The sequence below is a fragment of the Moraxella caviae genome, from assembly GCF_002014985.1.
GTDB classification, from domain to species: Bacteria; Pseudomonadota; Gammaproteobacteria; order Pseudomonadales; family Moraxellaceae; genus Moraxella; species Moraxella caviae.
The window spans coordinates 1-57671 of record NZ_MUXU01000018.1 but is presented as its reverse complement, the minus strand read 5'-3'; the positions used below and the strand labels follow the sequence as shown (position 1 = coordinate 57671).

Here is a 57671-nt window from a genome sequence, read left to right as displayed (position 1 = left end):
CCCAGATTGGGCTACGAATTGAACCTGCGCGAGCACGACCAGTGCCCTTTTGACGCCATGGCTTTTTACCGCCACCAGATACTTCGCCACGAGTTTTTTGTGCACGAGTACCTTGACGAGCGCCAGCTAGGTAAGCGGTTACTACTTGGTGAACCAAAGCTTCGTTGAACTCACGACCAAAAGTGATCTCTGATAGCTCAACCGCCGCACCTGTAACAGTTTTTAAATTCACGTTAATCCCCTTTCACTAGGCTTTCACTGACGGACGCACGATGACATCGCCACCATTAGCACCTGGAAGTGCGCCTTTGATGACCAATACGCCTTTTTCAGCATCTACAGATACAATCTCAAGTCCTTGAACAGTAACACGTTTGTTACCCATTTGACCTGGCATCTTTTTGCCTTTGAAAACTTTACCTGGAGTCTGGTTTTGACCCGTAGAACCTAGCACACGGTGAGAAACAGAGTTACCGTGTGAAGCGTCTTGGGTGCGGAAGTTGTGGCGTTTCACACCACCTTGGAAACCTTTACCTTTTGATTGACCAGTTACGTCAACCAATTGACCCACTTCGAACAAATCTGCCAAGATGCTTGCGCCAACTTCACGACCTTCAAGCTCAGCAGCTTCAGCGCGAAATTCCCAAACACCACGACCAGCAGCAACGCCAGCTTTAGCAAAGTGTCCTTTTTGAGCAGCGGTTACACGAGACTCACGACGCTCACCTGTGGTGATTTGAATCGCGTTATAGCCATCGGTGTCCACTGTTTTGATTTGCGAGATGCGGTTTGCGTCAACCTCAACTACTGTTACAGGGATAGAAACACCTGCTTCAGTAAAGACTCGGGTCATGCCGCATTTTTTACCGACTAAACCAATCGCCATGTTAGACCTCATTAAATAATCTATCGTTGAATATTAAACCAGTGCGCTCAATTAGCCCAAGGCGATTTGAACGTCTACACCAGCAGCCAAGTCAAGCTTCATCAATGCGTCAACGGTCTTATCGGTTGGTTGCACGATGTCAATCATGCGCTTGTGCGTGCGAATTTCATACTGGTCACGAGCGTCTTTGTTGACGTGTGGTGATGTCAATACGTTGAACCGCTCAATACGAGTCGGCAACGGCACTGGGCCACAAACTTGCGCGCCTGTGCGTTTTGCAGTATCGACAATCTCTTGCGCCGACTGGTCAATCAGACGATAATCGAAAGATTTTAGTCGGATACGGATTCTCTGGTTAGCCATGCCAACAAGCTCCTAAATAAGTGCTTTTGAAACCTCTAACTTCACTTGGTGAAGGATTAGGTTCGCCATTTTTGTAAATTTTGTCTATCAGCATACGCTTTTAGACAAAACAATCCAATCCCTGCCCGCCAATCACTAAAAGTACGGCAGCAGGGGTGTTGTTTATAGTGCCAAAAACGATGCTTCGGCTGTGGCGTTGTCCTTTTTGTTCTCTACATCTGCCGTAGAGAACCGACTGTTCTTGCCGTATTTGCTGCTTTCACAGCTTGGCTTAAAATTCTGTTCTTTTTAACCGATATAGCGATCAAAAAGCGCAACGCTAAAACAATTTGTGCGCTTATTATACACTTTTTTTGGCGCAATGCAAGTATTTTCTTGGTTTTTTCGCCATAAATTTGCAAAAGTTTTGTTAAGTTTTGTCAAAGCGTTTTTGTGCATTCTTAACGTACGCCAATCACAACTTGTAATGACAAAATACATATAAAAACTTTACAAAATAGCTGAAATTTTATGCAATCTCATCAAAAATTTAGCTTAAAATCGGCAAAGTTTTGCTTGGATTTTGGCTAAAATTTAGTGAAATTGACAAGACTGCACACAAAATTTTACGCAAAAACACAGCTCGCTTGCCAATCCAGAATGTCAGCCCAGCACATCAATCCAACACAATATTGTACTGCTCTTGATGATAAGTCGGCTCAATTTCAAAACGCAGCACCTTGCCAATCAAATATTCTAAATCCGCCACCGTACCCGCTTCACTACCCAAAAGCAGCTCAATCACTGCAGCGCTTGCCACCACCGTCATCTGCTTGGGCGCAGCATAAGTGCGTGCAAGGCGCATGATTTCACGGAAAATCTCAAAACACACCGTCTCGCCTGTTTTCACCACGCCTTTGCCATCGCAGACAGGACAAGGCTCGCACAGCTGCTGCGGCAGGCTTTCGCGCGTGCGTTTTCTGGTCATCTCCACAAGCCCAAGCGCACTCACCTGCGTGATGCTGGTCTTGGCGTGATCAAGCGCCAGCTGCTCTTGCAACATGGCAAGCACGTCCGCCTTATGCTCAGGCTCGTTCATGTCAATAAAATCAAGAATGATGATGCCGCCCAAATTACGCAGGCGAATCTGATGAGCGATGGCGTGCGCAGCTTCTAGGTTGGTCTTATACACCGTGTCTTCTAGCGAACGCAAGCCCACAAATGAGCCTGTATTGACATCAATGGTGGTCATCGCTTCGGTTTGGTCAATAATCAAATAACCGCCAGATTTTAAATCCACGCGCCGTTTTAGGGCATTTTGTAAATCTTCTTCAACACGATACAAATCAAACAGCGGCACATCGCCTGAATACTGCGTGATGACAGGTGCAACGCTTGGCACAAATTCACGCGCAAAATCCAGCACTTCATGGTACACGTTTTCATCGTCAATCAAAATTTTGGCGGTTTTTTCGTTCACCAAATCTCGCAAGCAGCGCAGCGGCAAAGACAACTCTTGATAAATCAGCATGGATTTTAGCTTGGGACGCAGACGTGCGGCGGCGGTGCGTGCGGTAATCATGCGCCACAGCTGCAATAGATAATAAATGTCTTCTTCTAGCTTGGCGTTACTCACTTTTTCGGCGGCAGTGCGTGCAATCAGACCGCCTTGTAAGTTTGCCAGCTGCATAAATGCGCTAAGTTCACGCTTTAATCGCAGCCGCTCTTCGCTCTCTTCAATGCGCATCGACACGCCCACATATTCATCAGACGTGGGCATATACACCAAATAACGGCTGGGCAATGAAATATTTGTCGTCAGGCGTGCGCCTTTTGTGCCAAGCTCATCTTTGATGACCTGCACCAGCACCTTTTCACCTTCTCTTAGGCGATTTTGAATCAGCTCGGCAGGTATGATTTCGCTTTTTTTGGCAGGCAGCGGCACCATCGCCCCACTGCTTGCCATGCCAAGCTCGGCAATGGGCGTAGGCGCAGGCTTAATGTCATCGCTGTCGCTGGGTTTTTTGGGTTTTTGCATATCATTGACGTGCAAAAATGCCGTGCGTGATTGCCCAATATCCACAAAAGCCGCCTGCATTCCCGGCAAAACACGCACCACCGTACCCAAATAAATATTGCCCACCAAGCCAAGTTTTTGCTGGCGTTCAATGAAAATCTCGCTTGTAATGCCGCCTGTCAAGACCGCAACACGAGACTCCATGGGCGAGTGATTGATTAAAATTTCTTCTGACATGGCTGTTCTTATTTTTATGATTTTACGATGTTAAATGTTCATTTATCATGGTAAGCCAAAAAATACAAATACGCAACCGCCAAACATTCATGATGACGATTAAACAAACCAATCAAACTTTCGCTCAAATAAGTCTTTTTAAATTTTAAAAAATCGGCACGTCAAGCGATTTGCAAGCGGGGAAAATCATGCGCCTTGGCAAATTCATCAATCAATGCCAGCACTTCCACCAGCGGCAAGCCCACTACATTGGTATAACTGCCTTCAATAGACCGCACCCACGCCATCGCACCACCCTGAATGGCGTACGCGCCTGCTTTATCCAGCGGCTCGCCTGTCGCCCAGTAGCGCTCTTTTTGCGCTTCGCTGAGCGTGGTGAAATGCACGGTCGTGGCAACTTTAATGTGCTTTTGCGCCATGATTTGCCTTGATTGCACAAAACTTATCGCCACTGCCGTCCAGATTTTATGCGCACGCCCAGACAGCTTATCCCACATGGCAAATGCGTCCGCTTTATCCACAGGCTTTACCAGCACTTCGCCAGAATCCAGCACGCCAATGGTGTCTGCAGTGATGATGAGCGCTCGCCCATCGCACGCTTTGGCTGCTTTTTGCGCCTTGCCAAGCACCATACGCACGATGTACTCGTCCGCCGTCTCATGCGTGTGCCACGTCTCGTCAATGTCGGCACGCATGGTGTCAAATGCCACGCCTGCCGCCGCCAAAAGTTCACGCCGTCTGGGCGATGTGGAAGCCAAAATCAGTGTCATATTTTACCTTTTTAATGTCATTTGCCGTGCGTGGTTTGGGCAGTATAACTTGGATAAAGGCATCAAAATGATGGCAAATCTGCGCCAAATTCATGCAAAACCCATAAAACCCACCACAAACCACGCTTATTAAGACAATACTAAGCATTGCCCATTTTGTCAAATCGTAAGTTGTGCTACAATGCGCGTATCTTTGTCAAATTTTTCAAAACGCTATTTTAAGCAGTTTATTTTGATAGACTTTTTCGTATAATTTAAGAATGAAACTTTAAGGAAATCGTATGAGCGACCTTATTTCAAGTGGCGACGTGCTAAATGCCGCAAACTTATCACGCCTTGCTGTGGATACGGCGCAGGCAGAAAGCTACGCCAAAGACATCAGCAAAATTTTGGCGATGATGGACACGCTATCACAAGTAGACACCGATGGCGTGTTGCCGCTTGCCAATATCCACGAAGCCTGCCAAACGCTGCGCCCTGATGTGCCAAATGCCGACATTGACCGTGATGGCTTTCAAAAAGTTGCGCCAAATGTGGCAGGTGGCCTGTACCTTGTACCGCAAGTGATTGAATAATAAACGATTGATAACACAAAAATTAGGAAATTTTATGACTCAGTTTCACCATTTATCCGTTCACGACATCGTACAAGGCTTGGCAAACAAATCATTCAGCAGCCACGAATTGACCGAACATTTTATCGGCCGCATTGACAAGCTGGACGGACAAATCAACAGCTTTATCACCCGTGATTTTGACAACGCCATCGCCCACGCCAAAACCGCCGACAAACTGCGTGCCGATGGCGATGCTCGCCCTTTGCTTGGCGTGCCGATGGCGCATAAAGACAACCTTTGCACCAAAGGCGTACTGACCACTTGCGGCTCAAAAATGCTGCACAATTTCGTCTCGCCTTATAACGCCACCGTGGTGGAAAACATCGCAAGCGCCGGCTTTGTAAGCCTAGGCAAGCTGAACATGGACGAATTTGCCATGGGTTCGGACAACGAAAAATCCTACTATGGCGCTGTGCATAACCCTTGGGATACTACGCGCGTGCCGGGCGGCTCATCAGGCGGCTCAGCGGCGGCAGTGGCAAGCGGCTTTATCCCTGTGGCGACAGGCTCAGACACAGGCGGCTCAATCCGTCAGCCTGCGTCATTTTGTGGCGTAACAGGCATCAAGCCCACCTACGGACGTGTGTCTCGCTACGGCATGATTGCCTATGCGTCAAGCCTTGACCAAGCAGGCACTTTCGGTAAAACCGCCCTAGACTGCGCCTATTTACTTGAGCCGATGACAGGCTACGACAACAAAGACGCCACGTCCATCAATCGCCCAACCGACAGCCTAGTGGCAGACATCTTGGCAGCCGACACCACCAGCGACAAACCATTGGCGGGCAAAAAAATCGGCGTGGCGAAGGCGTATTTTGGCGCAGGACTTGACGGTGAAGTTGAAAAATCAATCCGCGCCGCCCTTGCCAAATACGAAGAGCTGGGCGCACAGATTGTGGAAGTAGACATCACTGACCCTGCCATCACCCTTGCGACTTATTATCTGCTCGCCCCAGCCGAAGCCAGCTCAAACCTATCACGCTTTGATGGCGTGCGTTTTGGCTATCGCTGCGAAAATCCTAAAGATTTGGCTGACCTGTACACTCGCAGCCGCTCAGAAGGCTTTGGCGAAGAAGTCAAGCGCCGTATCATCATGGGAACGTACGCCCTGTCGGCAGGCTACTTTGATGCGTACTACATCAAGGCACAAAAAGTGCGCCGCCTCATCGTGGAAGATTTCCTAAAAGCCTTTGAAAAATGCGATATCATCGCAAGTCCAACCGCACCTACGCCTGCTTACAAGCTGGGCGAAAGCCTTGACCCTGCGAGCATTTATCTGGGCGACGTGTACACCATTGGCGTAAACTTGGCGGGCTTGCCTGCTTTGTCGCACCCTGTTGGCATGGCAAACGGCTTGCCAGTGGGCTTGCAGCTCATCGGTAAACACTGGGCAGAAAGCGAGCTTTTGACCACTGCGCACGTTTATCAAGCGAATACGGATTTTCATCAAGCAAAGCCAGAGTTGGCGAAAGACTGATTGGATAAAGCCAAATGACGGATAGTACTTGCACATTGAGCGTAGAGATTGATGATGACGTTTATCAAGACGCCATCAGCATGATTGGCGAAAATAACATCAGCGATTTTTGCGCAGAAGCACTCACGGCTTTGGTGGATTTTTGCCAAAGCCACGACAGCCTAACCGCTCGTGATTTTGCTGACGGCTTGCCTGCAGATTTTAAGCCAATCATCGCAAACATCATCAATAAATACACCGCAAAATTCAACCAAACATCAAATTTAGGATAAAACATGACCCAACAAGCCCCTTTAATTGACGGCTACGAAGTCATCATCGGCATTGAGATTCATTGCCAATTAAACACAAACAGCAAAATCTTTTCAAACGCGCCCACAAGTTTTGGGCAAGACCCAAACACATCAGCCACCATCGTGGATTTGGGTTTTCCGGGCGCATTACCAGTGTTAAACGAGGGCGTGATTGAACGTGCGCTGAAATTTGGCTTGGGCGTGAATGCCGAGCTTGGCATGTACAACACCTTTGACCGCAAAAACTACTTTTACCCCGATTTGCCAAAAGGCTACCAAATCACCCAAATGGCAAACCCCATCGTAGGTAAAGGCTACATTGACATTTTGGTGAACGCAGGGCAAAAAGACGAATACACCAAGCGCATTGGCATCACGCGCGCTCACCTAGAAGAAGACGCTGGCAAAAGCGTGCATGATGCATTGCCGCAGATGACGGGCGTGGACTTGAACCGTGCTGGCACACCGCTGATTGAAATCGTCTCTGAGCCTGATATGCGCTCGGTAAATGAAGCGGTGGCGTACGTTAAGACCATTCACGAACTGGTAACGTGGCTTGGTATTTCAGACGCCATCATGGCAGAAGGCAGCTTCCGTGCCGACATCAACATCTCAGTGCATAAGCCGAACACGCCATTTGGCACACGCTGCGAGCTAAAAAACCTGAACTCGTTCCGCTTTATTGAGCGTGCGATTAAATCGGAAATTGAGCGTCAGATTGACGTCATTGAAGATGGCGGTAAAATCGTGCAAGCCACACGCCTGTATGACCCTGAGCGTGATGAAACTCGCGCCATGCGCACCAAAGAAGAAGCCAACGATTATCGCTATTTCCCTGACCCAGATTTGCTGCCTGTGGTTATCTCTGAAGAGACGCTTGCTAAGGTGAAAGCCGAGATGCCAGAGTTGCCACAAGCCAAAAAAGAGCGATTTATCAATGAGTTGGGGCTTTCTACCTATGACGCCAACGTACTAAATGGCAGCCGTGAATTGTCTGAATACTTTGAAAAAGTGGTAGAAATTGTCGGCAAGCCAAACGCCAAAATCGCCGCCAACTGGGTGATGGGCGAGCTGTCTGGTGCGCTGAACAAAAACGAGCTTGTCATCACTCAATCGCCTATCACAGCTGAGCTTTTGGGCGGCATGATTTTGCGCATCACGGACAACACCATCAGCGGTAAAATCGCCAAAGAAGTGTTTGGCTTTATGTGGGAAAGCGGCAAAACTGCCGATGATATCATTGCCGAAAAAGGCCTGAAACAAGAGACCGACACAGGCGCAATCAAAGCCATCATTCAAGAAGTGCTGGACAACAACCAAGCGATGGTGGACGAGTACAAAGGCGGCAAGGAAAAAGCCTTCAATGGACTGGTCGGACAAGTGATGAAGGCCAGCCGCGGCAAGGCAAATCCTGCACAAGTCAATCAGATGTTAAAAGAGATGATTGGATAAGATGGGAAAGAAAAAAGCCAAATCCTGCGGGGTTTGGTTTTTTTGCAATATTTGCAATACCAGTTAATCAATATCGTTTAAGACAAAATCAGCAAAGCAAGCACAAAGACGCAGGCAATGTCTCAATGGTAAACGCCAAACGATATTAACACCCATCACCACTGAGCCTTTGACAGCTGCTCACACAGCACACCATAAAAGCGTCTGGCAGCGTCAGTTTGCACGCGCCCACTTTGACGATACAAATAAGACGAGCGAGAAATTTGCGGATTGATGAGCGGACGCATTTGCAGACCATTTTGCTTAATGCGTGCCTGAGAATATGGCAAACAAAACGTCAGTCCCAAATTTTTGCTCGCCATCGCAAAAGCCGTGGTCATAAAATTCACACGGTGCGCCGCATTTTTAATCATTGCCGCCATTTCATCTGGCAACTCAGCCGCCAGCATATCCGAAAACGAACCCGTCAGCACAATCAATTTTTCATGGCGCAAATCGCTCCATGCCACTTGCGTCTTGGCAGCCAGCGGATGAGTCTGTGGCATGGCAACATAAAACGGCAAATTCAGCAACAACTCACGCATAATACCCTGACCCACATCACGCGCAGGACCAATGCCAAAATCCACCACACCTGCACCAACCAGCCCAATCACATCTTCTACCGCACAATCTTCAATCAACACATCAATATTTGGATACAAAGCTTCAAAATCCGCCATCACTTGCGGTAAAATCGCCGCCGCCAACTGCTGACTTGCCGCAATGCGCACCACGCCTTTTTCCAGTGCTTTTAGATGATTTAGCTCATTGGTCATCGCTTCTAAATCATGCAACACTCGGCTTGCCAAAGGATATAACTGCACACCAATGGCTGAAAGCGACAGCTGTCTGGTCGTCCGATCAAATAACTTCACCGCCAGCACCTTTTCTAGCTCTTTAATCAAACCGCTCAGCGTGGATTGCGATATGTGCAAATCATCTGCCGCCTGCGTAAAACTGCCAGAATCCGCCACCGCCAAAAACGCTCGAAGCTGGCGCAAGGTGATGTTTTTACTGTTAATTTTCATCTCACTTCCCTATATGTCTGATGTTTTTCTTGCGCTCATCAATCGCTTGATGGCTCTTTGACAAAACTTGATTTTGACTATCTTAGCAAACCACACATAAAAAACCCAACACCTTTACACCCACCGCGCGCCCATCTTTGTGCTACAATGTGCAAACCTGCCAAATACTGCCAGCGCAACTTTTTTACCAACACAACTTTTAAATCGCCATCACCATGATTTACCTACACCATCGCCCCACCGCCGTGCTGCTGCCAAACCGCACACAATCTCGCCTAACGCAAGATGACAGAACCGCACTTGGCGCACATCGTCTGGCGGTGCTGTCTTTGGCGTGCCGTGCGCACAATTTACCAGCACCCGTCATCATGCGCAGCAATCACGGCAAGCCTGTTTGTGCCAATGCGCCGCTGCATTTTAATCATTCGCACAGTCAAAAAAACTATGCGCTCGCCTTTGGTTTTGATGCTCAAACCCCCTTAAAAAACACACAATTTTACAACGCCAAACCAGATTTAGGCGCAAATCTGGGCGCAGGCGTGGGCGTGGACGTGGAAGATTTAGACCGTGCGGTGAATTTTTCGGCACTGGCAAACAGCCGATTTAGCGATGACGAGCGCAAACGCTGGCAAGCGAACGGTACGGCAGCGGCGTGGTTTGCGATTTGGTGCGCCAAAGAAGCGGTGCTAAAAGCGCATGGCTTGGGCATTCGGCTGAATTTGCGCGAGCTTAACACGCACGCAGCGGCTGATGACATGGCGGGATTTGCCCAGCACGCACGCATTGGGCGGTTTTATTATCGCTGTTTTTCGGTCAATCACGCCATGCTGGCAGTGGCTCATCGTGATGAAAAAACCCTTTGGGATTTGGTGTGGGTGTAAGGTTTGGGCTTAAACGGTGTAATTTGTTGGCAGCAAATCATTTGCCAAAACCTTTCAGCTAACACCGCCCAAACCACCAACATCACACCGCCCATCGCTCAGCATCATCTTTGCTATCCACATTGACTTAGCCACTCAATAATCAAAATCAGCAATCTAAACCCACCACTCTCACCGCTTGCAATACTTTCACTTCTGGCAACTCACCCATCATCAAAACAATTCTCACAGCAATCATAACGATTTTCACCCAGCGAATATACGTTTACAAAATTCTCGTTGATTTTTTAAAAAAGTGCTTGCGCTTAATTTGGTTTTTTGCTAGAGTATATTTGTCTATACAACTTCACCGACTTGCGCAACGCAAGATCATCTTTCACACAAGGAGCGTTTTATGACACTGACCACCCCAAACCGCACCGATACCACCCGTATCATCAAAGCCCCCACAGGCACGGAGCTGACTTGCAAAAGCTGGCTGACCGAAGCGCCTTATCGCATGATTCAAAACAACCTTCACCCAGATGTTGCCGAAAATCCCCAAAGCCTTGTGGTGTATGGCGGCATTGGGCGTGCTGCTCGTAATTGGGAGTGCTATGACAAGATTTTAGAGAGTCTAAAAACCCTTGAAAATAACCAAACTCTACTTGTCCAATCAGGCAAACCTGTGGGTATTTTTAACACCCACGAAAACGCCCCACGCGTGCTGATTGCCAACTCAAACCTAGTGCCGAAATGGGCAACATGGGAGCATTTTAACGAGCTTGACCGCAAAGATTTGTTCATGTACGGACAGATGACCGCAGGCAGCTGGATTTATATCGGCACACAAGGCATTGTACAAGGAACGTACGAGACCTTTGCCGAAGCAGGTCGTCAGCACTATGGCGATGGCAAGACCAAATCCACCGACAACTGGCGTGGGCGCTGGATTTTGACCGCAGGACTTGGCGGCATGGGTGGCGCACAGCCTTTGGCGGCAACTTTTGCAGGCGCAGTGTCGCTAAATATCGAATGCCAGCAGTCCAGCATTGATTTTCGTCTGCGCACAGGCTATGTAGATAAGCAAGCACAAGACCTTGATCATGCTTACGAGCTTATCAAAGAACACACCGCCAAAGGCGAAGCGGTATCCATTGCCCTGCTTGGCAACGCCGCTGAAATTTTGCCAGAAATGGTAAAACGTGCCAAAAATGGCGAAATTAAGCCTGATTTAGTAACCGACCAAACGTCTGCGCATGATTTGATTAACGGCTATCTGCCGATGGGCTGGACGGTAGAACAATGGAAAGCTGCCGCTGCCGATCCCGCTCAGCACGACACACTTAAAAAAGCCGCCGCTCAGTCGTGCGCGGTGCATGTGCAGGCCATGCTTGACTTTACCGACATGGGCATTCCTGCGACTGACTATGGCAACAATATCCGTCAAGTGGCTTTTGATGAAGGGGTGAAAAACGCCTTTGATTTCCCGGGATTTGTGCCTGCTTATATTCGTCCGCTGTTTTGTCAAGGCAAAGGACCGTTTCGCTGGGTGGCATTATCTGGCGATCCAGAAGACATTTACAAAACCGACCAAAAAATCAAAGAGCTGTTTCCTGACAACACGCACGTTCATAACTGGCTTGACATGGCAAAAGATCGCATTCATTTTCAAGGCTTGCCTGCACGCATTTGCTGGCTTGGACTTGGCGAGCGCGATAAAGCAGGTCTTGCCTTTAATGAAATGGTTAAAAATGGCGAACTAAAAGGACCTATCGTTATTGGGCGCGACCACCTAGACACAGGCTCAGTGGCAAGCCCTAACCGTGAAACCGAAAGCATGAAAGACGGCACGGATGCCGTGTCAGATTGGGCGCTGCTAAACGGCATGCTAAATGTCGCAGGCGGTGCAACATGGGTGTCGCTACACCATGGCGGTGGCGTGGGCATGGGCTACAGCCAGCATTCTGGCATGGTGATTGTGGCGGACGGCACAGACGAAGCCGCCAAACGCCTAGCCAACGTGCTGGTGAACGACTGCGGCAGCGGCGTCATGCGTCATGCTGACGCAGGCTATGAGCTTGCCATTGAGACTGCCAAAAACTATGGGCTAAATTTGCCGATGGTTAAATAGGTTATCCTAATAACTTTACCAGATTTGCCAAGCAAGCAAGGTTTTGTGAGCTTGGCAATACAGTCGTCAAGTACTACTTGCACTGACTGATGGCAAACGCCTGATGGCGGCAAGCACCCCATCAATCTCATCATCTTTGCACATCTTTTAATGCGTTGTTATGTATAAGGAAATAACATGACAGAAAAACCCACCCCCATCTCAAAAACCCGTGCCATCATTCAGCTTGTGCTGTTTAGCGCCATTGGCATTGTGGCGTTTTTTGTGCCGTTTACCATCGGTGGCAAAAGCACGATTTTGTTTGACCATATGGCAAGCTATTTGGTTAATGAACAACGCACACTGAGCATCACCTTGCTGTTTGCCATGATGATTTATGGCGTGGCAAAACCCATCATGTCAGGCGAATTTAAAAAGAGCCTGACCGACTTAATCCTGACGGTTTTTAAGGCGATTGGGCTGATTTTGGCGGTGCTGTATGTAACCAACACCGCCCCTGATGTCATTATGCAAAAAGATATGCTGCCGTTTTTGTTTGATAAATTGGCATTGACGGTGGGTATGATTGTGCCGATTGGTTCTTTGATTTTGGCAAGTTTGGTGGGTTTTGGACTGCTTGAAATGATTGGCGTGCTGATGCAGCCTGTCATGCGCCCGCTTTTTAAAACGCCGGGTTCGTCCGCCATTGACGCAGTGGCAAGTTTTGTGGGCAGTTATTCCATTGGGCTGCTCATCACCAACCGCGTGTACCTACAAGGACAATATTCCGCCAAAGAAGCGATGATCATCGCCACAGGATTTTCTACCGTATCGGCGGCGTTTATGGTGATTGTCGCCAAGACGCTTGACATCATGGATCATTGGAATTTATTCTTTTGGTCAAGTCTTGTCATCACATTTTTGGTTACTGCTATCACTGCACGCCTGCCGCCCATTCGCACAGCGGATGACACGCACCAACGCCAAGAAATTGACAGCATTAAAGGCAAGCGCCTTACCACTGCTTTAAATGTCGGTATCAGCACATCACAAAACGCAGGATCGGTTTGGCAAATTTTTTGGTCAAACTTTCGTGATGGCATACAGATGACCGCAGCGATTATCCCAAGCATTTTGGCGATTGGCTTGGCAGGATTGTTGCTTGCCAAATACACGCCCATTTTTGATGTGCTTGGACTTTTATTGTATCCGTTTGCTTATATCGTGGGCTTGCCTGAGCCGATGATGGCAACCAAAGGCATGGCAGCAGGACTTGCCGAGATGTTTTTGCCCGCACTACTGCTTGGCGATATGCCGATTTTGGTACGCTTTGTGGCGGCAGTGGTGTCTATCAGCAGCGTACTGTTTTTCTCTGGCATGATACCTTGCGTGCTTGCCACCAGATTGCCGATTTCTATCACTCAAATGCTGATTATTTGGTTTGAGCGCACCGTGCTAAGCCTAATGCTGGCAACATTGGTCGGTCATGCAGCGATTAGCGCAGGGCTGCTTTAACCAAACCCAACTTAAACTCATCAACACATCAAAAAAGGAAATTTTATGCACCAACTCACTCTAACTCCACGCCATCTCACTCTTGCTGATTTACGCCAAGTGTACGACAAGCCCACGCGCATTAGCCTTGATGATGGTGCTTGCGCCAAGATTGACGCATCTCGCCAAGCAGTGAACGCCATCATCGCCAAAGACAAATCCGCCTACGGCATCAACACAGGCTTTGGACTGCTTGCCAAGACACGCATCAGCGATGACGAGCTTGAATTGCTGCAGAAAAATCTCATCATCTCGCACGCTGTTGGTACGGGCGAAGCCTTGCCAGATGGCGTGGTGCGCCTGATTATGGTAATGAAAATTGCAAGTCTTGCCCAAGGCGTATCAGGTGTTCGCCGTGAAGTGGTGGACAGCCTGATTAATCTTGTCAATGCCGACATCATGCCGATTATCCCTGCCAAAGGCTCGGTGGGCGCATCAGGCGATCTTGCCCCTTTATCGCACATGACGCTTGCGATGATGGGGCTGGGCGATGTGCGTGTAAATGGCAAAATCCTGCCTGCCAAAGACGCACTGGCGCAAGCCAATCTTAGCCCCATCACCCTTGCCGCCAAAGAAGGCTTGGCACTGATTAACGGCACACAGACATCAACGGCACTGGCATTGCGTGGTTATTTTCACGCCTGCGATTTGCTCGCTGCAGCGACCGTAGTCGGCTCACTTTCCATTGACGCAGCGCGCGGCTCGGACGCACCTTTTGATCCGCGCATTCATGAAGTACGCGGCCATCACGGGCAAATCCAAATCGCCAAAACCCACCGTGAACTCATCAAGGGCAGCCAAATCCGCCTATCTCACCAAGACGATGACGACCGCGTCCAAGACCCTTACTGCCTGCGCTGTCAGCCACAAGTGATGGGTGCGTGTCTTGATTTGATTAACCAAGCAGGCAAAACTCTGCTCACCGAAGCCAATGCCGTTACCGACAACCCTTTGATTTTTAATGACAATAATGATCCTGTTGCCATCAGCGGTGGCAATTTTCACGCAGAGCCTGTTGCCTTTGCTGCCGACACACTTGCCCTTGCCATCAGCGAGATTGGCTCAATGAGCGAACGCCGCATCGCCCTACTCATTGACAAGACGCTTTCAGGATTGCCTGCGTTTTTGGTGGATAATGCTGGCGTAAATTCAGGCTTTATGATTGCCCATGTTACCGCTGCTGCCCTTGCCAGCGAAAACAAATCGCACGCCCACCCCGCAAGCGTAGACAGCATTCCTACGTCTGCCAACCAAGAAGACCATGTGTCTATGGCAACCTACGCCGCTCGCCGATTGTTTGACATGGCGCAAAACACTGCCACCATCGTAGGCATCGAGCTTTTGGCGGCAGCGCAAGGCGTGGATTTTCATCAACGTGATGGGCTTACCACGTCTGATTACCTTGCCAAAATTCACCAAACGCTGCGTGCGATTGTGCCGTTTTATGACAAAGACCGCTACTTCGCCCCTGATATTGAAAACGCCAAACAGCTGGTACTACAAGGCAAGCTGCTTGACAACTGGGCGAATTTGCGTGATGAATGGTTTACCAATGCCTAAAAACAGCCGGGCGTGAATACTGACGTTAATGACCGCCAAGCGCATTAACAAAAAGCATTCGTCAAAAATGCTTGGCAAACGCCCAGTTTTTTAACCCAAACCGCCAAATCTAAGTCGCACAGCCACAGCTTGCTTGATTGCATTTTCCACCCACAAATGCTAATCTTGCGCCCTTGTAAAATTTGCAGGAATTTTTATCAGGAACTTATATGTGGCTTGAAACTTTTTTGACAGGGGTGATGGTGTCGGCAGGGCTGATTATCGCCATTGGCAGCCAAAACGCCTTTGTGCTAAAGACGGCGCTGAAAGGTCAGCACATTTTTTGGGTGTGCTTGATTTGCTTTGCGTGCGATGTATTGCTGATGACGCTTGGCGTGATGGGCGTTGGCTCGGTGTTTGCCAACAATGCCACGCTCACCAAACTGCTTGGCGTGGGCGGCGCGGCGTTTTTGGGTTGGTACGGTTTTAATTCCTTCAAAAACGCCCTGACTTCAAACAGCACGCTGGTGAGCGATGACAATGCCAAGCCTGCAAGCCTAAAAACCACCGTGCTTGCGACTTTCGCCATTACACTACTAAATCCGCACGTGTATCTAGATACGGTGGTGCTTGTTGGCGGCATTGGTGCAACTTTGGCAAGCGATAGCAAACTGTCGTTTTTGGCAGGGGTGCTTTTGGTGTCGTTTGCATGGTTTTTTGGGCTTGGCTATGGGGCAAAGTATTTGTTGCCGATTTTCAAAAACCCTAAAGCGTGGCGCGTACTTGAATTCGCCATCGGCGTGATGATGTGGTGGATTGCCTTTAAATTGTTGAGTTTTGTGTTTGGCGGGGTGTAGTTTTTTGGGGATTTTTAGGTTGGCTGTGGGCTGATTTTAAGATAAATTGATCCAAATCAGAACCGTCTTGTTGGCTTGGTTTGCTTGTGCTATACTAAATGTAGTAACATCACTACAAATTATCCATAGCCATCATCAATCAACAAACATTTCATCAATAAACAAGGAATGCTTATGTACATGACCAGTCGTGAATTCAACCAACGCACCAGCTACGCCCAGCGCCAAGCCGACATCGCCCCTGTCATCATCACCAAACGTGGTGAGCCAAGCTATGTGCTGCTGCGTTATGATGATTATCAAAAAAACAAATTAAATCCAGCAGGTAGCAGAGAGTTTGTTTCCGCCAAAGATGCTTATCTTGCCTTAGATATTCCTGATGAAGTGGCGGATATTGAATTTGAGCTGCCGACTAGAAGTACAAACAATCGCCCACCTGTGGATTTTGGGGAGTTGTGATGTATTTATTAGACACCAATGCCGTCAGCGAAATTCGCAAAGTGCAAAAAGGCGTGGCAAATGCTGGCTTTGATGAATGGCTTGCAAGCATAGATTATCGTGATTTATATTTGAGCGTGGTCGTGCTGATGGAGCTTGAACGTGGCGTACTGGGCATGGAGCGTAAAGATGTCAAGCAAGGCAAATACCTGCGAACATGGCTTGAACAAAGCAAAAAAATGTATCAAGGACGCATCCTACCCATCACTGAACGCACCGCCGATATTTGCGCAAGCTTTCATGTGCCAAATAAAGCCCCTGAAAATGACGCATGGATTGCCGCCTGCGCCAAAGAACATGGCTTGATTTTAGTAACGCGCAACGTGGCAGATTTTGCCGATTTGCCTGTGGCGGTGATTAACCCTTTTACTGCCGAATAATCGTCAATTCAAATACGTCCATCATCACATTGACAAACGTCCATGACGACAGCCAGCACACAATAAGGAAATTTTATGCAATACACCAAAATCACACCGCACAACCCTACGCTTTGGACGGCGCGCCAAGAACCCTTTGAAAGCGCGCGCGCTTGCTATTGGCAAGAAATCGTCTCATCTGGCGAAGCACTTGCCAACCAAAACTTATCCGCCAAAATCGCCCTGCTGGGATTTTGCTGCGATCAAGGCGTACTGCGCAACCAAGGACGCATTGGCGCAAAACACGCCCCTGATAAAATCAAATCCGCCTTCGCCAAGTTGCCTGTGCCATCTGCCGTACTTGATGCGTTTGGCGATAATCGTCAGGCGTTGTCAAAATTGGTGGCGGACATGGGCAACGTCCATTGTGTTGATAATGACGAAATGCTGGCAAATGCTTTGGAAAACACCCAAACCGTCTTTGCTCAAAAAATCAAAAATTACTTAAATAACAATAGCTTACCTATTGGCTTGGGCGGCGGTCATGAGATCGCCTACGCGTCTTTTTTGGGCTTGTATCAGCATTTGCAAGACAAAGCAAGTCAAGCCCCATCAAAACAAACCCATTTACCAAAAATCGGCATCATCAATTTTGATGCACATTTAGACCTTCGCCAAAATGACGTGGCAAGCTCTGGCACACCTTTTCGCCAAATCAGTGAGCTTGTGGGCGCAGAGCATTTTCATTATTTGTGCGTGGGTGTCAGCCGTTTTAGCAATGCGGCAGCGTTGTTTGACCGCGCTGCATCGCTCAATGTCAGCATGATCAGCGATGATGACTGCAATCGCTTAGCATTTGATGAGATTGCCAAACGACTGCATACTTTTTGCGATGCGCTGGATGTGCTTTATATCACGCTTGATATGGACGGTTTTTCGTCAAGTCTTGTGCCTGCGGTGAGCGCACCTGCCGCCAAAGGTTTTAGTCTTGATTTTGCCGAGCAATGCTTAGATTTGCTGTTCGCCACAGGCAAAGTAAAAGTGGTGGATTTTGCCGAGATTAACCCAAAATACGACACAGACGACAAAAGCGTTAAAGTTGCGGCACGACTCTTGGCAGGCGTGATTGAGCGGCATTTATTGCATGGTTTTGGTGCATAATTTTGGCGCATAACGATACGGCAAATCAAGACAAAAACTTACCAAGAAAATTTTGCCAACAGATTAAGCGAACGGTAAATTAACTGAAAAATCCTTTTAATACAATCACTTACAAGGACTGCGCATGACAACTCAGCTTTATTATAATGTCAATCTTGCCACGATGAATGACGAGTTTGGCTATGGGTCAGACACGCCTTATGGAGCGTTACGCCAAGCCGCTATCGCCATTCAAGACGGCAAAATCATTTACATCGGTGATTATGACACGGCGTTGGCACAATTTACCGATACCAAGCGCACGGACTGTCAGGGCAAATGGATCACGCCTGCACTGATGGATTGCCACACGCACCTTGTTTATGCTGGCAATCGCAGTCATGAATTTGAAATGCGCTTAAATGGCGTGGACTATGCCACCATCGCCAAAAATGGTGGTGGCATACTCTCAACGGTGAATGCCACACGCCAAGCAAGTTTTGATGAGCTGTACCAAGCCAGCAAGCAGCGACTGCAAGCCTTCATTGCACAAGGCGTTGGCACGATTGAAATCAAATCAGGCTATGGGCTTGACTTGGACAGCGAGCGCAAAATGCTGCAAGTCGCCAAACAACTGGGGCAAGACTTTGGCATTACCGTCAAAAAAACCTACCTTGCCCTACATGCCTTGCCACCAGAATATCAAGGGCGGGCTGATGACTATGTAGAGCAAGCGTGTCAATGGCTAAAAACCCTTGCCAATGAAGGCTTGGTGGACGCAGTAGACGCATTTTGTGAGCATATCGCATTTAGCACCGAGCAAGTTGCCAAGCTGTTTGCCGTTGCCACCGAACTGGGCTTGCCTGTTAAGTTGCACGCTGAGCAGCTGTCTGACATGGGCGGAGCAGAACTTGTGGCGCAATTTGACGGGCTGTCAGCCGATCATATTGAATACCTAAATGATGACAACGTCGCTAAAATGGCGCAAAAAAACGTGGTGGGCGTACTGCTGCCGACCGCCTTTTATGTGCTAAAAGAGACCAAGCTGCCACCGATTGCTAAAATGCGTGAATGCGGCGTCAATATGGCAGTTTCCACCGACTGCAACCCCGGCACATCACCGTCTGCGTCCATATTGCTGGCGATAAATATGGCGTGTACGCTGTTTGGATTGACGCCAGAAGAAGCTCTGTCAGGCACGACACGTCATGCCGCGCAGGCATTGGGATTGCAAGACCGTAAAGGTCAGCTTAAAGTCGGCTATGATGCAGATTTGGCACTGTGGGACATTGAGCGTCCTGCGGATTTGGCTTATTTGATTGGGCAGAACCGCTTGGATAAATTGATATTGAGCGGTAAACCAACAAACCACTAAACATCACCCATCAACAACAACCCAAACTCGCATTTGGGTTGTTTTTTATTGTAAAAATCTGCGTGAAACATCATAACTTTCCCAAAACACCACTCTAACAACAACTTTTCTCTCGCTCATCACCTGCCAAATTCCCCAGCCAACTTTTCGCCCAACTCACCGCCAAGCCTTGCCATCATTAGCCTTGCCAAGCCTTTAAATTCTTATCCCCAAAATCTATGGATAACTTTGTGGAAATGGCATAAATTTATCCACCAAAGCCTTTATCGTTCGGTGCTTACAGCGTGATTTTTGCTTGCCATCATCATGACACATTGATAAATTTTATCTTTTAAAATCAATTAGTTATAAATAATTGATATTTTTTATAAAGACACAGAAAATCGTAATTTTTTCAAATCATCGCACGCATGATGTTCCACGAAATCAGCTTAAATTTATACGAAAAATCTGTGGATAACTTTTAAAAACTACTATCCAATTAATTTGACTACAAAACGACAAAGCGCAGATGGCATCAATAACACAACAAGCCAAAATCATAAAGCCATAAAAAACCACAAACCCTACGCCAGTAGAGCTTGTGGCTGATTATTTTCTTAAAAACAATCTTTCGTAAAAACAACCTTGTGCAAAAACAGTCCTATGCGCGCTTTAGCACTGCCATAGCAATGGTGGCAAGCAGCGCTGGAATGCCGATGGCTAGAAAATTGTAAGCGTGCGGCAAATTCATCGCCAAAATCGCCCCTGTCATCACAGGCCCAACAATCGCACCAACACGGCTGACCGCTGACGCACAGCCAATACCTGTAGTACGAATGTGCAGCGGATAAAACTGCGCCAAATAGCTGTACAGCAAAATGGACGTACCGATGGTGGTTGCGCCTGCCACCGCCACCAGCGTGTACAAAATCACAGGTGGCGAATTGATTGCCAATGCTGAAATGGACACCGCTGCCAGCGCACACATGGTAACAATCACAGGCTTAAGATGGAATTTATCCGCCAAAAAGCCGCCTGCAATCGCCCCAATCATCGCCCCAATATTCAGCGCAAACAAGAACAAAATGCTTGCACCCAACGAATATCCCGCTGAAAGCATCAGCTTAGGCAGCCAGCTGCTGAGCGTATAAGTCATGAGCAAGCACATGAAAAACGCCACCCAAAACATCAGTGTACCAAAAGCTCGCCCTTCGGTGAACAGCTGCACGAATGCCGATTGCTTTTTATCGCTCTGTGCAGACGCAGCTTGAGCTGGGATTTCATTAAGCACCAGTGTCGCATTTGCTGGTAAATTGGCGCTTGGTAAGAGCTTGCCAATGATGTGGCGCGCTTTGTCTTGCTGATTGTCCTTCACCAAAAAAGTTACCGATTCTGGCAAAAATTTCCAAATCAGCGGAAAGCCTAACAGCGGAATCCCTGCCAAATAAAACATGATTTCCCAGCCATAATCCTTGACCAAAAACGAACCAAGCAATGCCGAGATGATGCCACCCACCGCATAGCCGCTAAACATAATGGAAACCATCGTGGCACGCAGCTTTTTGGGTGCGTATTCAGAAGTCAGCGCAACCAAATTTGGCATCACGCCGCCAATCCCCAACCCCGCCAAAAAGCGCAAAACCGCAAATTCGGTGGGCGATGGCGCAAACGCTCCTAAAAAAGTAAAACCGCTAAAAAATGCCGTACACAGCATGATGGCTTTTTTGCGCCCAATGCGATCTGCCAAAGCCCCAAAAATCATCGCGCCAAACATCATGCCAGCCAGCGCAGAACTCGCCAGCATACCTGCTTCTACGGCGGTGAGCGACCATTGCTCCATCAAAAGCGGCAATGCCACGCCATAAATCACCAAATCATAACCATCAAAAATGATGATAAGCAAACACCAAAACAGCACCTGCCGATGAAAGCTGCCGAATTTGGCTTCATCAATCACGGTATTGATATTCACGGTTGGCGCATCGCCAGCTTGAGCGGACACATCGCCAAAAGATACACGATCTGTTGTCATACACACTCCTTGTTGTTCATTTGATCCGTCATTTGTTAACTGCGTTAAAATTTTACTCTTGCTGCACTCCTTTGTTGTCAATGCCTAATACCAAACCATCAGTCCAGCTGACGCACGGTCAAAATCTGCTCGCTATGTCCAAATACGCCTTGCTCATCATGCAGCACGCTGCTCGTTAAGCCAATGCCGTCATCGCCAATCTGCTGAATGGTTTCAAGTCCAAGCCAGCGCCCTTTTGGTATTCTTAGCAGATGAATCTGCAAATCCACATTTGGAAAAGCCCATTTGCCCTTATCAGGCGTGGCGCGCGGCACAATGCCATTGGCAGTATCCACCATGCCCATCAGACGTACAAAATCACTCACAGGCAGCGCTTGCCCTGATGAGTCATGCGCCATATCAAGCTCATTTGTTAGCCATACCACACCCTTGCCAGCCCTACGATTTATATCCGTCTTGGCACGAATGCTGCGAATATAACCGCCCGGCCATGCCGCCATACCGTCCCAATCTGGCATATCATCAGGCGGCGTGATGGCGGTATTTTCAAGTCCTGCCACCACCTTGGTGTCGCTGGTTTGCAGTCGCCACGCGCGCGCCACCACGCACGTTTTGCCTTGCGTTTGCATGACAGATTCAATCAGCTCAATGGTGCGCCCTGCTCTGATGGTTTTGGTGGTGATGCTAAATTCACCAAAGTGAATCAGCCCAAAAATATCAAAACTGATACGCGCAATACGCACATCATCACGGGGCGAAAAAGCGTCCAACTCAGCACAAATCACGCCTGCCACTGGCGCCATATGCTGCTCATTGGGATTCCAAGCGCCTTGTGCATGAATCGTGCAATCATAAATCGCCACCACGCCATCGTCCGTCTGCTCGCGTGATTTTAAAACATAATAACTGCCCGCCATCACTCTCTCCTTATCGCTTGCCAATCAAGACAAAATCTGCCTTGATTGACACTGCTAAATCACGCCAAATACACACCAATATCAATCATCATCAAGCGATATGCCCAAAACTTCGCACATCTGCTCACGCAGCTTGAACTTTTGGATTTTGCCAGAAGCTGTCATCGGAAACTCGGTAACAAAGCGGACGTAACGCGGGATTTTGTTGTGCGAAATTTTGTTTTTACAAAATTCACGAATGCTTTCGCTGTCGCATTCATGCTGATCATGAACGATGATACACGCACACAGCTCTTCGCCGTATTTTGGGTCAGGCACGCCAACCACTTGCACTTCGCCCACTGCAGGGTGTTTGTACAAGAAATCTTCAATCTCTTTGGGGAATAAGTTTTCACCGCCACGAATGACAATGTCCTTGATACGTCCTTTGATTTGCACATAGCCTTCATCGTCCATCTTGCCGATGTCGCCTGTGTGCATCCAGCCATGCTCGTCTATCACTTCGCGTGTTTTTTGTTCATCGTCCCAGTAGCCTGCCATCACCGAATAGCCACGCACGCAGATTTCGCCCAATGCGCCCACTGGCACGATGTGATTATTTTCATCTACGATTTTTAGCTCAACGTGCGGATGAATGCGCCCCACTGTACTCACACGCTTGTCAATTGGGTCGTCCACATAACTTTGGACGCTGACAGGCGAAGTCTCTGTCATGCCATAGCAAATGGTGATTTCGCTCATGTGCATACGCTCCATGACGCGCGTCATGATTTCTTTTGGACAAGGCGAACCTGCCATGATGCCTGTGCGCAAACTTGACAAATCAAAGTCGTCAAAGTTTTCTTGCTCTAGCATATTGATAAAGATGGTCGGTACGCCATAAGCTGCCGTGCAGCCTTCGTTGGCGATGGCTTTTAAGGTGTCTTGGGGGTTAAAGACCGCACTTGGATAGACCATCGTTGCGCCATGCGACACCGCTGCCAGATTGCCCATCACCATGCCAAAGCAGTGAAATAGCGGCACGGCGATGCAGATTTTGTCGCTTTCGGTAAGTTTAATGCCTTCACCGACAAAATAGCCGTTATTTAGGATATTATGATGGGTGAGCATTGTGCCTTTTGGGCTGCCTGTCGTGCCAGATGTAAACTGAATGTTAATCACATCATCAAATTGCAAAGAATCCGACAATGCGTGCAGCTCTTGCACCTGCTCGTGCGTAGGCGTGGTGAGCAAATCATAAAACGAATAGCAGCTTGGCAAGGCATTTTCAGACAGCTTAATCACCGTTTTTAGGTGTGGCAAGCGCGCGCACTCAAGCGATTTGTTCGTCTGCTGATAAATTTCAGGCGCAATCTCGCCAAGCAGCGCTTCATAATCGGTGCTTTTTAGCGGCTCAGCCATGACAAGCCCCTTGACCGCCACTTTATTTAGCACATATTCAATCAAATCTGTGGACTTATAAGACGGATTGAGATTCACCAAAATCAAGCCAGCTTTGGCAGCGGCAAATTGCGTTACTGTCCATTCCCAGCAGTTTGGCGACCAAATACCCAATCTGTCGCCTTTTTTAAAGCCGATTTCAAGCAGTTGGCACGCCAAGGCTTCTACTTTTTCTTTGAGCTCGTGGTAGGAAAGTCGCACATTTTGATGGCTGCTCACCAGTGCTTCTTTGTAGGCGTGTTCGGCGCACGCCTGATCAAAGATGTCGCCGATGGTTTGCCCGATGAGCGGCTGGCTGCTTGAGCCAGACAAATAGCTTTTTTTGAAACGCTGCATAAATCACACTCCTTTTGATTTTGCCGCCGTCTGTGCTTGCCAAGATTTGCGTTAAGAAAGTTTGGTTTTGTTTAGCTTGTTTTTGCCAAATTCACACACAAATCGGCGACCTGCTGACTAAATTGCACCCGATACTCATCGTCCAGACCTTGTGTCCGATGAGCGCTGAGCGCTTGGTTGGGGTTTACACTGTTTAAATCATCAATCGCTGCACCATCAGCGTCTTGCCTGCCTTCACGCTGCTGATATTCATAATAAAAAGGCTCAATCACCGAAAAAGTCATCGCGCCAACGATACACAAAGCAGCGGTATGAATATTTTCCACCGACAGCACGCCTGCCGCTTTGCCCTGCTGCAAAATCGTCTCAATGGCACGAGCAATGTCATGCTTAATGGCGACCCTTGCTTTTTCAAATTCAATGTCGTCCACTGGCTCAAGCATGAACGCATAAGCGGTGTGCGGACTGTTTAAGGCGCGCTTGACAAAGGTTGCAACCGCCTTATGCAACTTTTTATCAGGCGCAAGCTCACTTTTGGCGATGGCTTGTAAAATCTGAATCTCATGCCCTGCCACATCACGCAAAACCTGCACCATCAAGGCGCTTTTATTATCAAAATACCGATACACCAAACCATGCGACACACCCGCCATCTCAGCAATCGCCACAATCTGTGCGTGCTTAAATCCGCCATCACCCACCAGACTCTTGGCGGCAGCGATGATAGATTTTTTATTTTGCTCAATGCGTTTTTGCATGAGTTTTGAGCGTTTATAAGTATTTTTTTCGCAGGATTTAGTAATGTCAGTTTGCACGATGTTTTCTTTTTTAAAATTTAAATGAAGACTTTGCTTATTTATGGTTTTTTAATTTTTTAAAATTTTATTAACGGCACTATCTTTGACGTTATTTATCTTTGTCGTTAATTATCTTTGTCGTTATGGGTATTTTACCAGTTTAAAATGACTTGTAAACCATTTTTTGAATTTTTATTCACTTTTTTAAAAAAAGCGTGTATGATATACCCAAGACAAGCAAAAAACGCAGCACAACCGCGCGTTACCAGCTTGTCGTAGCGGACGATAGCGATGAGCCGCTTGTACCAACCCACTTGTTAAAAAGGATAGTAACATGAATCTAAGCACGCTTGATTTTGGTTTTGACGATACTTTAAGCGCTCTGCGTGATGCGGTGCGTGATTTTGCCAACAAAGAAATCGCCCCTTTTGCCAGCGAAATTGACGAAAAGAACGAATTTCCTGCCCATTTGTGGAAAAAATTTGGCGACATGGGACTGCTTGGCATGACCGTGCCAGAAGAATACGGCGGCGTGAATATGGGCTATTTGGCGCATATGATTGTCATGCAAGAAATCTCGCGTGCGTCTGCGTCTGTGGGCTTATCTTATGGTGCGCATTCTAATCTGTGCGTCAATCAAATCTACCGCAACGGCAACGAAACTCAGCGCCAAAAATACCTACCAAAACTCATCAGCGGCGACTATGTGGGCGCGCTTGCCATGAGTGAGCCAAACGCAGGCTCAGACGTGGTGAGTATGAAACTCAAAGCCGAAGACAAAGGCGATCACTATCTGCTAAACGGCGCAAAAATGTGGATCACCAATGGCGGCGATGCTGATGTGTTAGTGGTTTATGCCAAAACTGACGTCAATGCGGGCGCAAAAGGCATGACGGCATTTTTGGTGGAAAAAGGCATGGAAGGATTTAGTCATGGCACACACCTTGACAAGCTGGGTATGCGTGGCTCAAATACCTATCCGATTTTCTTTGACAACGTCAAAATCCCCAAAGAAAACGTACTCGGCGGCGTAGGCAATGGCGTAAAAGTGCTGATGAGCGGTCTTGATTATGAGCGTGCAGTGCTGTCTGCAGGCCCGCTTGGCATTATGGATGCGTGCATGGACGTGGTGATTCCATACATCCATGAGCGCAAACAGTTTGGACAAGCCATTGGTGAATTTCAGCTCATTCAAGGCAAAATCGCCGATATGTACTCCACGCACCTTGCCTGTAAAGCGCTTGTTTATGCCGTAGGACAAGCCTGCGATAAAGCCGACCACGACCGCAGCCTAAGAAAAGATGCCGCCAGTGCAATTTTATACGCCGCCGAAAAAGCCACATGGATGGCAGGCGAAGCCATTCAAATCCTAGGCGGTAATGGCTACATCAACGAATACCCAACAGGCAGACTGTGGCGTGACGCCAAGCTGTACGAAATCGGCGCAGGCACATCAGAGATTCGCCGTATGCTAATCGGTCGTGAGCTGTTTAACGAAACTGCATGATAAATTAAACCCAAAAGGACTTGTCCGCACGCAAGTCCTTCTCACAATCCAAACACCACAACACCATAAAATACAAAGGGAAGTGTTTATGAAGCCAATCAAAAGCCAAATCAACCCAAAAAGTGAGTCTTATCAACAAAACCACGCCGCCATGCGCACGCTTGTGGACGATTTAAAGCAAGTGGTTGGCAAAATCAGCTTAGGTGGCAGTGAATCAGCACGCCAAAAGCACTTGGCACGCGGTAAATTGCTTGCTCGCACACGCATTGATAAGCTCATTGACCACGGTACTGCATTTTTAGAAATCGGTCAGCTGGCAGGGCTTGGCGTATACGAAGACGATATTCCATCAGCGAGCGTGGTGGCAGGCGTGGGCTTGGTGCATGGCGTGGCGTGTATGATTGTGGCAAATGACGCAACCGTCAAAGGCGGCACTTATTATCCACTCACCGTCAAAAAACACCTACGCGCCCAAGAAATCGCCGAACAAAACCATTTGCCGTGCATTTATATGGTGGATTCAGGCGGCGCATTTTTGCCCATGCAAGATCAGGTTTTCCCAGACAGAGAACACTTTGGGCGAATTTTTTATAATCAAGCCAATATGTCTGCCAAAGGCATTGCTCAAATCGCCATCGTCATGGGCAGCTGTACCGCGGGCGGTGCGTACGTTCCTGCCATGAGCGATGAGACAATCATTGTGCGCAATCAAGGCACGATTTTTCTAGGTGGCCCACCGCTGGTCAAGGCAGCCACAGGCGAAGTGGTGTCTAGCGAAGACCTAGGCGGCGGTGATGTGCATACACGCCTGTCAGGTGTGGCGGATCACTTGGCAGAAAATGACGAACACGCCATCTTAATCGCTCGTGATATTGTGGCAAATTTAGGCAAGTCCGCCCAAGCGCTGCCCACCGACATCAAAGCGCCACTGTACGACCAAAACGAGCTGTACGGCATCATTCCTACCGACAGCCGCCAGCCTTTTGACATTCGTGAGATTATCGCACGCCTTGTGGACGGCTCAGAATTTCATGAATTTAAAGAGCGTTTTGGCACAACTTTGGTTACAGGCTTTGCCAAAATTTACGGCATGAATGTCGGCATCATCGCCAATAACGGCATTTTATTTTCGGAATCCGCCCAAAAAGGCGCGCACTTTATTGAGCTGTGCTGCCAGCGCAACATTCCGCTGATTTTCTTGCAAAACATCACAGGCTTTATGGTGGGGCAAAAGTACGAAAACGAAGGCATCGCCAAACATGGCGCAAAACTGGTGATGGCTGTCGCCACTGCGAAAGTTCCCAAAATCACGCTCGTGGTAGGCGGCTCATTTGGCGCTGGCAACTACGGCATGTGTGGGCGTGCATATTCGCCACGCTTTATGTGGACATGGCCAAATTCACGCATTTCAGTGATGGGCGGCGAGCAGGCGGCGAGCGTACTATCCACCATCAAACGTGAACAAATAGAAAGTCGTGGTGGCAGCTGGTCAAGCGAAGAAGAAGCCGAATTTAAAGCCCCTATTAAAGAGCAATACGAACGACAAGGACATCCTTATTATGCGTCTGCACGCTTGTGGGACGATGGCGTGATTGACCCTGCCGACTCTCGCAGAGTGCTGGCACTTAGCCTAATGAGTGCCATGAATGCACCGACCGAAGCCACGCATTTTGGCGTATTCCGTATGTGATGGTTTATGATAAATGGTAAATTCACACAGCAAATTACCAAACAATAAAAGGAATTATGATGAAATTTGACTATCTTGAACTCATCAAAGACAACCAAGTCGCCACCGTTTGGCTCAGTCGCCCTGATGTGCATAACGCCTTTAACGAAGGGGTGATTGGCGAGCTGCAAACGTGCTTTGATGCGCTGGCGCACGATGATGATGTGCGTGTGGTGGTACTGGCTGGACGTGGCAAGAGTTTTTCGGCAGGGGCAGATTTAAATTGGATGAAAAAAGCAGGCGAAGCCAGCGTTGATGAAAACATCGCTGACGCCAAACGCCTAGCCAAAATGCTCCACACCCTAGCCACGTTAAATAAACCCACCATCGCGCGTGTGCAGGGAGCAGCTTTAGGCGGCGGCATGGGGCTGGTCAGTGCGTGCGACATCTGCGTGGCAAGCACTCATGCCAAATTTGCCACCAGCGAAGTGCGCCTTGGTCTTGCGCCATCTACCATCAGCCCTTATGTGGTGCGAGCCATCGGTGAACGTCAAGCACGCAGATATTTTCTAACCGCTGAGCGCATTGACGCTGACACCGCCTTACACATTGGGCTTGCTCATGAAATCTGCGAGCCTGACGCACTTGATGAGACTTTGGATAAAATTATCCACGCCATCTTACAAGGCGCGCCTTTTGCTCAATGTGCGTCCAAATCACTCATTGACATGGTGGCAAATCGCCCTATTGATGATCAGCTGCTTGATGAAACCGCAAAGCACATCGCCACGCTGCGGCAAGGCGCAGAAGCCAAAGAAGGCTTGACGGCATTTTTAAACAAACGTACGCCAAATTGGATTGTTTAACGAGATCGTTTAAAACCATAAAACCAAACCCAGCACAAAAATAGATAAGGATTGCTCATGTTTCATAAAATTCTCATTGCCAATCGTGGTGAAATTGCCTGCCGTATCATTGCCAGCGCCAAAAAATTGGGCGTTGCTACAGTGGCGGTGTATTCAGACGCTGACAAAAACGCACAGCACGTCAAACTTGCCGATGAAGCGGTGTACATCGGTGCCAACCCCCCTGTCCAAAGTTATTTACAAATGGATAAAATCATCAGCGCCGCCAAAGCCACAAACGCAAACGCCATTCACCCCGGTTATGGTTTTTTATCCGAAAACGCCGACTTTGCCAAAGCCTGCGCTGATAATGACATCGTCTTTATTGGGCCGCCCGTCTCTGCCATTTTGGACATGGGTCTAAAAGCCACATCAAAAGCGCTCATGCAAAACGCAGGCGTACCTTTGACGCCCGGTTATCATGGCGACAATCAAGACCCGCATTTTTTGCACGCCCAAGCCGACCAAATCGGCTATCCACTGCTTATCAAAGCCAGTGCTGGCGGCGGCGGTAAAGGCATGCGCTTGGTAGAAAAATCTGAAGAGTTTTTGGAAAATCTGTCGTCTTGTAAAGCAGAAGCCAAATCCAGCTTCGGCAATGAAGACGTACTGATTGAACGCTATATCGTCAATCCACGCCATGTGGAGGTACAAATCTTTGGCGACACGCACGGCAATTATGTGCATTTATTTGAGCGAGACTGCTCGGTGCAGCGCCGCCACCAAAAGGTGATTGAAGAAGCGCCTGCGCCAAACATCAGCGAAGACAAACTTGCCATCATGCGTAAAGCCGCCATTGATGCAGCGCGTGCGGTAAATTATGTCGGTGCGGGTACGGTGGAATTTATCGCCGACCAAAGCGGCACGGCGTACTTTATGGAAATGAATACCCGCTTGCAAGTTGAGCATCCTGTTACAGAAATGGTAACGGGCATTGATTTGGTGGAGTGGCAGCTGCGTGTGGCTTTTGGTGAAAAACTGCCCAAAACCCAAGACGAAATCATTTGCCAAGGTCATGCCATAGAAGCACGCATTTATGCGGAAATCCCAGAAGATGGCTATCTACCTGCCATCGGCAAAATCACGCACTTATCGCCACCGACACCAAGTGCGCGTGTGCGTGTGGATAGCGGCGTAGTGGCAAATGACGACATCACCACTTTTTATGATCCGATGATTGCCAAACTCATCGTGTGGGGCGAAGACCGTAAAAACGCCCTAACCCAAATGCACCACGCCTTACAAGAATTTCACATTGCAGGACTTGGTAATAACGTCGCCTTTTTAGATCGCATTATTCGCTTGCCTGCATTTGCCGATGTGGCACTTGACACAGGGCTGATTGGCAAGCACGAAATCGAGCTTTTAAGCCGTGATTGCGCCACTGATGATGACATCATGACTGCAGGCGTGATTTGGTTTTTGTTAAATCTAAATCCAAGTGGCAGTGCGTGGCATGATCGCCCACTCTGGCGCTCAAACGTTGTGGCAAATCATGTGGTGGAATTTGAACACATGGGACAGACCCTAAGCGTGTCTGTGCGTGCAAATGGCGATGATGGCTTTGTGGTAAATTATCACGAGCATGAGCTGACGCTAAACGTCATCTTGACCAGCGCTACTACCGCGCAAATCACCCAAGACAGCATCCGCAAGCAAGTGGCGTTTTATCACGACACCACGCATCATGTGGGGCATTTGACTCTATTTAGCCAAGCCAACGCCTTTGCCTTCGCCCCAAAAGCCATCAACTACGGCACAAATGCTGACGACAACGCAGGCGGACTAAAAGCGCCAATGCCGGGCATGGTAACGGCAGTAATGGTACAAAAAGGGCAAAGCGTCAAAAAAGACGACATTTTGCTCACGCTTGAAGCCATGAAAATCACCTACACCATCAAAGCACCTGACGATGGCGTTGTCCAAGAAGTGTTCTTTGGTGTGGGCGATCAATTAAAAGCCGATGATGAGCTGATTGCCTTTGAAAAAGCGTAATGGCAAAATGCAATCTAAAAAAGAAAGCAACATGGTCTAAAAAAGTATGCCGATGTGGTTTTTCGTTTGCGTCAGCCTGCCAAAAGAAAGCAAAAACCGCCATGGCTCAAAGCTCACCACGAACGATCTTCTGATTTGGCATGCTTTTTAAACAACCATCTAAGGGAATGCTTATGAATGATTTTGTTAAAATTGTTGAAGTTGGCGCACGCGATGGATTGCAAAACGAAAGCGTGGTGCTAAGTCTTGATGATAAATTAACTTTAATTAACAACTTGGTAGACGCAGGATTAAAGGACATTGAAGTTGGCTCTTGCGTCTCGCCCAAATGGGTGCCGCAGATGGCGGGCAGCACCGAACTGTTCGCCCAACTGACCAAACCAACCGATGTCAATTTCAGCCTTTTAACCCCTAATTTAAAAGGTTACCAAGCGGCGGTGGCGGTAGGCTGCCGTGAAGTGGCGATTTTTACAGGCGCAAGCGAGAGTTTCACCCAAAAAAACATCAACTGCACCATCGCCGAAAGCCTTGCTCGCTTTGATGACATCATGGCACACGCCAAAGCCGATGGCGTAAAAGTTCGCGGCTATGTGTCGTGCATGGTGGATTGTCCTTATGAAGGGGCGATTTCCCCTGTGGCAGTGGCGGATGTGGTAGCGCGGCTTATCGATATGGGCTGCTATGAAGTGTCTCTTGGTGAGACCATTGGCACCGCAACACCTGATAAGGTAGAAGCTGTCTGGCACGAATGCCAAAAGCGTACCGACACTCATCTGCTTGCAGGGCATTTTCACAACACCTACGGCATGGCAATCGCCAATGTTTATGCGTCTTTAAACATGGGCATTCGCACCTTTGACTCATCCATTGCAGGGCTTGGCGGCTGCCCTTATGCCAAGGGCGCATCAGGCAATGTCGCCACTGAAGATTTGCATTATCTGCTTGACAAGATGGGCTATCAAACAGGCGTGGATAAAGACAAGCTCATGCATGCAGGCAAAGCCATTATGGAACGCCTTGGTAGAACCAGCCGTTCCAATGCCGCCATCGCCTATTGGCAATCCAAATAAGTCTGCCCAACAAACAACTAAACATCACCCATCAACAACCCAAACTCGCATTTGGGTTGTTTTTTATTGTAAAAATCTGCGTGAAACATCTTAACTGTCTCAAAACACCGACCTACCAACAACTTTTCTCTCGCTCATCACCTGCCAAATTCCCCCAGCCGACTTTTCGTCCAACTCAACGCCAAGCCTTGCCATCATTAGCCTTGCCAAACCTTTAAACTCTTATCCCCAAAATCTGTGGATAACTTTGTGGAAATGGCATGATTTTATCCGCCCAAGCCTTTATCATTCGGTGCTTATAGCGTGATTTTGACTTGTCATCATCATGACACATTGATAAATTTTATCTTTTAAAATCAATCAGTTATAAATCATTGATATTTTTTATAAAGACACAGAAAATCGTAATTTTTTCAAATCATCATACGCAGGATGTTCCACGAAATTAACAAAAATTTTATGCTAAAATCTGTGGATAACTTGTAAAAATTTCTCTTTATCGGATAATTCAATCTAAGCAATCACCGCCCTTGTTATGCAAATCACAAAACTCAAACCAACAAAAAACCGCCCCAAAATGGAGCGGCTAAAGCGTATAAAATACGGCTTATTTTTTGCCACGGTTGGCAAATGCACCGAAACGCTTGTTGAAGCTTGCCACACGGCCTTCGTTTGACGCTTTGCGTTGCTCGCCTGTGTAGAATGGGTGAGAAGCGCTTGAAATATCCAATGGGAAGTATGGATATTCTTTGCCTTCGTACTCACGAGTGGCTTTGGTAGCAACGGTAGAACGAGTCAAAAAGTACACGTCAGCGTTGGTGTCGTGGAACAAAACTTCTTTGTATTCTGGGTGAATGTCTTTACGCATGGTAATCTCTATCCAATAAATCTGAGCACTAATGTGCACCACCTTAGGCAGCCTAACGCAGCCACGCCATCACCAACCAACTTTGGCACAGCGCACCACGCTTTACGTTGCATTAGCCCACTCAGATGGGAAAATGAAAGCAAATTCTAGCAAATTTACAGGAAAAATTCAAGCTATTTTTGGCAAAATCACTCGCCTAATGCTGCTTATTTTCCATATCAATACGTCCACGCAGCTTTTGCCCCGCCTTGAACGTAACGACACGGCGCGCCTGCACAGGAATTTCTTCGCCTGTTTTTGGGTTACGCCCCGGACGTGATTTTTTGTCTTTTAGCTCAAAATTGCCAAATCCTGACAGCTTCACTTCTTTGCCATCGGCAAGGCTTTTGCTGATTTCATCAAAAAAATTCACCACCAAAAAACGTGCTTGCTGGCGTGTGAGTCGCATACGAATCACCAAGTGATTGACCATGTCTGCTTTGGTTAGTGCACTCATGAGTGTTCCTTATCATTTGAATGATGGCAAAAAAGCCTTGGGCAATTTACCATCAAAACACATAATCAAACCGATTAAAAACCAAATAAAATCAACTGCTTATAATGAATTTATAAAATCAAATTCAGCCATCACGCAGCTGTGCGTCAAATTTTTCGCTCAAGTGGCGTGCAACTTTATCCATCGCAGCTTTGATGGCATCGTCTTCTAAAGTGGCGTTTTGATCTTGGAAAGTCATGGCAAATGCCAAAGATTTTTTGCCCGCTGGCAAACGCTCGCCTTGGTACACATCAAACAAACGCACGTCCACCAAGAAACGCCCTGCCGCCGCACGCACAGCGTCAGCCACAGCTTGCCACGTCAAAGATTCGTCCACCAAAAACGCCAAATCACGGCGCACGCTTGGGAATTTGCTTGGTGCGCTCACCGATTTTGGCGCGCGATGCAAGGCAAGCAAAGGCTCAAGCGCAAACTGCGCCACCCAAACGGTTTTTAAATCCAGCGCCTTGGCAATGCTTGGGTGCAGCTGACCAAACCAGCCCAAACGCTCGCCACGAACGCTCAAATAAGCGCTCTGCCCCGGGTGCAAAAACGCCACGTCAGTGCGCTCAAACACCACATCACTGGCAGCAAGATTGGCTGGCAGCAAGGCTTCAACATCGCCCTTTAAGTCATAAAAATCCATCGCGCGTGCGCCATGCACTTCATCGCCCACCGCACCTGTCGCCACGATGGCAAGGCTTGGCGTCTGCGTCAGATTTGCCACATTTTCGCCCACAAAAGACAAACCCGTCTCAAACAGACGCACTTGGCTTTGCTGGCGGTTTAGGTTGTGCGCCACCACAGGCAAAAGGCTAGACAGCAGCGTACGGCGCATGACCGCAAGTTCAGATGAAATCGGATTGGCAAGCGGCAACACCGCACCCAAAGCCACATCATCAAACAGCGTCTCAATTTTCGCATCGCTAAAACTAAAACTCACCGCTTCAAAATAGCCTGCATTGGCAAGCGTTTGCTTAAGCGTGTGCGTCAAATCTGCCGTGTCGTCATAGCGCATATCCACCGCAAAATTTGGCAGCACAGGCGCAATGTTGCTATACCCATAGCTGCGCGCCACTTCTTCAATGATGTCTTCAGCAATGCTCAAATCAAAGCGATGGCTTGGCGGCACGGCAGTCAGCACGTCATTTTCAAGCGTAGTGGTAATTTCAAGGCGATTTAACCCAGCCACCACGTCATCGGCAGGCACAGCCACACCAAGCAGTCGCTCGATGCGCTCAAGCGGCAAGCTGATTGCGGCACGTTTTGGCAATTCATCGGCATTCACCGCCGCCGTGATTGCACCTGCTTTACCGCCAGCAATCTCTACAATCAAAGACACCGCACGGTCAATCGCAAGCTGCGCCAATTCAAAATCCACGCCACGCTCAAAACGCTGCGAAGCGTCCGTGTGCAAGCCAAAACGACGTGCGCGCCCTGCAATCGCCAATGGATCAAAATATGCCGATTCCAGCACGATGTTCACCGTGTCATCACTCACCGCTGAGCGTGCGCCGCCCATGATGCCCGCCAACGCCAGCACGCCTTCATCATCGGCAATCACCAGCTCATCGCCAGCCAGCACCACTTCTTGATCGTTAAGCAGGGTGAATTTCTCGCCTTGGTTTGCTAGACGCACCACGATTTGCCCTGAAATTTTATCCGCATCAAAGGCATGTAGCGGCTGCCCTAGCTCCAAAAGCACAAAATTGGTTACGTCCACCAAAAAATTATGCGTGCGCACACCAGACGCCACCAGCGCATCGCTCATCCATTTTGGTGTGGCAATGCTGCGGTTGATGTCGGTAATCGGCTGCGCCAGATAGCGTGGGCAAGCCTGCACCGCCTGTACGCTCACCGCCTGCGTGCGTGCGCTTGTGATTTCTGGTGCGGTGATGGCTGGGCGGTTTAGCGGCAAATGATTGATGGCGGCAATCTCACGCGCAAGTCCCAGCACACTTAGGCAGTCGCCACGGTTTGGGGTAATCGCCACATCAAAAATCTGCGCATCCAAATTCAGGTATTCACGCACATCAACGCCAACAGGCGCATCATCTGGCAACTCAAGCAAGCCATCAATCTCATCTACCAAGCCAAGCTCACTTGCGCCGCACAGCATACCGTGCGACTCCACGCCACGCAGCTTGCCCTTTTTAATTTTAAAATTCTCTGGCAAAACCGCACCGATGGTCGCCACCGCCACTTTCAAGCCTGTACGCACATTTGGCGCACCACACACGATTTGTAGCGGCTCGCCTTGTCCAATACTTACGGTGGTTACACGCAATTTATCCGCATCTGGGTGCTGCTCACAGCTTAGCACTTCGCCCGTCAGCACACCACTAAACGCAGGCGCAACGCTTTGCATACCGTCAAGCTCAAGCCCAGCCATCGTCAGCTGCTCGCCAAGCTCGGCACTGGATACGGCAGGATTTGCCCATTGTCTTAGCCAATTTTCACTGATTTTCATTGTTGGTCTCGTTGGTTAAATTTTGTTATTTTTACGGTTTTTTAGGTGGCTTGGCACTTCTTAAGCAGTGTTTGTCAAACGATGTTTATCAAGCGTATTTGACTTAACAAATGGTCGTGATGACTCAAATCCACCGCATTAAACACAATTACACAGCAAAGATTTTGTCAGCAAATTTCACCATCAAACAGCTTCGCCACTTCGTCATCATAAGCATTGATGTCATCAGGCAAAACCATTTCGCCCTGCATAAAACCAAGCTGTCTTTTGGCAGTGAGTTTTGGCAGCGCTTCATCAACCACCGTAATAATCACTTTGGCGTTTTGCGCCTGTGGCGGCGTATCCAGCCACATCACTTGTCCGTTGTGCAAAACGCTAGCAGCCCATCGCTTCATCATTTAATAACGTTGATACTACTCAAGCAAGGCTTAAAAATCAGCCGAATCGCTTTAAAAAACGCACGTCATTTTGGAAAAACAGACGCAAATCATCAATGCCGTAATACAGCATGGCAAAGCGCTCAATGCCCATACCAAAGGCAAAACCTGTGTATTCGTTCGGGTCAATGCCGCAGTTTTTAAGCACTTGCGGATGCACCATGCCACAGCCCATCACTTCTAGCCATTTGCCATTTTCTGCCAAGATGTCCACTTCGGCAGACGGCTCGGTAAAAGGAAAAAAGGACGGACGAAAACGCACGGTCAGCTGTCTGCCAAAAAACGCGTCCAAAAACTCATGAATCAAGCCTTTAAGCTCAGCAAAATTGGACGAACGCGAAATCATCAAACCTTCCATCTGATGAAACATTGGCGAGTGCGTTTGGTCGCTGTCGCAGCGGTACACACGCCCCGGGCAAATGATGCGAATCGGCGGCTCGCTGTTTTCCATCGTGCGAATTTGCACGCTCGATGTGTGCGTGCGCAGCAAATAATGCGCGTCAAAATAAAACGTGTCGTGCATGGCGCGCGCTGGGTGATGGCTTGGAATGTTGAGCGCTTCAAAGTTGTAATAATCGCTTTCCACTTCAGGGCCTGTGGCAATGCTAAAGCCCGCCTGCGTGAAAAAGCGTTTCATGCGCTCGGTGGTTTGGGTGATTGGGTGCAAGCCGCCTTTGATGTCTTTGCGTGCAGGCAAGCTGATGTCGATGGTTTCGCTGGCAAGTTTCGCTGCCAAAACCGCCTGTGCCAAAATCACGCCTTGCGCATCAAACGCTGCATTTAAGCGGCTACGCAGCTCGTGCAAATACGCACCGTAAGTTTTTTTGCTTTCTGCGTCCAGTCCGCCCATTTGCTTGGACAGTGCAGTTAAAGCCGCCTTTTTACCTGTCAAATTCACACGCAGATTTTGCAATTCTGCTTCGTCTTTTGCACTGCCAATCAATGCCGCTGCCGCATCGCCAAAAGCCGTCAGCGCTTCTGGAGTGATGTCCGCCAAATTTTGCGCCAAACTTGGCAAGGCGGTTTGTAGTTCATTTGTCATTATTCTAACCAATCGTTTCGTTAATCATTTCTGGCAAAAATCAGCCATCAAAATCAAAGAAAAATATCCCCACCATTTTAAAGCGTTCGCCAGATTTTGTAAATGAAATTTTGCAAATATATCAAAGGCTTTGCGTGATTTTTTGCAAAATTTAATATGTAAGGCGAGCAAATTTTATCTTTGGGTGAGTTTGGCTGTTTTTGGGGGCGATTTTCGGTTACAATAAAAGAAAAGATAAACAAGGAGCAAGGCTATGATTACACAACTTAGTCAGCTGGATTTAAACAAACGCTACACCTATGCTGATTATCTCTCTTGGCAAATCAAAGAAGGCATTGAGCTGATTTACGGCAAAATCACTGCCATGAGCCCTGCACCTGTGCGCTTACATCAAAAAATCTCCATGGTGCTTAGCGCCAAACTCTATCAACACCTTGAAGGCTTGGCTTGCGATGTGTATACTGCGCCATTTGATGTACGCCTGCTGATAGATGATAGCGAAAGCGTGGTTCAGCCTGATATTTGCGTGGTGTGCGACACCACTAAACTTACTGAGCGTGGCTGCGATGGCGCGCCTGATATTGTGGTTGAAATTTTATCGCCCAGCAATAGTAAAAAAGAGATGGGAGTTAAGTTCAACTTGTACCAAGATGCTGGCGTGCGCGAATACTGGATTATTGACCCAACATATAAAACAGTGTTGATGTATGTTTTACAAAACGGCAAATTTGTTGGGCTTAAACCTTTTGTCAGCGGAGAAACCATTCGTTCTACAGTATTGCCTGAATTTTGTCTTGCGCTGGATAAACTGTTTGACGACTGATAATTTACCAATCATTCACCAACCACCAACCAACCACCACCCAAAACAAAAACCCACCAAACACCTTGCGATGTTGGTGGGTTTTTCTTAAATTATGAAAATTTAAGATTATGCCAAAGCAGCTTTTGCTTTTTCTGCGATTGCAGTGAAAGCCGCTGCGTCATGCATAGCGATGTCCGCTAGGATACGGCGGTCAATGTCAATGTTTGCTTTTTTCAAGCCATTGATCAGACGGCTGTAACTTAGACCGTTCAAGCGCGCACCAGCGTTGATACGAGCGATCCACAGACGGCGGAAAGAACGTTTTTTGTTACGGCGGTCACGATATGCATATTGACCAGCTTTCATTACCGCTTGTACTGCTACACGATACACGCGTGAACGTGCGCCATAGTAACCTTTAGCACGAGCCAGAACTTTTTTATGACGGCGATTTGCCTGTACACCACGTTTTACACGAGCCATGATATTCTCCTAAAATCTTGCAAAGTTAATTAGATGTATGGGCACATACGACGGATTGAAGCCACGTCAGATGCGTGAACCATAACACAGCCGCGCAGTTGGCGGATACGCTTTGGAGATTTTTTGGTAAGAATATGGCGTTTGAACGCTTGTTTACGCTTAAAGCCGTTTGCGGTTTTTTTGAAACGCTTAGCCGCACCACGTTTGGTTTTTAGTTTCATAATTAGCCTCTTTAAAAACATCGGTTGCCCGTTGTGAACCTTTTTGCCACTCGCACGCCAAAGCATTGCGAAAGCGGAAGGTGGGATGCGCATTATACATTGTCTTGGCATAAAAAACAAGCAAATTATCGCCTTTTTCGCCAGCAAATTCACCGCCAAACGCACGCTTAATTTTAAAACCTAAATTTAAAAGCAGCGCACAAACCACACCAAAAATCACAAGCACACACCCATTTTTAAAATCCGCACATCAAACCAACAAGAAAGCAGCTTTACTTACACCACGCCAAGCGGTACAATAGCCGTATCTTGGCACGCTTGCGCCCACAAAAAGACGAAATATTAAAAAACATAAGACGAACCACTTTGCAATTTTTACACACTTTAGGGCTGTTTATTTTAACCGCCATCGCTGAAATTGTCGGCTGCTACTTGCCCTATTTGATTTTAAATAAGCAAAAAAGTGCGTGGCTGTGGCTGCCTTGTGCCCTAAGTTTGATGGCGTTTGTGTATTTGCTTAGCCTGCACCCTGCGGCATCTGGGCGCATTTATGCCGCTTATGGCGGTGTGTATGTGGCGTGCGCTTTGATGTGGCTTATGCTGGTGGATAAAGTGGCGCTTAGCGCATGGGATTTGGCGGGCGGCGCACTGGTGCTGGCAGGTGCTTTGGTGGTGATTTTACAGCCCAATGGCTTTAAATAGGTTTTGGCAAACAAATCAGTTTTAATAAGCCGCCCACACGCACGGTTTTATCGCTTGCCAGTGCAAATAACTTCACTAAATTAACCCAAATTAAAAACCAATTAACCCAAATAAAAACACAATCTTATGAGCTGGCTAGACCAATTAACTTTCAACGAAAACGGACTGATTCCTGCCATCGCCCAAGACAAAGACACTGGGCGCATTTTGATGATGGCGTGGCAAAACAAAGAAGCCCTAGAACTTACCGCCAAGACAGGTCAAGCGGTGTATTTTAGCCGTTCGCGCGGCAAGCTGTGGCACAAAGGCGAAAGCAGCGGACACACACAAATCGTCCACGAAATCCGCACCGATTGCGATGCCGATGCCATCACGCTCATCATCACACAAGTGGGCGGAATCGCTTGCCACACGGGGCGGCAGTCGTGCTTTTATCAAAAATTAGACGTGGCAACTGGCGAGTGGCACACCACCGAAGCACCCATCAAATCCAGCGAAGAAATCTACGGCAATGCGGCGCACAGCCATGCCAAAAATAGCCACGCACAAAGCGCCACGCAAGCGGCAAATTCAGCGGCAAATCACGCCCAAGCGGCAAACATCTTGGCACAGCTGGACAGCATTTTACAAGAGCGCAAATCTGCCGATAAAGACAGCTCTTATGTGGCAAGTCTGTACCACAAAGGGCTTAATAAAATCCTAGAAAAAGTGGGCGAAGAAGCGGTGGAAGCCATCATCGCCGCCAAAGAATTGCAGCTGGCAAACGCCACCAAGTCAGACAGCGACAGCGACAGCGAGCGTGGCGATGTGATTTATGAAATTGCCGATGTGTGGTTTCACAGTTTGGTTGCGCTGCACGCCTTGGATTTATCCAGCGAAGACATCTTGGCGGAGCTTGCCAGACGCTTTGGCTTGTCAGGCATTGACGAGAAAAACGCACGCAGCGCAAAATAACTCTGGCAGACAGTCAAAACGAGCGTTTGCGCAAAATTTGTCATCAAAGCGTCATCAAATTGTCAAAAGACGTTTATAAAACCGTCATACAATGCGCAAGTATTGGCTTGGACGATTGAACGAATTGATGGCGTGCAACTGGTGTACGGCTTAATTTATAGCATTACTTAGCTTATATTTGGCAAATAATCGCACACGCAAACTTATCAACTTTATTCTATTAAAATTTAACATTTTTAAAATTTAGCACAGTAAAAAAGGTAACATTATGGGCGGATTTTCTATCACGCATTGGTTGATTCTCTTGGTAGTGGTGGTTGTGGTTTTTGGCACAGCCAAACTAAAAAACGCTGGCAAAGACCTAGGCGCAGCGGTCAAAGGCTTTAAAGATGCCGTCAAAGACGAAGAGCAACCAAAACTAAACAGCAACGCAGACAGCCAAAAAACCACGCACGTTGTGGAAGAAGTCAAATCTGCGCCAAATAAAGACGCTTAAATTGAACGACCAAAAGGCTTGATGTGTTTAATTTAGGGCTGTTTGAGCTGACGCTGTTTGGCGTGATTGCGCTGATTGTACTTGGGCCAGAAAAATTGCCCGAGTTTGCGCGTACGCTTGGGCGATGGTATGGGCTGTTTCGCCGCACCACATCACGCCTACAAAACGACTTGATGAGCGAACTTGAGCTGATAGAAGCGCAAGCCCAGCTCAAATCTGAAATCGCCAAAATCCGTGAATCAGAAGCCGCCATGAGAGCGCAAATGGATGCCATGCAGCGCTCATTAAACGCTCAGCACGCCAAAACTGCGCCAGCTGCGCCAAGCCAAACCGTCAGTCAAACTGCAAGCCAAGTTGCAAACCAACTTGCAAATCCAGCGGTCAATCAAGTTGCACAAACCGCAAACGAGCCGCAACAAAACCACGCCGAACACACGCTGGAGACGGCGTTAAATCTGCCGCTGACAAATCGCTGGTTTTTGCTGGGTGAGTACGACAAACGCCGCCGCTTACCGCCTGCGCCTTTTTTGCCAAATTATCAAGCCGACCCACTTTTACACCAAATGCAGTCGTATTGATGGCGCTTTTAAGTTTGGCATTATCAATTTTGTGCAATAAATCAATTTGGCATGATAAATTTTACTTAAATTTTGGTCAAAATCCGCCTTAAAATTCATTTTTAATTTAAAAACCAAACCCCGCCCACAAACCCGCAACCAAAATCCATCACCATGAACGACACCCAAAGCACCGACAAGCCAAAAGACACGCCAAACGATGGCGATATGCCGCTGATGGCGCATTTTGCCGAGCTGCGCAGCCGCTTGATCAAGATTGTCGTGGCGGTGGTTGTGGTGTTTTTGGCACTGGTGGGATTTAGCCGTGATATTTATGATTTGGTGTCAAATCCACTGGTCGCCCTGCTGCCTGACAATGCCAGCATGATTGCCACCGATGTGGCGTCAAACTTTCTTGCGCCCATTCGCCTGACGTTTTTTGTAGCGCTGTTTTTGGTTGTACCGTTTGTTTTGTGGCAGATTTGGGGATTTATCGCCCCCGGTTTATATAAGCACGAAAAACGTGTCGCCACGCCACTGCTACTGGCTGCGACCGTGCTTTTTTATGTGGGCGTGGCGTTTGCTTACTTTGCGGTGCTGATGCCTGCGCTGAAATTTTTCATCAGTTTTGCGCCTGACAACGTCATTCCCATGACCGACATTGACAGCTATCTTGGCTTTGTGATGAAGCTGTTTTTGGTGTTTGGTGCAATGTTTGAAATTCCTGTGATTACGCTTTTGCTTGTGCTGATGCGCATTGTTACGCCGCAAGCGCTTGCCGACAAACGCCGCTACATCATCGTGGGCTGCTTTTTTATTGCCGCTTTGGTTACGCCACCAGACGGCTGGAGCATGATTATGCTGGCGGTGCCGATGTGTTTGCTGTTTGAAGCAGGGTTAATTTTGGCAAGAGTGCTTGTCAAGCCATCGCTTGATAATAAAACCGCTTGATTTTTCAGCAGGCGCAAAAAATGCAGTGCTTGTAGGCTGGGTGAGCGTAAGCGCAACCCAACATTCCGAGTGATAAGCCATCATGTCACATAAAACTGTTCAAAAAACCGTTCGTGGTGAGCTTGTCGAACCATGGGCGGTTTTTGGATTTAATCTTTACCAAATCCAAACTTCCGCCACGTTTACCCTTCGACAGGCTCAGGGCGAACGGGAAAAACCATGTCCGTAAGTTGAGCTAGCAAAGCAAAACTCAACGTTTTTTAAGACAACTCTTTAAACCCACCATTTAAAAACCAAATTTTTCCAATTTATCAAAAGCGGTGGTATAATGTGCGCTTGCTTGATAATTTTTACCAAGCCAAATTCAACCCAAAATCAGCCTGCCACACGCCAAGCATGAATCACGCCACGCCACACACCCCAACTGCCGAGCAAATTGCCGCCCTTGAGATGGCAATGACGGGGCAGTCGTTTAAAATCGTCGCCTATGCGGGTGCAGGCAAAACCACGACACTTAGCCTAATCAGCAACAATCTGCGTGGGCGTGGGCTGTATTTGGCGTTCAACAAAGCCATCGCCACCGAAGCGCAAGGCAAATTCCCCAGAAATGTGCGCTGCCAGACCTTTCATTCGCTGGCATATCGCCACGTCAGCCGAGATATCACCGCCAAAGTCAGCTTGCCACGCCTGACGCCATCTCGCTTGGCGGCGGATTTAGACCTAAGCGCCATTTCGGTAGAGCGCACGGTGGACGGCATTAAAAAGGCGGTAACGCTCACACCTGCCAAACTTGCCAACATCGTCAGCGAAGCGGTAACTAATTTTTGTAAAACTTCGTCCACTTATCCTGCGCCGCGCCACATCACGCCACCTTCTTGGCTAAGCGATGCCGACAGCGAGCGGCTGCGTGCGCATTTGTACCCTGCGCTTGAAAAACGCTGGCTGCAATCCATTGACCCGCGCCACCCTTCTGGCATTGGGCATGACATTTATTTAAAACTGTGGACGCTGTCAAATCCCATCATTCCTGCCGATTTTGTGCTGTTTGACGAAGCCCAAGACGCAGACCCTTTGATGATGGGCGCATTGATTAAGCAAGACAAGCAGACCATCTATGTGGGCGATGCACACCAGCAAATCTACGAATGGCGCGGCGCATTAAACGCCATGAAACGCCTGCCTTATCCGCAGACGCTGCTCACACAGTCGTTTCGTTTTGGCGAGCCGATTGCCGATGTTGCCAACGTGTTTTTAAAGGCATTACAAGAAGAAATTCCCCTAAAAGGCAACCCAAATCGCCAAAGCATGACCAGCCGCCGCATGACTGGCACCAAAGACGCAATCCTTTGCCGCACCAATGCCAATGCCATCAGCCATCTGCTGACCGGGCTAAAACTTGGGCATAAAGTCGCCCTAGAAGCCGACAGCGCACGCATTTTGCGCTTTTGCCACGCTGCCGAAAGCCTAAAAAACGGTAAATCCGCCTACGGCATTCCTGAGCTGGCGTTTTTTAACCATTGGGGCGAAGTCCAAGAGTTCAGCGAAACAGGCGAAGGCAGCGATTTAAAAACGTGGGTCAAACTCATTGAAGAGCACGGCACGCAAACCATCAGCCACGCCATCAATAACCTAAGCACGCCAAGGGCTGCCGACTATGTGGTGTCCACCGCCCACAAGGCAAAAGGGCTAGAATGGGGACGCGTGCAAATCAGCGATGATTTTTTGTACGATGTCAATCGCCACAGCGTCAAAATCACGCCAGAAGAGCTGCGCCTTTTGTATGTCGCCTGCACGCGCGCCAAAGACGTGCTGGACGTACACCACATTTACGATTTATTAAGCGGTTTGACTTCTGAAGATAAAAAGCTGGTTTATGGGTAAAATTGGCAAAGTTGTGCACTAACTCATGCGCTAAAATGGCAAGCGAATTTGACTGATAAAATCCATGTTTTAGGCGGAATTTTTAAGCGGTGATTTTAAGACAACTTATTGAATTAAAAGACAAATCGTTGAATGAAAAGATAAATTACCGATTGCAACTGAACGCCCATTTAGCCAAGTTTGCCCACAAACCCAACCAATTTTTAGTCCAATTTCACCGATTTTCAGCCCACTTTTAACCCGATTTCCACCAATTTTCAACCCACTTTTAACCCAAATCCCTATCACGCCATGCAAGATTTTCACTCCCTTTTTGCCAAGCCTGTGCGCCTACTTGCGCCGATGGAAGGCTTGACCGACCCTTTGATGCGTCGCATTTTGACGCGGCTGGCGCAGGATTTAGGTGCGCCTTATGATTGGTCGGTGAGCGAATTTATCCGTGTAACGCATTATCCACTGCCTGCACACGTTTTTTATAAATATGTGCCAGAGCTGCGCACGGCTGGCAAGACCGCAAGCGGCACGCCCATTCATGTACAGCTTTTGGGCAATAATCCTGACACCATGGCACAAAGCGCGGTAACAGCGGTAAGTCTTGGTGCGCCTGCGATTGACCTAAACTTCGGCTGCCCTGCCAAAACCGTGAACAATCACAAAGGCGGCTCGGTGCTGCTAGAAGAACCAGAAACGCTGTACACCATCATCAGTGCAGTGCGTGCTGCCGTGCCTGCGCACATTCCTGTGTCGGCAAAAATCCGCCTAGGCTACACCGACACCAGCAAAATGCACGACATCGGACAAGCCGTGCAATCGGCGAACGCCAGCTGGCTCACCGTCCATGCACGCACCAAAACCCAAGGCTACAAACCGCCTGCTTATTGGGAGCTGATTCGTCCGTTTACCGAGCTTGGTTTGCCTGTGATTGCCAATGGCGAGATTTGGAATGCCGCACACGCCCAAACCTGCGTGGCGCAATCAGGCACGCCGCACTTGATGCTGGGGCGTGGGGCGGTTACTCGTCCAGATTTGATTGCCGCCATCAATCACGCCTGCGTGGCTGATGATTTGAATGGCGATACTCTTAACAACGCCAACGCTCAGCTGACGTGGGATAAACTTGTGGCAGCGCAAAAGCTGTTTTTGGCGGACAACACCGACAACCAATCAGGGCTGATTGGTCGCTACAAACAATGGCTGGGTATGCTGACAAAAGGCTACGCTGAAGCAGATGCACTGTGGCACGACATCAAAAAACTTAAGGATAAAGCGGAGATTGTTGAGAAATTGGAAAGTAGTGTTCGCCAAGCGTAAATGCTAAGTTTGCAAAATTGGCTTGGTGAAGTAAATTGGCAATTTGAATGGCAAAGTTGAATTGATAATCTAAATTGCAAAACCAAATTGATAAAGTTGTAATCAGCCAAACCTACCAATTAAAAAACCACAAAAAAGGCTTGGCAAAACACCAAGCCATCTTAATTTGCACAATTAACGCACTGCTACTGCATCACATCAACAATCACAGGTTTGCCATTATGTGTAAGTACAGTTACGTCCACATCGTACAGCGCCTTCATGGATTTGGCAGTCAGCACGTCCACAGGCGCGCCCACGCTCACCACTTCGCCTGATTTCATCATCACCACCGTATCGGCAAATTGCGCCGCTTGGTTGATGTCGTGCAGCACGATGACGACTGTCTTGCCCTGCGTGGTCAAGGTTTTTAGCTTGCGCATCAGCCGCCCAGCGTGATACATATCCAGATTGTTCAAAGGCTCATCAAGCAGCAAATATGGCGTGTCTTGGCACACAATCATCGCAATCAGCACACGCTGACGCTGCCCACCAGACAAATCCGACAAAAAGCGATCCGCCAGCGCCTCAAGCTCAAACGCATGGATAATCTCATTCACCTTATCCGTATCCGCCTGCGTGGGGCGACCTTGATGATACGGATAACGCCCAAACATCAAAAGCTCACGCACACGCAATCTGCCTTGCACATGGTTTTCTTGGGTCAGCATGGCAACGACTTTTGCCAAAGATTTTGCGTCTGTGGTGGCGATGTCATGCTCACCAAACGCCACTTTGCCAGATTGTAAAGGATTTAGGCGTGACATCAGTGAAAACAGCGTGGACTTGCCTGCGCCATTTGGGCCAATCAGCGCAATGATTTGCCCAGTCGGTAAAGTCAGCGACACATCATGCAAAATGGCAAAATCGCCCACCGCATAAGACACATTTTCAACCGCAATCATAACACTCGCCCATCTTTTAGTCTGTATTCTTTAAAAATCAGCAGCAAAAACACCACGCCGCCCACCAGCTCAATCACCACCGACAGCACGCCCGCCATCTTTAGCCCGTGCTCAAACAGCGCCTGCCCCAGCACCAAAACCAGCATAGAAACCAGCGCCACCAAAACCAGCCGCTTGGCGTGGTGCATGGAGCGTGTCAGCTGATTGGTGATGGCGCACACCAAAAGCCCCAAAAAGGTAACAGGCCCAACCAACGCCGTGGACACCGCCACCAAAAGCGCAATGATACTCAGCAGCGCAAGGCTTAATTTACGATAATCAATGCCTAAATTGATGGCGCAAGATTTACCCAAAAGCAGCACATCGCACTGATGGCGCAGCCGCCACATCATCACGCCTGCCAGTACGCACACGATGACGCTCACGGTGAGCAGCTGAGTGTTGATGGTGTTAAACTGCGCATAGCTTGCCGCCTGCACAGTGATGAAATCATCAGGGTTAATTAGCCGTGCCACAAGGCTAGACAGCGAACGAAACAGCACGCCAAAAACCACGCCCACCAAAATCAGCCGTGTCAAATCCTGCCTGTCTTTGGTGAATAAAAACCGAAACATCAGCAAAGACATACCCAGCATCAGCCCCACTTCAATGCCGAATTTAACAAGCGGATTCATGGTACTAAAATGCACCACGCCCAAAAACAGCACCAGCACGCTGTTAATCAGCACATACAGCGCATCAAAGCCAAGCAGCGCAGGCGTTAAAATTGGGTTGTGCGTGAGCGTCTGAAACAGCAGCGTGGACGTGCCGATGGCAAATCCCACCACACAAAGGGCGATGAGCTTTTGGCTGCGCAGCGGCAAGGCAAATTCCCAGCTTTGCACGCCCCACGTCAAAAACACCAGCGAACTTACCACCAAAAGCAAAAGACACACCCACTCAGGGCGTGCGCGCAGCATGGCAAAGGTGCGCAAAATTAAGCTCGGTGAGTCAGATGAAGCGTGGGTGGTGTGTTCTTGCATGGGTTTTTGCATGAGTTGTCTTGCATGAGCTGATTTTAAAATGTTGATAGATAGGCTTGGGCGGATTGATTTGGTTTTATTGGTTTTGGCGTTCAATTAGGCTGGCGAAATGGGTTTACTTGGTGAAATAAAATCAAATTTACAAGGTCAAACCCGCCAATCGGTTTAGTTGAGCAGCTTATCAAATCAGTTTTTGCCAAATCGGTTTTTTGTCAAATTCAATTTTTATCAAATCAATCTGACAAACTAACCCTTGCGAAACAGCAGCCACAAAAACACCGCCGCACCCAAAACGCCAAACACCGTTGCCACAGGCACTTCAAACGGATAACGTACGGTGCGCCCAATGATGTCGCACAAAAGCACCGCAGATGCACCCAAAAGCGCCACCGCTGGCAAGGTGCGCTTGAGTTGATCGCCCATCATACGGCTGATGATGTTTGGCACGACCAAGCCCACAAACGGAATCGCCCCCACCGTAATCACCACCACGGCGCTAATCATCGCCACCATGCTAATGCCTGCCCACAGCACCGCTTCTCGGTTCACGCCTAGATTTTTGGCAATGGTGTCGCCAAGCCCAACGATGGTGAGTTTATCGGCAATCACATAAGCGATGGCGCACAGCACGCCTGTCAGCCACAGCATTTCATAGCGGCCAGCCAGCACGCCAGAAAAATCGCCAAACGTCCATACGGATAACAGCTGCAGCGTCTCGGTTTGGTAGGCGATGAACGTGGTAATCGCTTCAATAATGCCGCTAAACACAATGCCAACCAGCGGAATCATCAGATAATCAGTCGCAGGCAAACGGCGAATCAGGCGCATAAAAATCACCATGCCGCCAAGCGCGCACAGCGTTGCAACCGCCATTTTCATGCTCAGTGTCGCAGTCGGCACCAGCAAACTGATGGCAAGCATACCAAAAGCTGCCGATTGCGTTGCGCCCACCATGGACGGCTCAACGAAGCGGTTTTTTAAAATCACCTGCATCATCATGCCTGCCACCGACATGGATACGCCTGTCAGGATAATTGCCAAAGTGCGTGGCAAACGGCTGATGAGCAAAAGCTCAAGGTCGCTGCGCTCTCCTGTCGCCAGTGAAAACAGCCCTTGCCAAGAAAAATCCGCCACACCCACCGATACACTCACCAAAATCAGCAGCAGCATGACAAGCAAGCTGCCAAAATTCACAACCCTAGGCGATAAGCGCCAAGGCTGTTTTTGGTTGGGCGTGGTGATTGCTGTCATGCTGATTGGTTTTACGAATGATTAAATGGATTGACAAATTGGCATCATCGCCAAAATAAAAAGCACCAAGCGCACATCGGCACGCTTGGCGCAATGGATTAGTTGCTTGCTTTATTAAAGGCGTCAGTGATGATTTTGGTGTCTTTTAGCCATTGATAATAGCCGCCAAACGCCAAATAAGAATCTGCGCTCAAATACACGATTTGACCTTTTTGTCCTGCAGTGGTTTGTTTCACCAATGGGTTATCCAGCACCACAGAAGCCGCTTCGCCTTCTTCGCCCACAGCCGCCGCACGGTCTAGTACAAAAATCCAGTCAGGGTTGGTTTTTTGAATGTATTCAAATGAAATCGGCTGACCGTGGCGTGCTTCTTTGATATGCTCGTCCGCCATCGGAATGCCAAGCGTGGTGTGCAAAAAGCCATAACGTGAATTTTTGCCATAGGCGCTGATTTTATTGCCGTTCACCAAAACCGCAAGACCATTGCCCTTGCCAGCGACTGCTTTTTTAGCTTCTTCAATCGCTGCGTCAATGTCGGCTTGTAGCTTGGCAGCTTCTTCTACTTTATTGAACACACGTCCAAAATCCGCCAGCTGCTGCTTGCTTGATTTGTACACATCGCTGGTGTCAATGGTCAAATTATACGTTGGCGCAACTTGCTTAAGCGCGTCCGCTTTTTCTGCCATGCGGCTGCCAAAGAACACTGCTTTTGGTTGTAAAGCGTGTAAATTTTCCAAATTCGGCTCGGTCAATGTACCAATATTTGCCGCTTCTGGTGCGTCCGCCACTTTAAAATTATAAAGCTCCATGCGCTCTGGAGTGATTTCTGGCAAGCCCTGCGCCACCACGCCAAGCGCGGTCAAGTTTTGCATGGCGGTCATGTCATACACCGCCAAAGGACTTGGATTTACCGCAATGCTTTGCTCACCTTCTGCGGTGGTGATGGTGGTCTCGCCTGCGTTAGCTTCTGCTGCGGTTTCGGTTTTCGCTTCGGTTGCCGCTTCACCAGCTTGCTCGGCTGGCTTGCTGCACGCTGCCATGCTCAATGCCAAAGCCGATACGCCCATCATCGCCATCAATTTTTTCAATGTCATTTTATGCTCCTTTTTTCAAGATGTTTTTAAAGTTGCTTTTAAAGTCGTTCTGGACTGATAGTTAAAGATTGGTTTTTTCAATATTCATTTTTGAGAATATTTGAAAATCGCCTTATCATAGCGGATTTTTGGCGAATTTGCAATGATAATGAGAATGTTTTTTGTTTAAATTTCGGATTTAGTGGATTTTTGCTAAAAATTTGGCGTGGTAAAGCAAATTTAAGCCAAGTTTTCAGGTTTTATTTTCCACAAAAAATCCCCATCGCATGACGGGGATTTTAAAATGGCGAAATGGCAAATTAAGCGATGAACGCAATAAAGCCTTGCAAAATCGCCACGTTCACGATGTCCACAAAGAACGCACCAACCATCGGCACAATCAAAAACGCCTTGTGCGATGGCAAATAGCGGTCGGTGATTGCCTGCATATTGGCGATGGCGGTTGGCGTTGCGCCCATACCAAAGCCGCAATGACCTGCCGCCAGCACCGCAGAATCGTAGTCTTTGCCCATGATTCGGTAAGTTACAAAAGTTGCGTACAGCACCATCACCACCGTTTGCACCAGCAAAATCACCAAAATCGGGCCTGCCAAATCGGCAAGTTCCCACAGTTTTAGCGACAATAGCGCCATCGCCAAAAACAACGACAAAGCAGCGTTGCCAAACACGTCAATCGCGCGGTCAAACATATCAAAATTAAAAATATTCGTCAACGCATTACGCAGCACCACACCGCCAAACAACGCCCAAACAAACTGCGGCAACTCAAACCAAGTGCCTTTTGCCACGCCCACCATGATGTCAGAAAACGCCAAACACGCCGCAAACAAAGCCAGCGTTTCTACCGCAGAAGTGGCGGTGATTAGGCGCACATTGTCCGCCTTTTCAAAGATTTCTTCACCTGAGTAGTCGTCATTATCGGTTTTGTTTGGTGCGCCATCTAGGCTGCGTGCGTTTGACGCAGTGGCAGTGGCAGCGGCTTCTTGGGGCTTCATGCCAAGTTTACCAATCAAACGCTTCGCCACAGGGCCGCCAATGATACCGCCCGATACCAAGCCATAAGTCGCACAAGCAATGCCCAGCGTGGTTGCGCCCACGACACCATAAGTGTCTTCAAAAGTTGCGCCCCATGCGCCAGCCGTGCCATGACCGCCTGTCAAAGACACCGAGCCTGCCACCAAGCCCAGCAATGGGTCAATGCCCAGTGCCATCGCCATGCCAACGCCCACCACGTCTTGCAAAATGATGAACGCCGACACCACGACCAAGAAAATCACCAAGCCTGTACCGCCTGCTTTTAGACGGCTAAAATCTGCCGACAAGCCAATAGACGCAAAAAACATCAGCATACACGCGGTTTGCAGCTCTTTTTGAAAATTAAAACTGTAGCCAAACATCACGTTCAATGCGTACACAATCGCCGCGCCCACAAGACCGCCAGCCACAGGTTCAGGAATGTTAAAATCCGACAAAAATTTAATGCGTTTTACCAAAAATTTGCCGACCAAAAGCACCAAAGTCGCCAAAATCAGCGTGTAATAACCGTTTAACGTAAATTCCATACGCCACTCCAACAAAATTTATCATCTTATCGCGCAGACAAATAAAGGCGGACTTTTCTAATTGTCCACCTTGCCTGTGCGTTTTTGCTGCGTATTTTGGTGTGTTTGCGTGTCAATTTGCACCATATTTAACCAAAAGGAATACGCAGCGTAACTTTAGGGAAATATTTTAGCATTTTCCATTTGTATAGTCAAAATGCGCAAATTTTATTAAAGGGCTAAAAAACCAAGCCATCGTCAGACAGCTTGGTTTTAATGTCAGCGGTGAGCTTCTTACACACGCTCAATAATGGTGGCAATGCCTTGACCCAAGCCAATGCACATGGTGGCAAGTCCCAGCTGGGTGTCTTGCTGCTCCATCACGTTCAAAAGCGTGGTGGTGATACGAGAACCCGAGCAGCCCAGCGGATGCCCAAGCGCGATTGCACCGCCGTTTAGGTTGACGATGTCTTGTTTGTCGTACAAATCCAAGCCTTTTAGCACCGACAAGCCTTGCGCAGCAAAGGCTTCGTTCAGCTCAATGGTCTGAATGTCTGACAAATTCACGCCAGCACGTTTTAGTGCTTTTTGAGTGGCTGGCACAGGCCCATAGCCCATGATGGCAGCATCACAACCTGCCACCGCCATGCCACGAATGCGTGCGCGTGGTTTTAGCCCCAAGGCTTTGGCTTTGGCGGCGCTCATCACCAGCATGGCTGACGCACCGTCTGACAGCGCTGAAGCCGTACCTGCCGTTACCGTGCCGTTTTTTGGGTCAAAGACAGGTTTTAGTTTTTCTAGACTTTCAAGACTTGCGTCAAAGCGAATCACTTCGTCCACCGTGCAGTTTTGCAAGCGGCCTGCTTCATCATGCCCTTCCACGCCCACGATTTCGTTGGCAAACTTGCCTTCTGCGGTGGCTTTGGCGGCTTTTTGGTGGCTGGCAAGCGCAAAAGCGTCTTGCTCGGCACGAGTAATGCCGTTTAGTCGTCCCAGCATTTCTGCGGTCAAGCCCATCATGTTTGACGCTTTGGCAATGTGCTTGGACGCAGCAGGGTTAATATCCACGCCGTGCATCATCGCAACGTGTCCCATATGCTCCACGCCACCGATGATAAACACATCGCCTTGGTTGGTCATGATTTGGGCGGCGGCGGTGTGCAGTGCTTGCATGGATGAACCACACAGGCGATTCACCGTTTGCGCAGCGACTTGCTTTGGAATGTCCGCCAGCAATGCGGCATGGCGCGCGATGTTCCAGCCTTGCTCTAGGGTTTGGTTCACACAGCCCCAGATGATGTCTTCAATCACATTTGGGTCAAGATTGTTGCGCTCAATCAAGGCTTTCATCAGCTCAGCCGATAACGCTTCGGCACGCACATGGCGAAACATACCGTTTTTGGATTTGCCCATTGCGGTGCGCACACCGTCCACAATTACGACATCTTTTGCACTTAGTGTTGTCATCTTAGTCTTTCCTTAAAATTAGTTTGCGACACATTCAATCATGCCATATTGCAATATTTTGCTGTCAGCAGTGATGAATGGCAATTTTTCATTCAAACTTTGTGCCATTAACAAGCGGTCGAAAGGATCATTGTGTAAATGCGGCAACCGCTCAAGCGTCCACAGATGCGATAGCTTGATTGGCAAAATCTGATACAATCCTTGCTTGCAAACACGGTTCATCGCTTCTTGGAGCGGTGTATCCAGTGTCAGTTTGCCGAGCTGGATTTTTATCTGCATTTCCCATAAAGACGCCATGCTTAGATAAATTGTATGCTTGGGATTTGCCAAAATTTCACGCACCTTTGGGCAAAGTTTATGAACCGCGTGATCCGCCCAAAGATAAACGTGCGTGTCTACTAGGTAGCTTGCCATGCCGCTTTTTCACTCAGATTATCCGTATCATCACCCAACCAAAAATCATCGCCCAGCTCGTCATCAAAATCATCACTCACATGAGTAACTCCAAGCGCATTCGCCCCAAGACGACTGGCACGGTGCGCTGGCGGATTTAATAAAAAGCTGGCAAGATATGCACGTTGCTCAAGATTTAGCCCTGCCATCATCGGCAGTACCGTTTGGATTTCTTGTGGCAAAGTTTGTGCTAGGTTTGGCATATCCGATCCTTTTTTTATTTAATGGTAATCAATAAAACGTCTTGCCTTCGCTTGCCATTTTACGCAGCAATGCTGGTGCTTCGTACGCTTTGCCAAGGTAGGCGTATTTGTCGCACAATGCCACAAATTCACTCACGCCAACTTGGTCAATGTAGCGGCACGCCCCGCCACGAAACGGCGGAAAGCCCACGCCCATAATCATCGCCATGTCCGCTTCTGCTGGCGTACCCACGATGCCATCTTCTAGGCAGCGCACGGTTTCGTTACAGAAGGCAAGCATCATGCGGTCAATGATTTCTTGCTCGCTAGCCTCTTTTGTGCCGTCTTGTACCGCTTTTAGCAGCTCATAAGTGGCAACGTCCGCGCTCTTTTCCGGCTTACCTTTTTTGTCAATTTCGTACTTATAAAAGCCTGCGCCGTTTTTTTGTCCCAAGCGATTTTGCTCAAACAAATGCTCAATGCTGCCTTTAAAATCAGGCTTCATGCGGTCAGGGAAACCTTGCGCCATCACGGCTGCGCCATGCACGCCCGTGTCCAAGCCCACCACGTCAATCAAATACGCAGGACCCATCGGCCAGCCAAATTTCTCCATCGTCTTATCAATGGCAGCAAAATCCACACCTTCTTTGACCAGCAAATCAAACGCCCCAAAATACGGGAACAGCACACGATTCACCAAAAAGCCCGGGCAATCATTCACCACGACAGGCACTTTGCCCATTTTTTGTGCCAAAGCCACAGTCGTGGCAATCGCCGCATCGCTCGATTTCTCGCCACGAATCACTTCTACCAAAGGCATACGGTGCACAGGGTTAAAAAAGTGCATACCCACGAAATTTTCTGGGCGTTTTAGCGCAGTGGCAAGCTCAGTGATAGAAATGGTGGACGTGTTTGACGCAATGATGGCATCGTCTTTGGCAAGCGCTTCCACTTCTGCCAGCACAGATTTTTTCACCGCTGGATTTTCCACCACCGCTTCAATCACGATGTCGGTGTTGCCAAAATCACCATAATTGAGCGTTGGGCGAATGCGGCTTAGGGTCTCGCCCATCTTGGCAGGCGTTAGTTTGCCGCGCTCCACTTCCTTGCCAAGCAGCTTGCTCGCTTCATTCATGCCAAGCTCAAGCTGCTCGGACTTGATGTCTTTCATGATGATTGGCAAGCCTTTGCTCGCTGCTTGATAAGCGATACCACCGCCCATAATGCCTGCGCCAAGCACCGCCGCTTCTTTGATGTCGCTTGCGCCTTGGCTGGCTTTTTTGGCAAGTTTTTTCACCACTTGGTCATTCAAAAATAAGCCCACCAACGCTGCCGCCTGCGGAGTAACTGCTGCTGCCGCGAAGTTTTTGGCTTCAATTTTAATGGCGTCATCACGTTTTAGATTGACGTGTTTTTCAATCGCTTCCACCGCCAGCGCCACCGCAGGGTACTGCTTTGGATTGGCTTTGGCGAAAATCACGCCCTTGGCAGAAGTGAACGCCATCGCTTGCTCAAGCTGCGACAGACGCACAGGGTTTAGCTTCTCGGCACGCTTGGCTTGCCAGTCAATCTCACCTGCGATGCACTTTTGTACCAAATCAATCGCTGCACTTTCTAGCACATCGTCTGCCACCACTGCGTCCACAAAACCGATTTTGAGTGCGTCCGCTGGCTTGTGCGCCTTGCCAGTAGCAATGGCTTCTAGGGCGTTGTCAATGCCGATGACGCGTGGCGTGCGCACACTGCCGCCAAAGCCCGGGAAAATGCCAAGCTTAGTTTCTGGCAAGCCGATTTGCCCTGACTGACCCATCACGCGGTATTCGCACACCAAAGTCATCTCACAGCCACCGCCAAGTGCCGCGCCATTGATTGCCGCCACTTTTGGGAATGGCAAGTCTTCAAAGCGGTTAAAGGTGCTGTTAATCTCCAAAAGCCACGCTTCAAGCTCGCTGGTCGGCTTTTGAAAATAGCCCACAAATTCGGTGATGTCCGCCCCTGCGATAAAAACTTTTTTGCCAGAAGTAACAATCAAGCCTTTGATTTGACTTGAGTTTTCTAGTGCGGTTACCGCTTCTTTAAATTCAGCGTTGGTCGCTGCGTCAAATTTATTCACGCTTTCATCGGCTGCGTCAAAATGCAGCTTGGCAATGCCGTCCGTGCCATCAATCAGCGCAACGCTTAGGTTTTTTCCTTGATAAATCATGATGTCTCCTCGTGGTTTTGTTACCAACTTTGCCAAAGCCGCTTGTAGCTTGCGACAGCTTTGGCACAAGTGCTTTTAATATAACACAGTGCGCATGAAAAAACCGTGAATTTTTGGGCAGAAAATGACTTTTCGGTCATTTTTGGGGTGTGCAAAATTAGTCATAATACAAATAACAGCAAACCCCTTAAAGATAACTTCAAGGGGTCGCTCTTAAACTTCAATAATCCATCAGGATTTGCAATCAATCAACACAATCTACTTTTGCTCGCCGCAAAAATATGAGCAAATTCTTGATTCTTGCCTTCGTAGCGCCAATGCCAAGATTCTACAGAAACGCCGCTGTACGCTTTATAGTCCTCGGTGAAAGTCTGATGCCAGCCATAACGGTGGGCATTTTGTTTCAGCCAACGATAGCCTGCAGATTTGGCAAATCCATGATCGATCGGCGTAAAATCAACCGCAAGCCCCGTATGATGCTCTGAAAACCCAGGGTGTGACGACGTGTAATAAATCTGTCTGGCGCTTTGACCTTGGTTCTTCTTGTTATTAACAATCTGTCTTTGGCGTGCTGAACTGCGGAAAATAGATCCCGGAGTTAGCGTTACGCCATCTTGCTTAGCAGCTCTGACAAGCTCTTGCAAGGCATCTTTTGCCTCACGATGTATTTTATATTTCGCATCGTTACGACTGCCATAGCCACTCCACACAAGATCGCTGCTTGACGCATCAGCGTATCTAAAATGCTTGATGCCTACCGCCAGCGCTTCAGGCGCGCATTTGGCTTCCGACACATGGCTTAGCTGTGGCGTATGCACAGGCATTTCAGTTACAGGCATCGGCTGCGTCAAACGATTCGCCGCTGGCCCTGTTGCAGAGCTGGCGGTATTTGTAAGGTTTGCAGGGGTTGCGAAATTTGCATTATTTGGCTGCTCATTTCTAAACTGCGCTTTTGATTGTTCTGTGGTGGCGCTGATACTATCCACGGTTGGTTGTTGAATTGTCGGGCCTTGCTCAGAGCTGACAATTTTTGGTGCAGACATCTTTGTATTAGCAGCAGGACCAAGCTCTTTCTTGCCATCCGTTACCACAAAGCCACTGCTTGCGTGTGCCAGCATACCTGCGCCAATCGCCATCAAACTGCCGCCAATCAAAAAATCTCGTGTGCGTTTTTGCATTATCACACCTATAGCAAATTATATATAATAAAAACTCCGAGCAGCCTTTCGAACCGCTCGAAGTGATAAAAAGCGATTAGCAAATGTAATCGTAACGCGCCCAGCCAGTGATACGGCCGTACGATACTCTGTACCACAAATTACCATCCGTGCCGTATTTTGAGCCACGAACGGTAACATAACGACCGTTTGGAACACCCCCAAGAATGCGGTAATTCGTACCAGCATTCGCGCGAATACGCACGCTACTGTTTGGATTGTGCGTGCAAGCATAGCCACCGCCTGTGGCAGCTGGTCCAGCAGCTACCGCAGTTGTTGTTGTCGCAGTTGCTGCCAATGCGCAAGCAATGATGCCAGAAAGAGCAAGTTTGGTGTGCATTTTTATTTCTCCAGTAAACACAAAATGTAAACATACTATATACATTAGTTTCATTATATTACGTAAACTAACACATATCAACCAAATTTCAAAAAAAATAAAAAATAAAAAAAGGGGCTGTAGTAGATTAGCCCTAAA

Annotated in this window: 54 protein-coding genes (1 of these 54 running past the window's edge); 26 read left to right on the top strand and 28 right to left on the bottom strand. The window is 48.4% G+C overall.

Annotated features, from left to right (window positions below):
- From rplD to B0181_RS02450, 5 genes are all read right to left on the bottom strand, one after another.
- Positions 1–232, bottom strand: the 5' portion of a protein-coding gene (gene rplD, locus B0181_RS02470) for a 50S ribosomal protein L4 (protein WP_078275908.1). The gene continues 371 nt to the left of window position 1, outside the view; only the first 232 of its 603 coding nucleotides appear in the window; its start codon is at positions 230–232; its stop codon lies beyond the left edge, outside the window.
- Positions 233–247: 15 nt separating this feature from the next.
- Complete coding sequence (rplC, locus tag B0181_RS02465) at positions 248–886, bottom strand: 50S ribosomal protein L3 (RefSeq protein WP_078275907.1); 639 nt, start codon at positions 884–886, stop codon at positions 248–250.
- 51 nt (positions 887–937) lie between these two features.
- Positions 938–1249 carry a 30S ribosomal protein S10 gene (gene rpsJ, locus B0181_RS02460; protein ID WP_078275906.1) on the bottom strand — a complete coding sequence of 104 codons (312 nt, stop codon included), beginning with the start codon at positions 1247–1249 and terminating at the stop codon, positions 938–940.
- Between the two features lie 655 nt (positions 1250–1904).
- Complete coding sequence (locus B0181_RS02455; RefSeq protein ID WP_078275905.1) at positions 1905–3482, bottom strand: Rne/Rng family ribonuclease; 1578 nt, start codon at positions 3480–3482, stop codon at positions 1905–1907.
- 161 nt (positions 3483–3643) lie between these two features.
- Entirely contained in the window at positions 3644–4252 is a 609-nt protein-coding gene (locus B0181_RS02450; protein ID WP_078275904.1) for a Maf family protein, read from the bottom strand.
- Positions 4253–4533: 281 nt separating this feature from the next.
- Between B0181_RS02450 and gatC the strand changes: the two genes are divergently transcribed.
- From gatC to gatB, 4 genes are read left to right on the top strand one after another with little or no spacing between them, the layout of a single operon-like run.
- Positions 4534–4827 carry an Asp-tRNA(Asn)/Glu-tRNA(Gln) amidotransferase subunit GatC gene (gatC, locus tag B0181_RS02445; protein WP_078275903.1) on the top strand — a complete coding sequence of 98 codons (294 nt, stop codon included), beginning with the start codon at positions 4534–4536 and terminating at the stop codon, positions 4825–4827.
- Positions 4828–4861: 34 nt separating this feature from the next.
- Positions 4862–6346 carry an Asp-tRNA(Asn)/Glu-tRNA(Gln) amidotransferase subunit GatA gene (gene gatA / locus B0181_RS02440; protein ID WP_078275902.1) on the top strand — a complete coding sequence of 495 codons (1485 nt, stop codon included), beginning with the start codon at positions 4862–4864 and terminating at the stop codon, positions 6344–6346.
- A 14-nt stretch (positions 6347–6360) separates the two neighbouring features.
- Positions 6361–6618, top strand: a complete 258-nt coding sequence (locus tag B0181_RS02435; protein ID WP_078275901.1) for a hypothetical protein — start codon at positions 6361–6363, stop codon at positions 6616–6618.
- A 3-nt stretch (positions 6619–6621) separates the two neighbouring features.
- Positions 6622–8091: an Asp-tRNA(Asn)/Glu-tRNA(Gln) amidotransferase subunit GatB gene (gene gatB / locus B0181_RS02430; RefSeq protein ID WP_078275900.1), complete on the top strand. Its 1470-nt coding sequence runs from the start codon at positions 6622–6624 to the stop codon at positions 8089–8091.
- A gap of 155 nt (positions 8092–8246) precedes the next feature.
- On the opposite strand, the gene B0181_RS02425 is transcribed toward gatB, so the two are convergent.
- On the bottom strand, positions 8247–9161 hold the full coding sequence (locus tag B0181_RS02425; protein WP_078275899.1) for a LysR family transcriptional regulator: 915 nt from the start codon (positions 9159–9161) through the stop codon (positions 8247–8249).
- Positions 9162–9376: 215 nt separating this feature from the next.
- Between B0181_RS02425 and B0181_RS02420 the strand changes: the two genes are divergently transcribed.
- The 9 genes from B0181_RS02420 to hutI all read left to right on the top strand — a co-directional run bounded on the left by B0181_RS02420 (position 9377) and on the right by hutI (position 19456).
- On the top strand, positions 9377–10042 hold the full coding sequence (locus tag B0181_RS02420) for a 4'-phosphopantetheinyl transferase family protein (RefSeq protein WP_211276063.1): 666 nt from the start codon (positions 9377–9379) through the stop codon (positions 10040–10042).
- A 394-nt stretch (positions 10043–10436) separates the two neighbouring features.
- Positions 10437–12155, top strand: a complete 1719-nt coding sequence (gene hutU, locus B0181_RS02415) for a urocanate hydratase (protein ID WP_078275898.1) — start codon at positions 10437–10439, stop codon at positions 12153–12155.
- A gap of 177 nt (positions 12156–12332) precedes the next feature.
- Positions 12333–13649, top strand: a complete 1317-nt coding sequence (locus tag B0181_RS02410) for a YjiH family protein (protein WP_078275897.1) — start codon at positions 12333–12335, stop codon at positions 13647–13649.
- Between the two features lie 45 nt (positions 13650–13694).
- Positions 13695–15248, top strand: a complete 1554-nt coding sequence (hutH, locus tag B0181_RS02405; RefSeq protein ID WP_078275896.1) for a histidine ammonia-lyase — start codon at positions 13695–13697, stop codon at positions 15246–15248.
- A 209-nt stretch (positions 15249–15457) separates the two neighbouring features.
- Positions 15458–16084 (top strand): LysE/ArgO family amino acid transporter, encoded by a 627-nt coding sequence (locus B0181_RS02400; protein ID WP_078275895.1) that lies wholly within the window; start codon positions 15458–15460, stop codon positions 16082–16084.
- Positions 16085–16258: 174 nt separating this feature from the next.
- Positions 16259–16543 carry a type II toxin-antitoxin system Phd/YefM family antitoxin gene (locus B0181_RS02395; protein WP_078275894.1) on the top strand — a complete coding sequence of 95 codons (285 nt, stop codon included), beginning with the start codon at positions 16259–16261 and terminating at the stop codon, positions 16541–16543.
- On the top strand, positions 16543–16962 hold the full coding sequence (locus B0181_RS02390; RefSeq protein ID WP_078275893.1) for a type II toxin-antitoxin system VapC family toxin: 420 nt from the start codon (positions 16543–16545) through the stop codon (positions 16960–16962). Before B0181_RS02395 ends, B0181_RS02390 begins: the two co-directional genes overlap by 1 nt.
- Before the next feature lie 75 nt (positions 16963–17037).
- Complete coding sequence (gene hutG, locus B0181_RS02385) at positions 17038–18102, top strand: formimidoylglutamase (protein ID WP_078275892.1); 1065 nt, start codon at positions 17038–17040, stop codon at positions 18100–18102.
- 124 nt (positions 18103–18226) lie between these two features.
- Entirely contained in the window at positions 18227–19456 is a 1230-nt protein-coding gene (gene hutI / locus B0181_RS02380) for an imidazolonepropionase (RefSeq protein WP_078275891.1), read from the top strand.
- A 643-nt stretch (positions 19457–20099) separates the two neighbouring features.
- Here the strand turns inward: hutI and B0181_RS02375 are convergent.
- The 4 genes from B0181_RS02375 to B0181_RS02360 form a co-directional block, all read right to left on the bottom strand.
- Positions 20100–21470 (bottom strand): MFS transporter, encoded by a 1371-nt coding sequence (locus tag B0181_RS02375; protein WP_078275890.1) that lies wholly within the window; start codon positions 21468–21470, stop codon positions 20100–20102.
- Positions 21471–21568: 98 nt separating this feature from the next.
- Positions 21569–22387: a thioesterase family protein gene (locus tag B0181_RS02370; RefSeq protein ID WP_078275889.1), complete on the bottom strand. Its 819-nt coding sequence runs from the start codon at positions 22385–22387 to the stop codon at positions 21569–21571.
- An 81-nt stretch (positions 22388–22468) separates the two neighbouring features.
- Positions 22469–24163 carry an AMP-binding protein gene (locus B0181_RS02365; protein WP_078275888.1) on the bottom strand — a complete coding sequence of 565 codons (1695 nt, stop codon included), beginning with the start codon at positions 24161–24163 and terminating at the stop codon, positions 22469–22471.
- 71 nt (positions 24164–24234) lie between these two features.
- On the bottom strand, positions 24235–24921 hold the full coding sequence (locus tag B0181_RS02360; RefSeq protein ID WP_078275933.1) for a TetR/AcrR family transcriptional regulator: 687 nt from the start codon (positions 24919–24921) through the stop codon (positions 24235–24237).
- Between the two features lie 373 nt (positions 24922–25294).
- On the opposite strand from B0181_RS02360, the gene B0181_RS02355 reads away from it, so the two are divergent.
- The 5 genes from B0181_RS02355 to B0181_RS02335 all read left to right on the top strand — a co-directional run bounded on the left by B0181_RS02355 (position 25295) and on the right by B0181_RS02335 (position 32106).
- Positions 25295–26467, top strand: a complete 1173-nt coding sequence (locus B0181_RS02355; RefSeq protein WP_078275887.1) for an isovaleryl-CoA dehydrogenase — start codon at positions 25295–25297, stop codon at positions 26465–26467.
- 88 nt (positions 26468–26555) lie between these two features.
- Entirely contained in the window at positions 26556–28157 is a 1602-nt protein-coding gene (locus B0181_RS02350; RefSeq protein WP_078275886.1) for a carboxyl transferase domain-containing protein, read from the top strand.
- A 59-nt stretch (positions 28158–28216) separates the two neighbouring features.
- Positions 28217–29002 (top strand): enoyl-CoA hydratase/isomerase family protein, encoded by a 786-nt coding sequence (locus B0181_RS02345; RefSeq protein ID WP_078275885.1) that lies wholly within the window; start codon positions 28217–28219, stop codon positions 29000–29002.
- 57 nt (positions 29003–29059) lie between these two features.
- Positions 29060–31036, top strand: a complete 1977-nt coding sequence (locus tag B0181_RS02340) for an acetyl/propionyl/methylcrotonyl-CoA carboxylase subunit alpha (protein WP_078275884.1) — start codon at positions 29060–29062, stop codon at positions 31034–31036.
- A gap of 173 nt (positions 31037–31209) precedes the next feature.
- Positions 31210–32106 (top strand): hydroxymethylglutaryl-CoA lyase, encoded by an 897-nt coding sequence (locus B0181_RS02335; protein ID WP_078275883.1) that lies wholly within the window; start codon positions 31210–31212, stop codon positions 32104–32106.
- 607 nt (positions 32107–32713) lie between these two features.
- On the opposite strand, the gene B0181_RS02330 is transcribed toward B0181_RS02335, so the two are convergent.
- From B0181_RS02330 to pheS, 5 genes are all read right to left on the bottom strand, one after another.
- Positions 32714–32974, bottom strand: a complete 261-nt coding sequence (locus tag B0181_RS02330; RefSeq protein ID WP_078275882.1) for a type B 50S ribosomal protein L31 — start codon at positions 32972–32974, stop codon at positions 32714–32716.
- A gap of 196 nt (positions 32975–33170) precedes the next feature.
- Positions 33171–33470, bottom strand: coding sequence for an integration host factor subunit alpha (locus tag B0181_RS02325; protein WP_078275881.1), 300 nt, complete (start codon positions 33468–33470; stop codon positions 33171–33173).
- Between the two features lie 124 nt (positions 33471–33594).
- Positions 33595–35979 (bottom strand): phenylalanine--tRNA ligase subunit beta, encoded by a 2385-nt coding sequence (pheT, locus tag B0181_RS02320; protein WP_078275880.1) that lies wholly within the window; start codon positions 35977–35979, stop codon positions 33595–33597.
- Positions 35980–36146: 167 nt separating this feature from the next.
- Complete coding sequence (locus tag B0181_RS02315; protein ID WP_133141446.1) at positions 36147–36377, bottom strand: hypothetical protein; 231 nt, start codon at positions 36375–36377, stop codon at positions 36147–36149.
- A gap of 37 nt (positions 36378–36414) precedes the next feature.
- Positions 36415–37458: a phenylalanine--tRNA ligase subunit alpha gene (gene pheS, locus B0181_RS02310; RefSeq protein ID WP_078275878.1), complete on the bottom strand. Its 1044-nt coding sequence runs from the start codon at positions 37456–37458 to the stop codon at positions 36415–36417.
- Between the two features lie 253 nt (positions 37459–37711).
- On the opposite strand from pheS, the gene B0181_RS02305 reads away from it, so the two are divergent.
- Complete coding sequence (locus B0181_RS02305) at positions 37712–38281, top strand: Uma2 family endonuclease (protein WP_078275877.1); 570 nt, start codon at positions 37712–37714, stop codon at positions 38279–38281.
- 108 nt (positions 38282–38389) lie between these two features.
- Here B0181_RS02305 and rplT read toward each other — a convergent pair whose 3' ends face one another.
- Positions 38390–38746, bottom strand: coding sequence for a 50S ribosomal protein L20 (rplT, locus tag B0181_RS02300; RefSeq protein WP_078275876.1), 357 nt, complete (start codon positions 38744–38746; stop codon positions 38390–38392).
- A 29-nt stretch (positions 38747–38775) separates the two neighbouring features.
- Positions 38776–38970, bottom strand: a complete 195-nt coding sequence (gene rpmI, locus B0181_RS02295) for a 50S ribosomal protein L35 (protein ID WP_036331620.1) — start codon at positions 38968–38970, stop codon at positions 38776–38778.
- A gap of 363 nt (positions 38971–39333) precedes the next feature.
- Between rpmI and B0181_RS02285 the strand changes: the two genes are divergently transcribed.
- From B0181_RS02285 to B0181_RS02255, 7 genes are all read left to right on the top strand, one after another.
- On the top strand, positions 39334–39669 hold the full coding sequence (locus B0181_RS02285) for a YnfA family protein (RefSeq protein ID WP_242620110.1): 336 nt from the start codon (positions 39334–39336) through the stop codon (positions 39667–39669).
- 126 nt (positions 39670–39795) lie between these two features.
- Positions 39796–40623 carry a bifunctional phosphoribosyl-AMP cyclohydrolase/phosphoribosyl-ATP diphosphatase HisIE gene (gene hisIE / locus B0181_RS02280; RefSeq protein ID WP_078275874.1) on the top strand — a complete coding sequence of 276 codons (828 nt, stop codon included), beginning with the start codon at positions 39796–39798 and terminating at the stop codon, positions 40621–40623.
- Positions 40624–40891: 268 nt separating this feature from the next.
- A complete protein-coding gene (gene tatA / locus B0181_RS02275; protein WP_078275873.1) occupies positions 40892–41119 on the top strand; it encodes a Sec-independent protein translocase subunit TatA in 228 nt (75 codons plus the stop codon).
- Between the two features lie 23 nt (positions 41120–41142).
- Positions 41143–41697 (top strand): Sec-independent protein translocase subunit TatA/TatB, encoded by a 555-nt coding sequence (locus B0181_RS02270; protein WP_078275872.1) that lies wholly within the window; start codon positions 41143–41145, stop codon positions 41695–41697.
- 153 nt (positions 41698–41850) lie between these two features.
- Positions 41851–42627, top strand: coding sequence for a twin-arginine translocase subunit TatC (gene tatC / locus B0181_RS02265; RefSeq protein ID WP_078275871.1), 777 nt, complete (start codon positions 41851–41853; stop codon positions 42625–42627).
- Between the two features lie 396 nt (positions 42628–43023).
- A complete protein-coding gene (locus tag B0181_RS02260; protein WP_078275931.1) occupies positions 43024–44508 on the top strand; it encodes a UvrD-helicase domain-containing protein in 1485 nt (494 codons plus the stop codon).
- Positions 44509–44799: 291 nt separating this feature from the next.
- A complete protein-coding gene (locus B0181_RS02255) occupies positions 44800–45819 on the top strand; it encodes a tRNA dihydrouridine synthase (RefSeq protein WP_078275870.1) in 1020 nt (339 codons plus the stop codon).
- A 185-nt stretch (positions 45820–46004) separates the two neighbouring features.
- On the opposite strand, the gene B0181_RS02250 is transcribed toward B0181_RS02255, so the two are convergent.
- The 11 genes from B0181_RS02250 to B0181_RS02200 all read right to left on the bottom strand — a co-directional run bounded on the left by B0181_RS02250 (position 46005) and on the right by B0181_RS02200 (position 57533).
- Positions 46005–46763 (bottom strand): iron ABC transporter ATP-binding protein, encoded by a 759-nt coding sequence (locus B0181_RS02250; protein WP_078275869.1) that lies wholly within the window; start codon positions 46761–46763, stop codon positions 46005–46007.
- Entirely contained in the window at positions 46760–47785 is a 1026-nt protein-coding gene (locus B0181_RS02245; RefSeq protein WP_207384343.1) for an iron chelate uptake ABC transporter family permease subunit, read from the bottom strand. Before B0181_RS02245 ends, B0181_RS02250 begins: the two co-directional genes overlap by 4 nt.
- 246 nt (positions 47786–48031) lie before the next feature.
- A complete protein-coding gene (locus tag B0181_RS02240; protein WP_078275868.1) occupies positions 48032–49036 on the bottom strand; it encodes an ABC transporter permease in 1005 nt (334 codons plus the stop codon).
- Between the two features lie 98 nt (positions 49037–49134).
- Entirely contained in the window at positions 49135–50130 is a 996-nt protein-coding gene (locus tag B0181_RS02235; protein ID WP_078275867.1) for a siderophore ABC transporter substrate-binding protein, read from the bottom strand.
- Between the two features lie 299 nt (positions 50131–50429).
- A complete protein-coding gene (gltS, locus tag B0181_RS02230; protein WP_078275866.1) occupies positions 50430–51692 on the bottom strand; it encodes a sodium/glutamate symporter in 1263 nt (420 codons plus the stop codon).
- A 273-nt stretch (positions 51693–51965) separates the two neighbouring features.
- Positions 51966–53138 (bottom strand): acetyl-CoA C-acyltransferase FadA, encoded by a 1173-nt coding sequence (gene fadA / locus B0181_RS02225; protein WP_078275865.1) that lies wholly within the window; start codon positions 53136–53138, stop codon positions 51966–51968.
- A gap of 18 nt (positions 53139–53156) precedes the next feature.
- Positions 53157–53552, bottom strand: a complete 396-nt coding sequence (locus B0181_RS02220; protein WP_078275864.1) for a type II toxin-antitoxin system VapC family toxin — start codon at positions 53550–53552, stop codon at positions 53157–53159.
- Entirely contained in the window at positions 53537–53794 is a 258-nt protein-coding gene (locus tag B0181_RS02215) for a hypothetical protein (RefSeq protein ID WP_078275863.1), read from the bottom strand. The genes B0181_RS02220 and B0181_RS02215 overlap by 16 nt, the downstream gene beginning before the upstream one ends.
- A gap of 28 nt (positions 53795–53822) precedes the next feature.
- Entirely contained in the window at positions 53823–55976 is a 2154-nt protein-coding gene (gene fadB, locus B0181_RS02210) for a fatty acid oxidation complex subunit alpha FadB (RefSeq protein ID WP_078275862.1), read from the bottom strand.
- Between the two features lie 248 nt (positions 55977–56224).
- Positions 56225–57154, bottom strand: a complete 930-nt coding sequence (locus B0181_RS02205) for a M15 family metallopeptidase (protein WP_078275861.1) — start codon at positions 57152–57154, stop codon at positions 56225–56227.
- 76 nt (positions 57155–57230) lie between these two features.
- Positions 57231–57533, bottom strand: a complete 303-nt coding sequence (locus B0181_RS02200; RefSeq protein ID WP_158078922.1) for an SH3 domain-containing protein — start codon at positions 57531–57533, stop codon at positions 57231–57233.
- Between the last annotated feature and the right edge of the window lie 138 nt (positions 57534–57671).

Coding starts and splice junctions, on each gene's coding strand:
- B0181_RS02200 (WP_158078922.1), bottom strand. CDS start 57,533: ATGCACACCAAACTTGCTCTTTCTGGCATCATTGCTTGCGCATTGGCA.
- rplC (WP_078275907.1), bottom strand. CDS start 886: ATGGCGATTGGTTTAGTCGGTAAAAAATGCGGCATGACCCGAGTCTTT.
- B0181_RS02350 (WP_078275886.1), top strand. CDS start 26,556: ATGAAGCCAATCAAAAGCCAAATCAACCCAAAAAGTGAGTCTTATCAA.
- hutU (WP_078275898.1), top strand. CDS start 10,437: ATGACACTGACCACCCCAAACCGCACCGATACCACCCGTATCATCAAA.
- B0181_RS02255 (WP_078275870.1), top strand. CDS start 44,800: ATGCAAGATTTTCACTCCCTTTTTGCCAAGCCTGTGCGCCTACTTGCG.
- B0181_RS02325 (WP_078275881.1), bottom strand. CDS start 33,470: ATGAGTGCACTAACCAAAGCAGACATGGTCAATCACTTGGTGATTCGT.
- tatA (WP_078275873.1), top strand. CDS start 40,892: ATGGGCGGATTTTCTATCACGCATTGGTTGATTCTCTTGGTAGTGGTG.
- B0181_RS02215 (WP_078275863.1), bottom strand. CDS start 53,794: ATGCCAAACCTAGCACAAACTTTGCCACAAGAAATCCAAACGGTACTG.
- B0181_RS02345 (WP_078275885.1), top strand. CDS start 28,217: ATGAAATTTGACTATCTTGAACTCATCAAAGACAACCAAGTCGCCACC.
- B0181_RS02305 (WP_078275877.1), top strand. CDS start 37,712: ATGATTACACAACTTAGTCAGCTGGATTTAAACAAACGCTACACCTAT.
- pheT (WP_078275880.1), bottom strand. CDS start 35,979: ATGAAAATCAGTGAAAATTGGCTAAGACAATGGGCAAATCCTGCCGTA.
- pheS (WP_078275878.1), bottom strand. CDS start 37,458: ATGACAAATGAACTACAAACCGCCTTGCCAAGTTTGGCGCAAAATTTG.
- B0181_RS02365 (WP_078275888.1), bottom strand. CDS start 24,163: ATGCAGCGTTTCAAAAAAAGCTATTTGTCTGGCTCAAGCAGCCAGCCG.
- B0181_RS02340 (WP_078275884.1), top strand. CDS start 29,060: ATGTTTCATAAAATTCTCATTGCCAATCGTGGTGAAATTGCCTGCCGT.
- B0181_RS02410 (WP_078275897.1), top strand. CDS start 12,333: ATGACAGAAAAACCCACCCCCATCTCAAAAACCCGTGCCATCATTCAG.
- B0181_RS02250 (WP_078275869.1), bottom strand. CDS start 46,763: ATGATTGCGGTTGAAAATGTGTCTTATGCGGTGGGCGATTTTGCCATT.
- B0181_RS02390 (WP_078275893.1), top strand. CDS start 16,543: ATGTATTTATTAGACACCAATGCCGTCAGCGAAATTCGCAAAGTGCAA.
- gatB (WP_078275900.1), top strand. CDS start 6,622: ATGACCCAACAAGCCCCTTTAATTGACGGCTACGAAGTCATCATCGGC.
- B0181_RS02450 (WP_078275904.1), bottom strand. CDS start 4,252: ATGACACTGATTTTGGCTTCCACATCGCCCAGACGGCGTGAACTTTTG.
- fadB (WP_078275862.1), bottom strand. CDS start 55,976: ATGATTTATCAAGGAAAAAACCTAAGCGTTGCGCTGATTGATGGCACG.
- B0181_RS02420 (WP_211276063.1), top strand. CDS start 9,377: ATGATTTACCTACACCATCGCCCCACCGCCGTGCTGCTGCCAAACCGC.
- gatC (WP_078275903.1), top strand. CDS start 4,534: ATGAGCGACCTTATTTCAAGTGGCGACGTGCTAAATGCCGCAAACTTA.
- B0181_RS02240 (WP_078275868.1), bottom strand. CDS start 49,036: ATGACAGCAATCACCACGCCCAACCAAAAACAGCCTTGGCGCTTATCG.
- B0181_RS02435 (WP_078275901.1), top strand. CDS start 6,361: ATGACGGATAGTACTTGCACATTGAGCGTAGAGATTGATGATGACGTT.
- B0181_RS02360 (WP_078275933.1), bottom strand. CDS start 24,921: ATGCAAAAACGCATTGAGCAAAATAAAAAATCTATCATCGCTGCCGCC.
- B0181_RS02375 (WP_078275890.1), bottom strand. CDS start 21,470: ATGACAACAGATCGTGTATCTTTTGGCGATGTGTCCGCTCAAGCTGGC.
- B0181_RS02330 (WP_078275882.1), bottom strand. CDS start 32,974: ATGCGTAAAGACATTCACCCAGAATACAAAGAAGTTTTGTTCCACGAC.
- hutH (WP_078275896.1), top strand. CDS start 13,695: ATGCACCAACTCACTCTAACTCCACGCCATCTCACTCTTGCTGATTTA.
- gltS (WP_078275866.1), bottom strand. CDS start 51,692: ATGGAATTTACGTTAAACGGTTATTACACGCTGATTTTGGCGACTTTG.
- B0181_RS02220 (WP_078275864.1), bottom strand. CDS start 53,552: ATGGCAAGCTACCTAGTAGACACGCACGTTTATCTTTGGGCGGATCAC.
- B0181_RS02395 (WP_078275894.1), top strand. CDS start 16,259: ATGTACATGACCAGTCGTGAATTCAACCAACGCACCAGCTACGCCCAG.
- rpsJ (WP_078275906.1), bottom strand. CDS start 1,249: ATGGCTAACCAGAGAATCCGTATCCGACTAAAATCTTTCGATTATCGT.
- hisIE (WP_078275874.1), top strand. CDS start 39,796: ATGAGCTGGCTAGACCAATTAACTTTCAACGAAAACGGACTGATTCCT.
- B0181_RS02370 (WP_078275889.1), bottom strand. CDS start 22,387: ATGGCGGGCAGTTATTATGTTTTAAAATCACGCGAGCAGACGGACGAT.
- B0181_RS02205 (WP_078275861.1), bottom strand. CDS start 57,154: ATGCAAAAACGCACACGAGATTTTTTGATTGGCGGCAGTTTGATGGCG.
- rplT (WP_078275876.1), bottom strand. CDS start 38,746: ATGGCTCGTGTAAAACGTGGTGTACAGGCAAATCGCCGTCATAAAAAA.
- B0181_RS02400 (WP_078275895.1), top strand. CDS start 15,458: ATGTGGCTTGAAACTTTTTTGACAGGGGTGATGGTGTCGGCAGGGCTG.
- fadA (WP_078275865.1), bottom strand. CDS start 53,138: ATGACAACACTAAGTGCAAAAGATGTCGTAATTGTGGACGGTGTGCGC.
- B0181_RS02245 (WP_207384343.1), bottom strand. CDS start 47,785: ATGCAAGAACACACCACCCACGCTTCATCTGACTCACCGAGCTTAATT.
- hutG (WP_078275892.1), top strand. CDS start 17,038: ATGCAATACACCAAAATCACACCGCACAACCCTACGCTTTGGACGGCG.
- B0181_RS02335 (WP_078275883.1), top strand. CDS start 31,210: ATGAATGATTTTGTTAAAATTGTTGAAGTTGGCGCACGCGATGGATTG.
- hutI (WP_078275891.1), top strand. CDS start 18,227: ATGACAACTCAGCTTTATTATAATGTCAATCTTGCCACGATGAATGAC.
- gatA (WP_078275902.1), top strand. CDS start 4,862: ATGACTCAGTTTCACCATTTATCCGTTCACGACATCGTACAAGGCTTG.
- B0181_RS02260 (WP_078275931.1), top strand. CDS start 43,024: ATGAATCACGCCACGCCACACACCCCAACTGCCGAGCAAATTGCCGCC.
- B0181_RS02355 (WP_078275887.1), top strand. CDS start 25,295: ATGAATCTAAGCACGCTTGATTTTGGTTTTGACGATACTTTAAGCGCT.
- B0181_RS02425 (WP_078275899.1), bottom strand. CDS start 9,161: ATGAAAATTAACAGTAAAAACATCACCTTGCGCCAGCTTCGAGCGTTT.
- B0181_RS02455 (WP_078275905.1), bottom strand. CDS start 3,482: ATGTCAGAAGAAATTTTAATCAATCACTCGCCCATGGAGTCTCGTGTT.
- B0181_RS02235 (WP_078275867.1), bottom strand. CDS start 50,130: ATGACATTGAAAAAATTGATGGCGATGATGGGCGTATCGGCTTTGGCA.
- tatC (WP_078275871.1), top strand. CDS start 41,851: ATGAACGACACCCAAAGCACCGACAAGCCAAAAGACACGCCAAACGAT.
- B0181_RS02315 (WP_133141446.1), bottom strand. CDS start 36,377: ATGATGAAGCGATGGGCTGCTAGCGTTTTGCACAACGGACAAGTGATG.